The following is a 57,671-nucleotide window of genomic DNA, read 5'->3' on the forward strand; positions in this document are numbered from 1 at the left end:
TATCAAAATTCCCTCATTATGTTCTTTTGTATATTAAATGTTCAACACAACCTACACCAAATTTGATAAGTCTAAGCTCAGCAATCGATCAATCGCTTCGCTGCTTTGTGCGATATCTGCAACCAATGCCATGCGCACATGGTTTTTGCCAGCGTTACCGCTGTTGTTTTGGTATGGGGGCGTATCGCGAGATAGGTAACGCCCTGCGAGCGCATGGATATTTAGCTGTTCATAAATCACTTTGACAAACTGCTCATCATCTTGCACCGGTAACCAAAAATAAAAACCGGCATCAGGACGGCGTAGCGGCAATTTGTCTGACAGCTTGTCCAGCCACAAATCAAACTTTTGGCGATATAGTTTGCGGTTTTCTTCCACATGGGCTTCATCTTGCCACGCGGTAATCGAAGCCAGCTGATGATGAATCGGCATCGCACAGCCTTGATAAGTGCGGTACTGGGCATACGGCGCTAGTAGCTTGGCATCACCTGCCACAAATCCTGAGCGCATGCCAGGTAGATTGGAGCGTTTTGACAGCGAATGAAACACCACGCAATTGGTAAAATCTTCGCGTCCGAGTTTGGCGCAGACTTCAAGTAGTCCAATTGGCGGCACCTCAAAATACAGCTCACTGTAGCACTCGTCACTGGCTAGGATAAAGCCGTATTTATCCGATAGCTCAACCAGACGTTGCCACTGCGCCATATCCATCACTGAGCCAGTTGGGTTGTTTGGACTACACACAAAGACCAGTTGGGTCTTCTCCCAAATCTCGCTTGGCACGCTGTCATAGTCACCGACAAAGTTATTGTCGGCGGTACAATTGACAAAATACGGCTGTCCACCAGCGAGCAGCGTCGCACCTTCATAAATCTGATAAAACGGATTGGGCATCACCACGTAAGGTCGTTTGCTATCTTCACGGTTAAATGCCGCTTGTACAAAACTAAATAGCGCCTCACGCGTACCCATCACCGGTAACACTTGGGTGTCGGCATTGACGGCGTTGACATGAAAACGGCGCTGTACCCAATCAACAATCGCTTGGCGCAGCTCGGGCAAACCGTTGGTGGTGGGGTAATTTTGGATTTTAGCCAGATTGTCTTTGATGACGTCTAACACAAACTGTGGCGGCGTGTGCTGCGGCTCACCGATGCCCAGTTTAATCGGGGCATAGTCTGGGTTTGGGGTGATGCCTTGTAGCAAGGTTGCCATCTTGGCAAACGGATAAGGGTGCAAAAGCTGTAATTGCGGATTCATAAGGGGTTGGCTGTCCATATATGCGAGAGAACTAATTTTAAAATACTGTGATTTTAAAAGTACTGTGATTTTAAAAACACTCTGATTTTAAAAATATTGGGGTGTTAAAAATACTGAGAAAAATGAGGTTACTTTACCCCGAATCGCTGAGTTTGCCAAGATTGAACCAAAAGTTTGCTAAAAGTTGATAGCCGATTAACGTTTTGACCCATGAGCTTGGGCAATATTTCGCTCAAAGTTTCGCTCAAAAAAATGGGTAAAGGTGAGTATCAAGGTAAAAAGGGTCGGGAAAAAGCAGGTGTTTACTATATCATGCACACTGCCTTGCCAGTACCAGTGCTTGTCAATTATAAGCTGGTCATGTCTGTCTAGCACTTCACCCATGCTGGCAGCAGCAATCACCGCAAATAAGGCGATAAGCCAACGATAGCGATGATTTTTAAAAAGTAGACTTGTGATAAGAAATACCCCAATACCGACATAAATATGCAGGGCATCTCTCTCTAAGCCTGTGAAGCTAACGATATGGGTTTTGATGTCTTGGAATACGGAGTCGTACATAGAAAGTTTGATTTTGATTGAAAAGTAGGCAGAGCATAGCGATTTTCTGCCAATGGTTAAATGCGGTTTTTGTGTTGATTTATCACCGGATTATTATGAAATGAAAAATTAATCTAGCTGATAAATCTAAGAATTTTATAGTTTTTGCTATTAATGGTTTAAATATATATCATCTTAATTTTTTAGAATATTGGCAATATATAGATCATCATCTATTTTTAATAGTGTTAATATCAAAATTCGTAGGAAAATAAAGTAATAATGCTCATGTTCTCCATTATCGTTTGGATTTCCTTGCGTGCCATGAAGATATCTATTTCTTAGGTCTAATCCATTGTTGAATTCACTCTTGTTAAGATAATAATTAAAATAGGATTGTTCCATCTTAGAAAATAGAGTGCTTTCGAAGTAAATAAGTCCTTCTTGTTCCATTTGAAGAGCTTCTCTTTTTAAAGCATCATCATAGTAATGAAATGAAGCAAATCCATTTTGATATAAATCTTGTAATATATATACTCTTTCAATATTGTTAATACAAACGATATCATTTTCATCAAGCTTAATTAAACCCATGTCAATTAAATCATTGATATGCGGTTTTTGGTAATCATAGAAATCCTCAAATTTAACTTTTTCATTCGCTATCAATTGCAAAAAATTAGAATATTTGTTTTTATTCGCATTCTCAACACTGGCAAGCCAAGATTGGTCTGAACAAATTAGACCTGAATAATGAATTGCATTTTGATTTAAAGTGTTCAAATATAGATACTTTTTAGAATTTAGACTTGGAATATCTCTAATAGAAGTAGGCAAAGAACTAATTTGAATGAGCTCAAAGTCTATAGAACCATCCTCTACAAACAATTTGAATTGTTTTAAAATAGATTCAAACTCAGGAGCAAGTAACCTTATTTTTTCAAAATATGAATAAGTTGTAGAAATATTTAACAAACGAGCATTATTTGCAAAACCATAATTCGAGTGAAAAAAATCAGTAAAAATATAATGTAAAATTTCTTCTATTGAAGTGTCTAATTTCCTTAAAATTCTCTCATAACCATTTATTTGGGCGATAGAAGCCATATCCTTAAGATTAAAACTTACATTATTTCTATAATCATTTTTAGAGTGAACACCTGATATTCTTTCGAAAACCCCCATATCTTTTTCTTGGCTAAGTAAAGTTATACGCCCCTGTTTATCTAAAAACTCAAAAAGATGAATAAAGTTTAAGAATAATAAGTATGGTTGTGAATTGCTTTTAATGAATTCAAAATTATAGTAGAAATGTGCGATATGGTCATCATCAATGTATGCCTGCTTATTATCCTGCATTACTTCTTTAAAGGAAATTTCAACACCATAACGTAAACTAGAGTTTTCAGAAAAAATTTTCTTTGTGAATGTTTCGCATAATTTCTGAGCCTTTAATCGTGTTTTATCTGAAATTTTGAATTTATCCTTATTTTTTGCCCTTACAATTAGTTGGACGAAATTAGGATGAGCATCATCAGCATTAAGGTAGTTTAAAATAGTTGATTCAATATCTTCAGAAGTTAAACTTTTTGGTAAATAACGCTGTGGCTGTGGAGTGTCATGTTTAACTTCATAAATAGAAAGAATATTTTCAGTAAGAATAACGGGATGATTTAACAGAAAATTCTTGATGTCAGAATCGTAATATTCAACTATACCTCGTTGAGTCAAAATATACTCAATGCAATAGGGTTCGGCTTGGAGTATCTGCGAAAAACCATCGAACCCTAAACGTTTAAAAGCGTTAAAATTATTTATTAATTCAAAAAAACTAGCTTTATATTGATACCAATCAATTTGGGTATAAAGTGTATTTAAATTACTATCGTTGATATTAGCTATAAATTTAGGTATTTCTTTTTCGTAATTTTTTACAGTTAAGATAAATTCATTAATTTCATTTACAGACCAACTAGGATGATATAATTCTTCATCAAAAAACTTTTTAATATGAAATATCTCCAAAATATCGTTGATATTAGAAGAGTCTATTTGTTTTTGTTGTTTAAGAATTTTTTCTGCATTTGATAAATTATGACTACTGGATAAATCGTTTACAGAAAAAAAGGTCACTCTATCAATATACTCATTAGTCATGACTACTAACCTATAAATAAATTTAGGAAATTAAACTTTCTCCACACCACTCACTTTTTGAAACCCTTTTGGCAAGAGTGCACCGCGTCGACCGCGTGTACCCATAAAATTGGCAATATCCATCGGTTTGAGCGTCAAGGTGCGTTTACCACTGTCCAATGACAAACTATCCCCTTCGGCAAAGGTGGTGATGGCGACCACACTGTCACCGTCTTTTAAATCAATCAGCTTATTGCCTTTGCCTTTTTTCATCATCGGTAACTCAGTCAATGGGTATACCAGCAAATGCCCTGCCGAACTGACCGCGCCAACTAGCGTATCTTGCTCACCAATTTGGTGGGTTATTAAACTAAAGGCGTCATCAAAATTAATCACATTTTTGCCCGCTTTTTGGTTGGTATCAAGATCAGCAAAGGTGTTAATAAAGCCATAGCCTTGTGAGCTTGCCATGATGAGCTTACTGTCATCTTGTCCCATCAGCACATTGACAAAACTTGCCCCACCCGTGGGTTTTAGCAGGCTAGTAAGCGGCTCGCCTTGCCCCCGCGCAGAGGGTAAGGTATGGGCATCGAGGCGATAGCTGCGACCGGTGTTATCCATGAGATAGACTTTTTCATTGGATTTGCCTTGCGCATGGGCAAGGTAGGCATCGCCCGAACGGTAATTCATATTGGCGGCATCGACATCGTGACCTTTGGCGGAGCGAATCCAGCCTGATTTTGACACGATGACCGTCACAGGCTCGCTTGGGGCTAGGTCAGTTTCTTTAAGCGCGGTGGCTTCCGTGCGTTCTACAATCGGCGATTGGCGTTTGTCGCCATGCTCTTTCATATCGGCAGTGAGCTCTTCAATCATTAAGCCAGTCAATTTGTCTGGGTTGTTCAAGTATGCTTCGATTTGGGCTTTTTCTGCTTCTAGGTCACTTTGTTCACGTTTGAGCTCAATTTCTTCAAGGCGTGCCAATTGACGCAGACGAATATCCAAAATCGCGTTGGCTTGGCTTTCAGTCAAATCATAGCGCGTCATCAATTCTGCTTTTGGGTCGTCTTCCTCACGGATGATACGGATGACCTCATCAATATGAAGATAGGCAATCAGCAAGCCTGCCAAGATATGCAGGCGCTGTTTGATTTTATCCAAGCGGTATTGCAAACGGCGCGTGACGGTATCTCGGCGCACAGAGAGCCATTCGGTGAGAATGGTAAGCAGTGATTTGACTTGGGGTTTGCCATTGGTGCCAATCATGTTGAGATTAACGCGGTAATTACTCTCAAGGTCGGTACTGGCAAACAAATGGCTCATCATCGGCTCGATATCAACACGGCTTGAGCGCAGCTCAAGTACGATACGGCAAGCGTTTTGGTGGTCGGATTCGTCATGGATGTCAGTTACCCAAGGCAGTTTTTTGGCATTAATTAAATTGGCAATTTGCTCAATGATTTTATTGCCGGATATTTGATAGGGTAATGCATCAATGATGACTAAGTTTTTTTCTTTGTCATCGACATGATAAGTAGCACGCATTTTGTAGCTACCACGACCCGTTTTATATAGCTGTAGCAAATCCTCAGACGAGGTGATGATTTCAGCTTTGGTCGGCAAATCGGGGGCAGGGATGTACTTTGCCAGCTCTTTTTCCGTCATCGTGGGTTTTTTAAGCAGCGCGATGCAGCCTTTGACCACTTCAGACAAGTTATGTGGCGGAATATCGGTTGCCATACCGACCGCAATGCCGGTTGTGCCGTTGAGCAAGATATTCGGTAGGCGGGCAGGTAAGGTGACGGGTTCTTGCAAGGTGCCGTCAAAGTTGTCTTGCCAATCGACAGTGCCTTGACCAAGCTCGTTTAGCAAGGTATTGGCATAAGCCGATAGCTTGGCTTCGGTGTAGCGCATCGCAGCGAAGGATTTTGGGTCGTCGGGCGAGCCGAAATTGCCTTGACCGCTAATGAGTGGATAACGGTAGCTAAACGGCTGACTCATCAGTACCATGGCTTCATAACAGGCTGAGTCGCCATGCGGATGGTATTTACCAATGACGTCACCGATAGTGCGCGCTGATTTTTTGGGTTTGGCGGTATTTTTGAGCCCAAGCTCGCTCATCGCATACACGATACGGCGCTGCACAGGTTTTAACCCGTCGGCAACGTGTGGCAATGCCCGGTCCATGATGACGTACATCGCGTAGTTGAGATACGCGTTTTCGGTAAATTCAGCGACTGAGCGAGTGGGGTTGTTCAAATCGTTTGGCTTGGTAATTTTTGCTACAAGGGTATCAGACATAATAGTTACTTAATCAATGACAAAAAATAAAAGAAAGTGCAAAAGAAAGAAAGTTCAAAACAGAGATAAGAAGTATGAGGAAATATCATAAAGCTTGAGAGTAGAAAAACAAGTGTTAATCCATGACATGGCAAATTTGCCCAGTTATACACGTCAAACTGTGTCGCAAAAACGCCTTTTAAAGATAATTGGATACTGTAGCCGCTTTAACAGTCAAATAATGGATAACTATTTCGACGCGAAATCATTTTTATCATCCCATAAGTACAGAGAATAGGCTTGAGAATTGAGTAAATATTTAGTATGTTAATAGTACATTTGGCCGCGATTTTTAATATAATTTTTAGCAGTGGGATTGACCTTTTTATAAAAATTCTTTTAATTATCAATATGCTATTCGCTGATAGACCGCATACCTAAGGAAAACATTTCTCATGAATGAATCAACCACCTCAGCTCAAACCCCTGACAACAATGCCCAAGACACTGCGCCCATCAATACTCCCGTCGATACTATGGAAGCGCAGCCACATGCGCCAAAACTTACCGATCATCATGAGAAACCTTGGTTAAAGACTTACGAGCATTACGGCATGAACTATAACATGCAAATGCCCGGTGACGAAGTCAACCTAATGAATGTTTTTGAAAAGAATTTCGAACAATTCAATGGTAGTGATGCCTTTGTGTGCATGGGTAGTAGCATGACCTATCGTCAGCTAGACACTTATAGCCGCCAAATCGCGGCGTATTTGCAGGGATTGGGTCTGCAAAAAGGCGATACCGTTGCGGTCATGATGCCAAATATCTTGCAATACCCAGTGTGTATGATTGGTATCATCCGCGCAGGTTTTATCTTGGTCAATGTCAATCCACTATACACCGCCCATGAATTAGCACATCAGTTAGAAGACTCGCAAGCCAAAGCGTTATTTATCGTTGAAAACTTTGCCAAAACCTATCAAGATATCGGCAAAAAAATGGTTGATCATGTCATTGTCTGTTCAATCGGTGATTTGATGGGTACGTTCAAAGGTATGCTCATCAATACCGTGGTCAAGTATGTCAAAAAAGCCATTCCAGCTTGGCAAATTGACGGGCATGTGACGTTTAAGAGTGTGATCAAGCAAGCTTCTGCCAGTCGCTATCAGCGCCCAGAAGGTATCAAAGGCAGTGATATTGCGGTACTACAGTACACTGGCGGCACCACAGGGGTTGCCAAAGGTGCGATGCTTACCCACAGCAACTTGGTATCCAATATGCTACAGTGCCAAGAGTTCGCCAGACAAGTGTTCCCCAATCAAATGGTGGGTGAGTACGTCGTCATTGCCTTACCGCTCTATCATATTTTCTCATTTACCGCCTGTGCGCTACTAGGTATGAACATGGGCTTTACGGGTGTATTGATTCCAAATCCCCGTGACCTGGACAGCTTTGTCAAAGAATTAGCAAAATATAAGCCAGTCTTCTTCCCAGCGGTGAACACATTATTTAATGGCTTGGCGCACCACACCGGTTTTCGCGCATTAGACCACAGCAAATTGCGTTTGTCGCTAGGCGGTGGTATGTCGGTATTGCCTTCAACCGCTGAAGAGTGGAAACGTATTACAGGTACCAATATTTTAGAAGGCTACGGCTTGTCCGAAACCTCACCCGTTGCCACCCTAAACCCCTTGGCACAAGAGCAATTTAGCGCCAAAATCGGTATCCCGATGCCCAGCACCGATATCAAACTGCTCGATGACAATGGCAACGAAGTCGCAGCAGGTGAGCGTGGTGAGATTGCAGTTAAAGGTCCACAAGTGATGAAAGGCTACTGGCAGCGTCCTGAAGCCACTACAGAAGTAATGACAGCAGACGGTTATTTCAAAACCGGTGACATCGCTGTCATTGATGAGCAAGGCTATTTCAAAATCGTTGACCGTAAAAAAGACATGATTTTGGTATCAGGATTTAATGTCTATCCAAACGAAGTTGAAGAAGTGCTAGCGGCGCATCCAAAAGTGTTGGAAGTCGGGGTGATTGGGGTGCCGAGCGAAAAAAGCGGTGAAGTACCAAAAGCGTTTGTGGTACGTAAAGACCCAAGCCTCACTGAGCAAGAGTTGCTGCAATATGCACGAAGCGAGTTAACCGGTTACAAACGTCCGCGTAAAGTTGAATTTGTGGATGAATTGCCAAAATCAAACGTTGGCAAAATCCTGCGTAAAGAACTGCGTAAACTTGAAGAAAAAAAGTAAGCTAACGTTTGTTACTAAAACCCAGCTTTTCTATATCAGATTAGTTGGGTTTTTTATTGCATCGCGCCCAACTAACCTTATAAAATTGGGAATACCAATAGGCTGTTATGAGCAATACTGAGTTTATGGATGACGCTATTTTACCAATCAATGAGCGCCCGATGCATGAGATGTATGAATGGGAAGAAAATCAGCAACCGTGGCTGATTAGCTACGAGCGCTATAACATTTGTAGTACCATCGATATGCCAGATGAACAAACGTCGCTGATTGACATCTTAGAAGCGGGGTTTGCCAAGCATGCGCGGCAAGTGGCGTATTATTGCGATGATCAGCAGATTACTTACGAGCAGCTAGATAAACTGAGTCTAAAAGTTGCCATTTATTTACAGCAGTTAGGGCTCAAGGTCGGCGATGCTATTGGCGTGATGTTGCCCAATATTTTGCAATATCCTGTGATTACCCTTGGCGTCATCCGTGCTGGCATGGTACTGGTGAGTATGAACCCATCTTACACCAGCCGCGAGCTTGAGCATCAAATGGATGATGCCGATATCAAGGCGTTGTTTATACTAGATAAATTTATTTATACCTACAAAGACATTGCCGATAATCTTAACCGCGATTTACATCATTTAATCATCTGTCGTTTGGGCGATTTGAAAAGTAAGCTCAAAGGCGCGTTAATCAATTTGGTCTCAGCGACCACCGATTTGCCGCCAAAAGGTAATTGGATTTATTTTAGTCATTTATTAACGGGCGCTAGCAAGGCTTATGAGCGCCCAACTCTCACGTTATCGAATATCGTATTAATTCAATATACCGGTGGTACCACAGGGACGGCAAAAGGCGCGATGCTCAGTCATGGCAATGTGATTGCCAATTTGCTGCAAATCGATGCGTTGATTCGCAGCGCGTATGATGAAGAAGGGCAGGAAGATATTATTTTGGCATCGTTGCCACTGTATCATGTATTTTCATTCACCATTTGCTGTGTTTTTATTTTATACCGTGGGTTTGCATCAAGGCTCGTGCCCAATCCACGTGATATCAATGAACTGGTTAATACGCTAAGGCGTACACCGCCGCATTTTATTTTGGGGGTCAATACGCTATTTAGCGCCTTGATACAGCATCCTGAATTTCGAAGGCTCGATTTTTCCCAACTCAAAGCCACCATCGGCGGCGGCATGGCAATCCTACCCAGCGTTGCCAAAAAATGGCACACCATCACAGGGTTACCGATTATCGAAGGGTATGGACTTTCAGAAACCGCGCCTGTGATTACCTTTAATCCATTAACTATCGCAGAATTTACCAATAAAGTCGGGCTACCAACCCCTGCCACTGACATCATCTTATTGGACAACAACGACCAACCTGTGCGCATTGGCGAACGCGGCGAAATTGCCGTCAAAGGCCCGCAAGTGATGGTGGGGTATCGCAATCTACCTGTCGAGACTGCTAATGCGTTTACCGCAACAGGCTATTTGCGCACGGGCGATATTGGCATTATTGATGAGCGCGGTTTTATCAAAATCGTTGACCGTAAAAAAGACATGATTGTGGTGTCAGGGTTTAATGTTTACCCAAATGAGATTGAGTCGGTGATGCTCGAGCATGCAGATGTACTCGAGTGCGTGGCAATTGGCGTACCAAGCGCGACGCGCGGTGAAGAGCCCAAAATATTTGTGGTCAGAAAACACAACCGCGTCACTGCTGAGCAGCTACTGGCGTTTGGTAAACAGCACTTAAGTGGCTATAAACGCCCACGCTATGTCGAATTTGTCGATAGTCTACCCAAGTCCAATGTTGGTAAAATTTTACGTAAAGAGCTACGTAAACGCGAAGGGCTTGAATAGCAACCTGCCATGTTGCCGACGGAATTGTCTTGCTAAAACCGGGTTGGCAAGGTAGCATAAAACCACTGTAATTTTTGCCCATTGCTTAAAAACTATCTACCAAACCGTCAAGGCGGTCTTTTAGGGAATCTTATGCGTATCGATAATCGTGAAAACAACCAACTTCGCCCAATTAGTTTTGTGCGTAACTTTACCAAACATGCCGAAGGCGCCGTGCTGGTCAGCTATGGTGATACCAAAGTGCTATGTACCGCCAGTATCGAAACCCAAGTGCCGCGCTGGCTCAAAGGCACAGGTAAAGGCTGGATTACCGCTGAATACGGTATGTTGCCACGCGCGACCCACGAGCGTACCCAACGCGAAGCCGCCAAAGGTAAACAATCAGGTCGTACCCAAGAGATTCAGCGGTTGATTGGTCGTAGCTTACGGGCGATGGTAGATCTTGAAAAGCTTGGGGAAAATACCATCCATATCGACTGTGACGTGCTGCAAGCCGATGGCGGCACCCGTACTGCCAGTATCACAGGTGCGGCTGTGGCATTGGTCGATGCGTTAGAAAAATTGCAAGCCGCCAAAAAACTTAAAGCCGATCCTTTGGTTGGCTTGGTAGCAGCCGTCTCTGTGGGTATCAAAAACGGTGAAGTGCTGTTGGATTTGAACTATAGCGAAGACTCAAGTTGTGACACAGATCTTAACGTCGTGATGACGCAAAAAGGCGAGTTTATCGAGATTCAAGGCACTGCCGAAGAAAAACCGTTTACCCGTGCGCAAGTGGATGAAATGCTAGCAATTGCCGAAGAAGGTATCAAACAGCTGATTGCCGAACAACAAGCGGTATTAGGTTGGTAAAATAGCCTAACAAAACAGGCTAGGCTAGTAAGGGCGTAGCACATACGCCCTTGAAATCGTTATAGAGATGATTATGTTAAAAGTCACCGAAACAGGCGTTACCATTGGTTTGCAAAGTCAAGCGGTGAAACCCACCATATTGACCCAAATACTTTGGGTGGGTATCGCCATTGCAGTGTTAGGCATATTGATGGCATTTAAAATGCTCTCAGTTGCCATCGGCTCGCTGATGATTTTACTAGCCATCATCGCAAGTGTTGTGTGGCAGTCATTCAACCGAAAAAAAGAGGTAGCTACTTTAGCAGGGGGTGAACTGCGACTGACGCAACAAGGTTTTAGCCATCACCAAGGTGCTAACGTCACAAGCTATCAATTATTGCCTAACGATAGCATTGAGCCGACCACCGATGGCATGACTATCTACAATGCTGACGGTCTAACCTTGTATCACATCACAGGTTTTCATGACCCTAAACATATCAAAATCGCCCAAGCCGTCCTGCAAGGCAAGCCAATCAAAACCCAAGGTAAAGCAATCAAACTACAAAGCACTTAATCAAAAAACCACACCCTATCTCACACAGTGGTTAGGCACAGTGGTTAGGCTTAGTTACCAAATCATAATAATTTTTTTGCCAATACTTGTTAAAATCCTTAGAGATGATTAATCCACACTCTGATAATAACATTAATTATTTAATTCATATAAACCAAAAACACGGAAGGAAAGGACGATGTCGACTGCATTAAAATTTGCCACCCCATTAATGGTTGCGATGGCGCTGGTAGGCTGTAATAAAAAAACAGAAACCACAACCACCACTACTGCTTCAGCGCCTGCTACCACAGTTACCGCTAGCGCCAATGGTGCGACGGCAACCGCTACGGTAAGTACCACGACAACGTCGACCACGGCAGTTGACCCTAACATGACGCCAGAAGACCACAAAAAAGCGCGTGAAAGAATCATGAAAGATTGGAAAAAAACCAACCAAACCATTGGTGCCATGGTCAAAGATCCAAGCAAATTTGATGCCGTGCAAGTCAAAGCCGCCGCCGAGAAACTTAACCAAAATCCTTGGGTGCATTATCCAGAGACTGCCAAAGGCGGTGAGGCAAAAGATGAAATTTGGCGCGATGCTGCAGGGTTCCAGCAACAAATTGATAAATTTAAAACCGCTGCCAGTGCCCTTAATGCCGCCGCTGCGACTGCAACCAGTGTCGATGGCATCAAAACCCAATTTGGCGATTTGGGCGCTAGCTGTAAATCCTGTCATGACAAATATAAACAAGATTAATTTGTTATCCACAATAGTTTTTATGCGCAATAAAGAAAGGCAGTGTTCAATGACTGCCTTTTTTATTGACTTAATTCACTTTGATAAAATTATGAAAGATATCAAACGCGGTCAATGGTAGCGGGCGCAGTTTGGTTAACTGGCTTAGCAACACTTTGGCATCGGTTGACAGTTTTTGCCCCGTTTGCCAGAACCTCACCGCTTGGGCTTGGACATCGGCTTCAAAAGTGCTTTGACTGGTATCAAAATCAGCAAACAAATTATCTTTAGACACGCTAAAGGGTTTGTTGCAAGCCAGCGTCAATAAACATTCAATCGCTTGCGGCAGGATTTCTACTTGTTCGAACTGTTGCTGCTGCTGCTCATTACGTCCATCGGGCGCATACCAGTAGCCAAAGTCATTGAGCAATCGGCGTTTTTGGCCTGCCATACACCAATGGCTAATTTCATGCAAGGCACTGGCAAAAAATCCATGCGCAAACACAATTTTGGCAGGCTCGGTATCGGTCGCGGCAAAATATTCAGGCTCATGCTCGCCTTTGACCAAAATCGTATCACGATGGCAAAACCACCGTTTGAACCAACCTATCAGCCATTGCACTTGTAATGCTTCTACCGATGCCCATTGATAGTCAGTCAAAGGGCGATTTTTTGTCTTTGATATACTGGCGAGTGCGGGCATAAAATTAACCTTTAATGCTAAATGCGCCCTTTTTTGGTCAATCACAGTGGTGTCCATATCACTGGCTAACACAGGCACCACCGCGAATTGGCTGACAAAAGGCAACGTCATAAAGGGAAAAATAGCAAGGGTTGGTGGTGATATTTGTGCAGATAGTGGCGATAGGTGTGTGGACATAGCAAAAGTCGGGTTGATAAAAATTGCTATTATACAATTTAACAGCCCGCATCGACTAGGAAATTACGCCTACAACATGCTACCATGCAATGGATGTCAGTATGCTTTATACTACAACGTAAAATAACTAACAGGAGCGGTGAAATGACGCTACATTCTTCATCAAACTCTTCATCAAACGTGCCATCACAATCATCGCAAGATGTACCAACAACTGCCCCATCCAAAACCGCCAATAATACCACCAGTGAGATTGGCTCTAGTGCCAGCTTGGTCAAGTTTATTGACTTGGCACGTTGGGAGCATAACAATGATAACCATTATCCCTGGGAAGGCAAAGTGAGTCTCAAGGATTTGCCACGTATCTATGCCTTGGGTGATGAACATCACGACAACGATCAGCCACTGGATGTGATACTAGATATTCAGAAGAAAGGGGACGTGGTATTTTGGCAACTACACACCACGGGCGTGCTTTGGCAAACCTGCCAGCGTTGCCTAGACCCCGTCGCAGTAAGTCTGGATGTCGATAGTGAGCTTGCACTGCTTGAAGATGAAAATCACGTCGCATTGCTTGATGAAGGCACAGAAATCATCCTGATTGATGAGCTAACGGATGACAATAAACTGTGGCTATTACCAATGATTGAAGATGAGTTATTGGTGGATTTGCCATTAGCGCCCAAGCATGATAACTGCGAAATGGCAGTGACTGAGGTGGGCGAGTTGCCAGAGGCAGTGGCGGAAAAAGAAAATCCGTTTGCGGTACTGGCTAGCCTAAAAAGTTAATAACAACCCCGCCATTAGATACGCCGTCATACACGTAGTAACAAAAACTTGCCACTAAATGTCGGTTAAGGCTTTGCTAAATGGGTTTTTTTACGTATAATATGGCGTTTATAAATTTATCTGATTGTCTGTTCCAATAGTTTGCCTTATATCCATGCCAAATATCGATATCAAGTTGTTTGCATGATGATGTAATGAGGTTAAGGGAACGATGTTTTAATAGCGAGAAGCACAGGAGCTAACCTCATGGCTGTTCAACAAAACCGTAAAAGCCGTTCACGCCGTGATATGCGTCGTTCACACGACCGCATCACAATCAATGCTGTTGCTGTAGATGCAACCACTGGTGAAAAACACATCCGTCACCATGCGACCAAAGACGGTTTTTACCGTGGTCGTCAATTATTTAAAGTAGCAGCCGTTGCTGAATAATTAGCGCAAAATGCAGTGCTTTGACATGGCTTAGTATGCATTAGCAAAGCACCAAAAAGGCTGATGAATTATCATCAGCCTTTTTTTATTTGTTTTTTATGTAAAAATAGCTGGAAGAAAATACTAGAATTTTTTTCTCAATATGCCATAATAATCAGAGTACAATTGTACACATAAATTTGCTGGCTTACTTTTGCCTGCTTGCTGGATAGTAAGTTATATGATTGCCAGTTAAGTTTGATAAGCCTATAACGTCAATCTAAGCTACTGACGCCATTTTGATTTTGCTGATAACTTTTGGTAAAGTAATCGACCAAAAAATCGCCTAAGCAAATTTTTTTGACCATGTTTTTTAGCGCTCTAGTAGGCGCAATACAACATAAGCAGTACAAATAAAGCAGTACAATATAATAAATTAGGACATTATGGATAACCCAATGCAAAGCCAAGCCAGCGCAAATCAACCCGCTACTTCATCACAACACGATGTAGCCTCTATGAAATATGCGGTGATTTTTCCAGGACAAGGCTCGCAGAGTGTGGGCATGCTAAACGATTGGGCAGCCCAGTATCCTACGGTCAAAGCAACGTTTGATGAAGCCTCAACAGCCCTTGGGTTTGACTTGTGGGCGATATGCCAAGGGGCGTCAGGTGCCGCGTCTTTGGATGATACCGCTTATACCCAACCTGCGTTATTGACCGCCAGTATGGCGATTTGGCGAGTGCTGCGCGATGAGCTTGATTTACAGCCGGCATATGTTGCAGGGCATTCACTGGGTGAATATAGTGCGCTGTGTGCCGCTGGGGTATTGAGTTTGGCAGATGCTGTAAAGCTGGTGCATCAACGCGGTCAGTATATGAGCGCAGCCATGCAATCACAAACAGGTAAAATGGCAGCGATTTTAGGTCTGCCCGATGAAGATGTGCAACAAATATGTGATGCTGTGGTAGCGGATCATACGCAGGCAGTGGTCAGTCCAGCCAATTTTAACGCGCCAGGGCAAGTGGTGATTGCAGGCAATGTCGCAGGCGTGGATTTAGCATCAGAGAAAATCGTTACGCTCGGTAAAAAAAGCATGCCGCTTAAAGTCAGTGTACCGTCACATTGCCAGCTGATGACACCTGCCACCGATAAGCTTGCCGCAGAATTAGAAAACGTGACATTTAACCCACCCAGCATTCCTGTGATACAAAATCGCCATGCGCGGGTAGAAAACGATGTCACCGCAATCAAACAAGCCTTGATTGAGCAGCTTAATATGCCTGTGTTATGGTCGACTATTGAGAATAAGTTAGCAGATGCGCAAGTCACCTTACAAATCGAATGTGGTAGTGGTAGCGTGCTGACAGGACTAGCCAAACGCCAAGCGCAGAAAATTAACACACTAGCGACCGATACAGTTACCAAACTAGACAATATAAAACAACAACTATCAGCCCAATAAAAAAACCAAGGAAGTATATGACTCAACGTATTGCATTAGTGACAGGGGCTAGCCGTGGGATTGGTCAAGCAATCGCCAAACGGCTGGCAAATGAAGGCTATCTTGTCATCGGCACTGCTACCAGTGAAAAAGGCGCAGCGGCAGTCAATGATTACCTACAGGAATTGGGTGGTGCAGGTCGCGTGCTCAATGTGCAAGATGCCGAGCAAATCAACCAGTTATTTGATAGCATTGAAAAAGAATTTGGCAATGTACAGGTACTAGTCAACAATGCCGGCATTACCCAAGATGGTCTGCTCATGCGGATGGATGACAATGCCTGGGAGCGCGTGCTCGACGTGAATTTGACCTCGGTGTTTCGTACCAGTAAACGCGCCATAAAAGGCATGATGAAAGCGCGGCAAGGTCGTATCATTAATATCACCTCAGTAGTCGCTGCGATGGGCAATGCCGGCCAAACCAACTATACGGCAAGTAAAGCAGGCATTGAAGGCTTTACCCGTTCACTGGCTCGGGAGATTGGGTCACGCCAAATCACCGTCAATTGCGTGGCACCGGGCTTTATAGACACCGACATGACTAGCGAGCTTGATGAAGCATTGATTCAATCCATGCTTAATGCCGTTCCGCTAGCCAGACTGGGCAAACCTGAAGACATTGCCGCTGCGGTAAATTTTTTGGCAAGTGAAGAAGCAGGTTATATTACCGGCACCGTGCTTGACGTCAATGGCGGCATGTACATGTAAATGGTTTAGCCTGCCAAACACCAACCTAACGGGCCTTAAAATGCAGTTTTTGAACTTAAAATACAGTTTTTGAAATAGTAACAGGTTGCATTATTTTATTTTGAAATAGGCAATGAGCATGATAATATGCTCTAATAGGTAGTTTACTCGATATATCATATACCCCAATGCAAGGAGAGAAGCATGAGTAACGAAATCGAACAAAAAGTAAAAGCCGCAGTAGCTGAGCAATTAGGCGTGAATGCAGAAGACATCAAAAATGAATCTTCATTTATGGATGACCTCGGTGCCGATTCACTTGACCTTGTTGAATTGGTGATGTCTTTTGAAAACGAATTTGGTATTACCATTCCTGACGAAGACAGCGCACAATTGACCACGGTGCAAAGTGCTATCAGCTATGTACAATCAAAATTGGCTAACTAGTTGCTAGTTACTTAATTTAGCCGCTTACTTGTTATTTGGTTTAGCGGCATTTTACCCCAGTTTTAGCGATAAAATTGGGGTTTTTATTTGTTTAAAATCAGCTCCAACACAAACTTCGTACCGATAAACGCCAAGCCAAGTAAAATCACACCGTATAGCGTCATATTAGCCGCGCGTTGACCTCGCCAGCCAAAGCGCCAATGCCCAACCAATAACGCCCCAAATACCAACCAAGACAACAGACTAAACACAGTCTTGTGTACCAAATGCTGCGCCAGTAAATTGGTGGTATCGATAAAGCCTAACAGCAGCGAAATCGACAATAGGCCAAAACCCACAGTAATCATATCAAACAGCAAGGCTTCCATGCTTTGGAGTGAAGGTAGTTTATCGACCCAGACACGGTGGAAGGTTTGACGCTTGAGTTCGCTGATTTGCAGCCGTAGCATAATCGCGGCAATCGCTGCCATAAATAGTACCGAATAGGCAGCCAAAGACATGATGATATGGGCTTGTAAGATAGGACTGATGGTTGATAACGGGTGATACGGTGCATCGCCAAAAAAACCAATCATCATGCCCAAAAATGCTAACGGCGTTGCCAAAATCCCAAGCGGCAAAATTTGGCGATAAAGACAAAATCCCCAATAAAATAACAGCATAAACAATGTCGTCAACGATACGACATTAAAAATATTAAAGTTTAGACCGCCTTGGGTAATGATATCAGGATATAACACCACCGCATGACCCAACAACCCAATTAGCAATTGCCCAAGCACCATGCCTTTAAGGATGGGCTTTTGTTGCGTAACTGCCCACATCAAATAGATGGTAGTTAAGCCATAACAGACTAACGCAAGTACAAAGATTACAAACACCCTAGCCTCATTAAAAATCATTAAATACGTGCAAAATGCGATGGTTATACTAGCATGAGCCATGTAATAAATCGCGATTTTATCGGTATTATATTAGCAGTTTTAGCTAATTTAGCATAAAATAGTAAGATTATAAAATTGATAGCAATAGATTAGAGAAATTATATGTTTGAAACCTTAACCGAACGCCTGTCGACGAGTTTACGTAGTATCTCTGGTACAGGGCAGCTAACTGAAGACAATATCAAAGACACCTTGCGTGAAGTGCGTATGGCACTACTAGAAGCTGATGTCGCCTTGCCAGTGACGCGCGATTTTGTGTCACGGGTAAAAGACAAAGCCCTAGGTCAAGAAGTCCTTAAAGAACTCGCCCCAGGTCAAGCCTTTGTCAAAATCGTCTATGATGAACTGACCGAGATGATGGGCAGTGCTAACCAATCACTTGAAATGACAGGCAAACCACCTGTTGTCTATCTACTAGCGGGTTTGCAAGGGGCGGGCAAAACCACCACAGCCGGTAAACTTGCCAAATATCTGCAAGAGCGCCATAAGAAAAAAGTCATGCTAGTCTCTGCGGACGTCTATCGCCCTGCGGCAATTAAGCAGCTTGAGCAAGTCGCTGAGCAAGTTAAAGCCAATTTTGTGCCATCGAGCGCTGACCAAAACCCCATTGATATCGCCAAACGCGCCATCGAACAAGCCAAAGTACAGTTTCAAGATATTTTGATTATCGATACCGCAGGTCGTCTACACATCGACGAAGCCATGATGGATGAAATCAAAGCCTTAACCGCAGCGGTCACTCCGTCAGAAACCTTATTTGTCGTTGACTCAATGACCGGTCAAGATGCGGCAAATACTGCAAAAGCCTTTAATGATGCGCTACCTTTGACTGGCGTGATTTTGACCAAGACTGACGGTGATGCGCGCGGTGGTGCGGCGTTGTCGGTACGTGCCATCACTGGCAAACCGATCAAATTCTTGGGTCGTGGTGAAAAACTTGATGCGCTTGAGCCCTTCCATCCTGAGCGTGTCGCACAGCGTATCTTGGGCATGGGTGACGTGTTGTCACTGGTCGAAGAAGTCGAGCAAAAAATTGACCGCGAAAAAGCGGAAAAAATGGCGAAAAAAATCCAAAAAGGTGGTGAGTTTGACCTTGAGGATTTGCTAACCCAATTCCAGCAAATGAAGAATTTGGGCGGCATGGCGGGCTTCTTGGATAAGATGCCAGGCATGAGCGGTGCGGATGTCCAAAAAGCGGTATCAGATGCCAAACCAGAAGAAAAGGTCAAAGAAATGGAAGCACTCATTCATTCCATGACCCCATTTGAACGTAAAAACCCCGATAAAATCAACCCAAGCCGTAAACGCCGTATCGCGGCAGGCGCGGGTAAAGACGTACAGCACGTCAATCAGCTGTTAAAGCAGCACAAGCAAATGGCAAAAATGATGAAGATGCTATCTGACCCATCGGGCATCAGCAAAATGATGAAAGCGGTGCAAGGGTTGACCAAAGGCATGGGCGGTGGCGGTGGTCCATTATTTGGACAAAACAACCAAGCAGGCGCAAATACCACGACAGTTAACGGTCAAGCCAATCCAGTTGCGCCAAAATTCAAAACCCGTTTTTAAAATTTTAATGGCAGAATTGTACTTTCAAAGCCCGTATGCATTACGGGCTTTTTTATTCAACTAAGGAATAATGAAAGTATTAAATATTCCAAGACAGTATAATTAAAAATCCTTACTATATTTTCAATCATTAAGCCATTGGATGTTTAGCTTGGCACTTTGAAAACTTATGAGGAAAACATGACAAACGCGACCCAAAACCACCCATTCATTACCCATACTTACTCTAAAGGTAAAATCTTTGCATTAGCCGGTATTTCAGTGATGGCAGTGGCAAGCTTAACTGCCTGCCAAAAAGCCCCGCCCAAAAACGAGAGTGCAGCCAGCGCTTCAGCCGCTAACGGCAATGGTGTATCTTTGCTAAACGTATCTTACGATGTGTCCCGCGAGTTGTATAAAGAATACAACCCGATTTTTACGGGGCAGCAAAAACAGGCCGTCACTATCCAGCAGTCGCATGGCGGCTCAAGTAAACAAGCCTTGAGCGTGGCCAATGGGCTTAAAGCGGATGTGGTGACCATGAACCAAACCTCAGATGTAGAACTGTTGGTGAAAAAAGGCTTGGTGGATAAAAACTGGCAACAAGCGTTTCCCAATAACGCGGTACCTTATACCAGCACCATGGTACTACTAGTTCGCAACAACAACCCCAAGCAAATCAAAGACTGGGATGACTTGGCAAAACCCGGTGTCAGTATCGTGATTGCCAATCCAAAAACCAGTGGTACAGCGCGATATGGTTTCTTGGGTGCGTATGGATATGGCTTGCACCACTTCAATAATGACGAAGCCAAAACCAAAGCGCTGGTGAAGCAAATTTTGAGCAATGTGGCGGTGTATGACAGTGGCGCAAGGGCAGCGACAACAAGCTTTTTACAACGAGAAATTGGCGATGTGCTGATTACCACAGAGAATGAAGCACAAATTACCAAAAAAGAATTTGCCGATAAAAACTTACAGATTATTTATCCCAGTTATTCGGTCAAGATTAGTAACCCTGTCGCTGTGGTGAATGCCGTTACTGAGCAAAAAGGTACTACTGAATTGGCAAAAGCCTATTTAAAAGGTTTGTGGGATACGCCTGCCCAAGAGATTATGGCTAAGAACTATTTGCGCCCTGTGGATGCGGCGACTTTGGCAAAATACCAAAGCCAATTTCCTGCAATTACCACGTTTGAGCCAAATGAAGTTTTTGGTAGCTGGGATGAAATTATGAGCAAGTTTTTTAAAGATGGGGCAATTTTTGACCAATTGGCGGTAAAAAAATAGCCGTGGCACTAGCGATTGGCTAGGGTGGTTAAGTCATACTTTAAGGCATCAAAACACACATCGGCAGCAAAGCCCCGATATTGCAAAAATCGCAGTTGACGGGCTTTTTCTTTAGGCTCTGTCGGGATAGCATCACCGTATTTTCGTACCCGTGCTGCCACCGCTTGGGCAAGCCAATCCACTTCATAGGCCTCAGCGAGGTCAGTGTCGGATTCGATATCATTGAGTAGTAAATCCTCAAAAAAATCATTGTGCATCTCAATCCATGCATTAATCGCACTGACCGAACGGACGGTGGTTAACCCATGTTTTTTTAACGTTTGAAAAATCCGCTGGGTACCATGCTGCTTGCCGATACCTTCTTTGATTAATGCAGATGTCATACGCTCATCGCTTTGATAACCTTCTGCTTCAAATTCTGTTAAAAGCGCTTCGATAGCCGCCGCATCACATCCTTTAGCCAGTAGTTTGTCCCGCAGCTCTTTTTTAGATTGCTCACGCCGCCCAAGATAATAAAACGCCAGCCAACGCATGTAGCTCTCGGATTTAAGCTTGTCATGGTAAGCTTGGCGTTGTTCATCAGTCATTAACTGATTTTCGATAGTTTCTAACAAGGATTTAGGATCTGGCATAGCGGTTTTAACCGGGACTAAAAAAAGCTAACAGGTGGGGAGCAAGTTGAACGGTATAAAAACAAAAACCCCAGTAAAAACTAGGGTTTTGGTTAGCTAGGCAATTATTGCATACCTTCGACAAACTCAGGGGGTTCAACGTCATGCGCTTCTTCTGGCATAGGTTCGACATTACCAAGCTTAGCAGCGCGCACTTTGGCTTCAATCTCTTGGGCGATTTGTGGGTTTTCTTCCAAGAATCTAATGGCGTTGGCTTTACCTTGACCAATTTTACTGTCATTGTAACTGTACCAAGCGCCCGATTTTTTGACCGCATCAATATCGACACCCAAGTCAACCACTTCACCTAAATGATTGGTACCTGTCCCATACATGATGTCAAATTCCGCTTGGCGGAACGGCGGCGCCAGTTTATTTTTGATGACCTTAACGCGGGTCTCAGAACCGACGATGTTTTCACCGTCTTTAACCGCACCAATACGACGAATATCCAAGCGCACCGACGCATAGAATTTAAGGGCGTTACCACCCGTCGTGGTTTCTGGCGAACCAAACATGACACCGATTTTCATACGAATTTGGTTAATGAATACCACCATACAGTTAGAGCGTTTGGCGTTACCGGTGATTTTACGTAGCGCTTGGCTCATCAGACGCGCTTGCAGACCCATGTGGCTGTCGCCCATCTCGCCTTCAATCTCCGCGCGTGGGGTAAGGGCGGCGACCGAGTCAACAACAATCATATCCACCGCACCTGAGCGCACTAGCATATCGGTGATTTCAAGCGCTTGTTCACCGTTGTCAGGCTGCGTGACAAGTAAAGCATCGACATCAACGCCCAATTTTTTGGCATAAATAGGGTCTAGCGCATGCTCAGCATCGATAAAAGCACAGGTACCGCCCTGCTTTTGACATTGGGCGATTGCTTGCAAGGTTAAAGTAGTTTTACCCGAACTTTCAGGACCATAAATTTCGACAATACGACCCTTTGGCAAACCGCCAATGCCCAGTGCAATATCCAAACCCAATGAGCCTGTGGAGACTACATCCACGTTGATTTTTGCTGACTCATCACCCAAGCGCATGATGGTATTTTTACCAAATTGTTTTTCAATTTGTGATAAAGCGGCAGTTAAAGCTTTGGCTTTATTGTCGTCCATAAGGACTCCTTGTTATAAAATAGGTTGATAAAAAAGGGAACAATTTAAAAGTAGTGATAAGTTAAAAAAGAAGTGAATTGATAAGGCTATAATAACAAAATATACGGAAAATTATAGGGCTAAATCACTGATATACGACATATATTGTCGCTTATGATTGTTAATAATTAATTAAAAATAACATGAGAAAATCTCTAAATAAATGGGTGTTTTTTGGGTGTTTTCAAGCTATATGTTGCAAAAAAATCCCCACTAACAAAGTGAGGATATGCAATGCGAGTCGCCAATATTGAGCCTTAGTGTGCCTCATCTTCTGGTGAATCATTGGATGGGGTTTGGGTGTTGCTATCTATGGCAGAGCTAGGTATGGCAGAGCTAGGCATGGCAGTGCTCGGATTGGAGTCGGCTGTCGCTGCCAAATAGCTTTGCGGATGGTGGTGAGTGATTTTTGCTTCTTCATGCGCCAGTGAGCGCGCCGCTTGACGTAGCTCAAATTTTTGCACTTTACCTGTCGAAGTTTTTGGAATTTGCGCAAAAATAATATGTTTAGGCACTTGGAAACCTGCCAAATATTTACGGCAATGGGCAATAATATCTTCCCGATCTAGCCTTGAGCCTTCGCGGATTTCAATAAAGGCTACCGGTACTTCACCCCATTTGTCATGGGGAGCAGCAACCACCCCACAGCTTTCCACTTCTGGCATACGATACAGCACGTTTTCTACTTCGATACTTGAGATATTCTCACCGCCCGAGATGATGATGTCTTTGAGCCGATCCATAATTTTGATGTACCCATCTGGGTATTTGACGCCCAAGTCACCGGTCTTAAACCAGCCACCGTTAAAGGCTTCTGCGGTGGCTTTGCGGTTTTTTAGATAGCCTTTCATCACCATATTGCCGCGGATAGCAAGCTCACCAATTTCACTACCATCGGCTGCAACTGGGGTAGTGGTGCCTTGTTTGAATACATCAAATCCCGCTAGCAGATGTGAGTTCATGCCTTGGCGGGATTTTTTTTGCGCGCGTTCACTGACAGTCAAATCATCCCATTCTGGGCGCTCAACACACAGGGTGACGGGACCATATACTTCTGTCAAACCGTATACATGCGTGATTTTAAAGCCCATTTCTTCCATTTTGGCGAGCAAAGACTCAGGCGGTGGTGCGCCTGCGACATTACAACGTACTTCATGTTTGATGGCTTTTTTGAGCGCTTCATTGCCATTGGCAATCATGTTGTGCACGATAGGCGCTGCGCTATAATGGGTGACTTTTTCATCGGCAATCAACCGTAAAATCAAATCAGCATCAATTTTGCGTAAGCACACATTGGTACCCGCACGCTCGCCAATGCTCCAAGGAAAGCTCCAGCCATTACAATGAAACAAGGGGAGCGTCCATAAATACACGGGGTGCTTTGGCATATCCCAATCTAAAATATTAGAGACGGCATTTAAGGTGGCACCGCGATGGTGATACACCACGCCTTTTGGGATACCTGTGGTACCTGATGTGTAGTTGAGCGCGATGGCGTCCCATTCATCAGTGGGTTTTTCCCAGTTGTCTAAATCGGTTCCTGAGGCGATCAATTCTTCATAGGTCATGTTGCCAAATTGTTCAGTGGGCGTGACCGCAGGGTCGGTGGCATGAATGATAATTAAGTTAGGAAATGACTCTTGAACCAGCGCAATATGCTGTTCAAACTCAGTATCGACAATCAATACTTTAGCTTCACTGTGCTGTAGGCAAAAGACCAAGGCATTGATGTCCAAACGGGTATTTAAGGTACATAGCACACCACCAGACATCGGTACGCCAAACGCGACCTCAACCATGGCTGGGGTATTGGGCAGTAGCACTGCAACAGTATCGTCTTTATCGATGCCCAGTTTTTTTAGGGCATCTGACATTTTGCGGCAGCGATTATAGGTTTCGCCCCAACTTTGACGCAGGTTATTGTGCTCATAATCTTTATAGACAATCGCCGTTTGATCGGGATAGATGCTAGCAGTACGCTCAATAAAATCAATGGGAGTAAGCGGGGTATAGTTGGCAGGATTCTTTTCCAGCCCAGTATGGAAGTTTGGCATAACGACATCCCTGTAGTTAATAAATAAACGCCTTTATCATAACAAGGATTTTGACGAAATCCTATATATCAATCTGCTTTTTCACAAATATAAAAAATGACAAAAACAGACAGCCCTGCCTGTTATTTTATAAGCTAGCAAAACTCCGTCAGGGTTTAGTCTTCGACAAATACGCAGCCAAGGGTGAACACCCCGATATTTGCTATAGAGACACTGGCGGCAGGAAGAACTTCGGGTTTAGCATAACCGCGTGACGATAAATAGTTAAGTAGTGCCTTGGTATGAGGGTTTAAATTACCGCTAAGCACATACATTGTACCTTTTTTACCATTGGCGGCGGTGATGGCAGCATCAGCGAGTCGCTCAATACATTTTTCAAAACTACGCACCTTTTCAAAGGCGACCATTTCCCCTGAGTCTTCCATTTTTACAATCGGTTTAATACCGAATAAATTGGCAAAAAAGCCGACTGGGGCTGAAATACGTTTGGTGCGAATCATGCCTTTAAGGTTATCAACTGCCAAATAGATATGGATTTTATCGCGCAGGCGGTTGATTTCGGTGATGATTTGAGGGATTTCCATACCTTGTTTGAGTAAGCGTGAGGCTTCTTGTACAAGAACCGCTTCGCCATGTGAAATCGTGCGTGAATCATAAATATAAATTTTCATGCGATGACTAAACATCGAGCTGATATTGAGCAAGTTGTTGTAGGTTTGGCTTAAAGAAGAGGATAAACAGATGATTAAAACTTCTTGCACGTCTTCTTTGATGAGTTGATAAAAGAATTCAATGAGCTGATTTTCAGTGGGGGCTGAGGTACTGATGTCGATATTGGGGTTATCGAGTAGAACACGCGACAGCCTGTCTAGGCTTAGGTCTTGTCCATCTAGATAATTGGCACCGCCCATATGGATATTCATTGGCAACATTTTGACATTTTCTGGAATGCCAAGGTCGTCTAGACATGACGTGGACGTGCTAACAATCATTTTTTTCACAGTAATTTCCCTCCTGTTGTACTTTTATCCTAGCTTGATATTAACATTGTCGCAAAAATAAGCATGATTTTTTTGTAGACTCATCGGGACAAAATTTGCCTTATGCTTTCAAAGATGACTATTTATAATAGGTTGACCTATTTTTGGTTTGATGTATGCTTAAGGTATGTTGATACAGCTACATTGCGTGACCACATTGACGAATTCCCACATTGACGAATTGATTATGATAACGAACTCATTGATAAAATGACAAGATTAGTTCCTTAATGTGACTAAATAGTGAAAGGAAATTACTGCCAAGGATTATTTATGTCAAATAACAGCCAGATATCTACTCATAACACCCATTATCCGCATATTTTTGAACCCCTGGATTTAGGATTTACCACGTTAAAAAATCGTATTGTGATGGGCTCGATGCACACAGGGCTTGAAGATCGGTTTTTTAACTATCCAAAGCTAGCCGCTTATTTTGCCGAGCGCGCCAAAGGGGGAGTTGCCATGATGATCACGGGCGGTATCTCGCCCAATCATGAAGGTTGGTTAGTGCCGGCAGGCGGGACGCTCAATCACAAAGGCGATGTAGTCAATCATCGTAAAGTCACCAAAGCTGTACACCAATATGACTGCAAAATCATCCTGCAAATTTTGCACAGCGGTCGCTATGGTTATCATCCATTGGCGGTATCAGCCAGTGCCATCAAATCGCCTATTTCACCTTTCAAACCCCGTCAAATGAGTGAAAAAAATATTTTGGCGACCATCAAAGACTATGCCAAAACTGCCAAACTTGCACAAATGGCGGGCTATGATGGTGTCGAAATCATGGGTTCAGAAGGCTATTTGCTCAATCAGTTCTTAAGCAATCACGTCAATCAGCGCACCGACCAATGGGGTGGCAGTCTAGAAAACCGTATGCGTTTTGCCCTTGAAGTCATCAAAGCGGTACGCGAGGCGGTGGGAAAAGCGTTTATTATCACCTTCCGTTTGTCGATGATTGACTTGGTGCCCGATGGCAACACCATGGATGAAGTCATTACTATCGCCAAAGCCATCGAAAAAGCTGGCGTGACCATAATAAATACGGGGATTGGCTGGCATGAAGCGCGTATCCCGACCATCGTCACGTCGGTACCACGCGCAGCGTTTGCCGATGTGATTGCTGAAGTCAAACGTCACGTGAGTATTCCTGTGATTGCTGCCAACCGTGTCAATATGCCAGAGACCGCCGAGCAGCTGCTAGCAGAGAACCAAGCTGACTTAGTACAAATGGCGCGTCCGTTCTTGGCAGACCCAGATTGGGTAGCAAAAGCCAGTTTAGGACAAACTGACTTAATTAATACCTGTATCGGCTGTAACCAAGCGTGTCTAGATCATACATTTGAAAATAAACGCTCAACCTGTCTAGTAAACCCCCAAGCCTGTTATGAAACTGAACTGGTCTATAAACCTGCCAAAAAAGCCAAAAAAATTGCCGTAGTAGGCGCAGGCATGGCAGGCTTATCAGCGGCGACGGTCGCCGCCAAACGCGGTCATCAGGTCACCTTGTTTGAAGCACAGGATAAAATCGGCGGACAGTTTAACTATGCCAAAGTGATTCCAGGTAAAGAAGAGTTCTTTGAAACCATCCGCTATTTTACCAATTTGGTGGACAGTTTAGGCATTGAACTCAAACTGAATCATAAAGTGAGCAAAGAGGAACTAGAGTCAGGTCAGTTTGATGATGTGATTATTGCCACAGGCGTTGTGCCACGGGCGCTAGACTTTGAAGGGGTAGAGTTACCGCAAGTGATGAGCTATGCCGAGTTGCTATCGGGTCAAAAAGTTGCAGGTAAAAAAGTCGCGGTGATCGGTGCAGGCGGAATTGGCTTCGATGTCAGCGAATATTTGACCTCGACCCATGTGAAACCGTTTGAAAAAGATGCGCAAGGCAAGGTGATTTATCAACCCCATCCGCAAAGCGTAGCCTCATGGAAACGTGAGTGGGGCGTGGACACCAACCCACACTATGAGACTGAAGGTGGACTGGTAAAACCAGAGCCCATTACCCCGACCCGTGAAGTGTATTTGATGCAGCGTAAAAAAGGTCGCTTGGGGGCAGGTCTCAATAAAACCTCAGGCTGGGTGCACCGTGCTCATATCAATAAGCATGGCGTCAAACAGGTGAGCGGCATTGGCTATGAGAAAATTACCAATGAAGGCATTTGGATTACTAACCCAGACGGTCATAGCCAATTATTGCGTGTTGATAGTATCGTTATCTGCGCGGGGCAAGAATCGGTCAATCACCTAATGCCTGCCGTGGGTGATGACTTGACAGCGCAATATCACTTGATTGGTGGGGCAAAATTGGCAGGCGAATTGGATGCCAAACGTGCCATTCGCGAAGGCGCGGAAGTTGCTGCCATGTTGTAGCAGCTTTTACTATGCCATAAAAAAGGCGATGAATGAATGTCACCGCCTTTTTTTATATCGAACGCGTATTATTGAATGGCATCAGAGGCTAAGAAAAAATTGCGCGACTGCTGAGAGTCAATCAGCTTGTCTACCGCACCTTGCAAATCATGCGTAGTGTGCGGCTGCTCAATCATCTCGCTAATGGTGTCATACAGCCGTGAAAACAACGAGAAATTACTCTGTAGCAAATAACTCATAATTAGCTCGCTCACCCCCGTCACCTCCAAATCAAGCGACGTCTTAAAGCGCAGCTCGCCGTCCATCACATCCATTTCCAAATTGCCAATCATCAAATCATAATTCAGATAAGCGAGCATGGCGAGCATCTCTGGGCGATTGGCTTCAGCAATCGCAGTAGGATAAACACTGTACACCGCAATCAATTGCTGCTCACTAAAAAAACGAATCATACAACCCCAATGCCGCTCTTTATCCGACACTTGCATCGTATAATGATGAATGCTCTGCTCATCTTGCTCGCTGGCAGGGTGATACATAAATTGATAACCCATACTGGCTAAGATATGCTCTATGTCATCGGGAGTAATCGGTTGTAGCTCGAATTCGCCATCTGACTCGGGCGACTCACTGGCTAAAAGCGGTTCATCTTGTGAATGATTATGTTCATCAAACGCCGCATTGACCGGGTGTTCGGCAAAAGGCTGATAGCGAGTAGCATCGCTATGCTCGTTTGTCTCAGCACACTGACTAGAGTCAGTTGTTTTATCGGCTACAGGGAGCGGCGCTGATTTTTCAGCAGTAAACAACAGTTTTAGGCGTTGCCATAAACGCTTCGGATTTTTGGACATTGATTTCACTTACCCAAGAAAAAATAGCTAAAAATAGAAAGAAAAACGAAAAGCAGAACAGTTAAAAAACAAAAAAGTTAACAAACAGGTTAGCAAAACTTTGACGCTACTACCAAGCTTTATATGGATAATAGCAAAGACCTGTCGCAAGTTAGTATATAATAAGCTTTCTACACAACTTTAGCCAATTATCTATACAATGGGTATAAGGCCGTGATTTATCAATTTAATCTGTTATCTATTTAATGACTTGCAAATTTTAATCAATGCTATGCCAAATCCAACACCCACTGCTATGCCTATCTCGGCGACCAGTTCGCTGCTAAACTGTCAAAATGTCACCATACAACGTGGCGAATTTCCGCTGTGTGAAGCGGTGAATTTGGTGCTAAACCGTGGCGATATTTGTCATTTGGTGGGTGAAAATGGCACTGGCAAAACCACATTTTTGATGCAGCTTGCAGGGTTGATTCCTGTGTTGACCGGTGATATCAGCTGGCAGGGCAAGGCAGGACTACCTGTGCAGCCATTTTATGTGGCGCACCAATTGGGTATTCATTTGCAACTCACCGTTGAGCAAAATTTGCGATTTTTGTTAGCCTTGTATGGCATCAAACCAAGCGCAGACGCCCTTGAGCAAGCACTCGATTGGGTTGGGTTAGCAGGTTATGAGAAAATCAACTGCTATCAACTCTCGGCAGGGCAGACGCGCCGCGTGGGTCTGGCACGTTTGCTGTTTGCGCTGGAGTATGTAGCGCAATTTCCTTGCTGGCTACTTGATGAGCCGCTGACCGCGCTTGATGTGAATATGATTGCCAAAATTGAACACGTGATGCAGACATTCGTTCAGCGCGGCGGGGCAGTGCTCATGACCAGTCACCAAACTGTCGCCGTCGCCAACAAGCAATTAGATTTAACCTTGTATATGGTTTAGGGGCAACTGCAATGATTGATTTTTCTGCCCTGTGGCAACGCGAATGGCAAATCAAGCAGCAAAACAAAGTGCAGTGGTTATATCCACTGGTGTTGTTTTTGATTATTATCACCTTATTTCCATTGGCGATGGGGACGGAGCCAAAATTATTGCAGCAACTTGGCGTGCCTGCGGTATGGATTGCAGCGTTATTGTCACTGATTATGGGTATGGAAAACCTATTTCGCCCAGCCCTCGATAACGGTACACTGGCGCAATTGGTTGTCGCTCGTGCCTCGATTCCCACTTGGGTGCTAGTACGGCTCATCGTGCATTGGCTGACCAGTGCAGGGATGGTGTGTCTGCTCGCATTTTTGGCGATGCCGCTTTTTGGTCTGTCGAGCCAAACAGCCATTGCCCTGAGTGCGTCGATTTTGGTGGGCAGTCCGATTTTGCTATGCTTATCAGCGATTGCCAGTAGCTTGACATTATCGCTAAAAAACGGCGCGGTGTTAGTGCCATTGATTTCGTTACCGATGCAGCTCCCTGTGCTGATTTTTGCCACAGGAGCAGTGGGGCAATTTGCCATGGGGCTTAACGGTTATCCGATTTTAGCCCTATTACTGGCGGGCAGTATTTTGGCAGTCATCGTGACGCCTTTTGTGATTGCATTTTCATTAAGACTGGCTTGGTTAAGCTGATGATTTTTAGATGAAAAAATCCCCAAATACCAGTAAAATAAGCGAACAAATATCTTATTGTTGATGGCTTACATTCATTTTAGAAAAGAAAGCAAGGCGCATTCCATGGCAGAAATTACCCCAAACGTTGGCAAAACTGGCTTTTTTTCTCGCCTTTGGCAAGGATTTCTTAAAACTGTTGGCACCAAAGAGTTTTATCGTATTTTTGCCCCTTGGGTGAAATATTTAGCTGTCATTGCTGAGCTGCTATTAGCGGTGGGTGCCGTTTGGGGATTAGCGTTTGCGCCACCCGATTATTTGCAAGGCAATAGCTATCGCATTATCTTTATCCATGTCCCCACTGCCAGTCTAGCCATGTCAATTTATTTGGGTATGGCAATTTTGGGGGTGATTTTTTTGGTGTGGAAAATTAAAACCGCAAATTTGGTTGCCCAAGCGATTGCGCCCATTGGCTTTATTCTTTGTGTGTTAAGTTTACTCACAGGCTCGATTTGGGCAAAACCTACCTGGGGCACATACTGGGTATGGGATGCGCGTCTCACTTCTATGCTGATTTTGGCGTTTTTGTACGCAGGCGTAATGGCGCTGTTTACTGCATTTGAGCATACTGCCAGTCGTGGTAAAGCGGCGGCGATTTTATCGATTGTCGGTGCGGTTAATTTGCCGATTATCAAATATTCTGTCAACTGGTGGAACACCCTACACCAAGGCTCGACATTTACCGTAACTGAGCGTCCAAAAATGCCGCCTGATATGTATATGCCGTTGTTGCTGATGATGTTAGGTAGTTATTTTTTGGTGGCTGCACTGACAATCTATCGTACCAATACCTTGATTTTACAACGTGAAAGTAGCAAACAGTGGGTGATTGATGAATGCAAACGGCTATATCGCTAAAGTGTTATTGTTAAAGCCTGCTTATTGACGTAAAGTATCGCCATTTAACTAGCGATAGCTTCAATCCTATGGCACCAATCCACTATTTAAACCTAAATCCAAACCTGAGGTGACCAATGAGCCCGTATTTTCATAATTTTGCCGAGTTTATCGCCATGGGTGGGCATGGTAGTTATGTATGGTCAACTTGGCTACTGACTTTACTAGGCATTGTCGCGCTCATCTTTTTTAGTCGTAATCAGCGTAAAGCGACCTACCGAGATATTACTACCCAGCAGGCGCGCCAACAACAGCGTCATCAGCGTATGGCTAAGGGCAGCTGATAATAGTATCTATCGCCCTAATCGGTGTTATAATAGACAAGTAGCCCCATAGGGTGTGGTTCATCAAAAGTGAGATGAAAAAAAGCGATGAATAAAGTACGACAAAAAAAATTAATGTGGGTGATGGCAACCTTATTTGGCGCAATCATTGCCGTCGTTCTTGTAATTTATGCGGTAGGACAACAAACTGACTATTATTTTGACCCCACAGCCATTAGTCAAGGCAAAGCACCTGAAGATACTCGTATCCGAGCAGGGGGCATGGTCGTGCGCGGTAGTGTTGAGCGAGATAGCACGGACCCACTCAATGTCAAATTTAAAATCACCGATTTTAAATCCACCGTACCGGTATCCTATAAAGGCATTTTGCCAGATTTATTCGCCGAAGGTTCGGGCGTGGTAGCCACAGGTTCGCTTGAAGGCAATACCTTTGTAGCAAGCGAAGTATTAGCAAAGCATGATGAGAATTATATGCCGCCTGAAGTGGCAAAATCACTAAAAACGCAGCATCAAGCCAACGGCACTGACGTCAACCAAGCACAGTTTATGCCAGCTACACCTGTTAAACAATAAAGCCACTTAGCTAAAAAGTCACTTAGCTAAAAAATCAGCTGGCTAAAAAAGTGGGCAATTGACCCACTTTTTTAGTGTCTAAATTTTTTAATATCTAAATAATGTTAAAAATTTTATGCCATACAAAATCTTTAACCATAAAATCTTTAAATATAAAAAAAGGAAACCGCTTGGGTTTCCTTTTTGTTCAGTTTAAAAAACTGATTATTTTGCAGCAGATGCAGAAGCGTCAGCAACAGTTGCAGCAGCAGAAGCGGCAGCATCAGCAACTTTGTTAGCAGCGTCAGCAGCAGCTGAAGCTGGTGCAGCAGCAGATGCAGTTTCTACTACAACAGTAGAAGCGTTAACAGTTGCAGCAGATGCAGTTACTGCTGGTGCAGAAGCTTCAACAGTGGTAGTAGTTGATGAAGCAACCGTAGTTGAAGCAGTGGTAGAGGCGGCAGCTGGTGCAGCTTCTTCTTTTTTGCTACATGCAGTCATAGCTAAAGATGCAGCAACTAAACTTGATACAGCGATTAATTTAACGTTCATTACGTGTTCTCCTAAAGAAAATAACCCCGTATTCACTCGACGATACTCTAAATAAAGCGTTTATTTAGAATTAAAGACACACGGGACATGAAACTGGCAATATTGTAGCTGAAACTTAGTCAAGATAGAATAACTTTCGCATAAAAAAATATAATAAATCTGATAAAAGGTTGTAACAAAATAACACCGTAAACACAAATACAACTTTTTAGACTCATAAATATCGTACGAAAAAGATATCTTTTTTAGCTTTTCGCAGAAAATGACGTATTATACGCATAAAAATAGGGCAAGGATATCTTTATTTTTGTAAATTTACAAAATTTTTTCTATTTCCAGTACTGAATTAAAGAATACCTAAAAAATAATTTTTTATGGCAATAAATGGTTAATTTTAATCAGGTTTGGCAGATTTTAGATAGGTAATAATAAGTTACATTAGTTGCATATTGTTAGGGTTTATTGTCAAAAATCTGTATAAAACTACGATTTCACACAGTAATTTTTAGGCAAAATGCTACAATGCCAAAATAAGCAAACTATATGAGCATATTATAAAAGCAAGACAGTATTTAAGGAGGTGTTGGTATGAAGTGGGAAGATCGTGACGGTAGTTCGAATGTATTGGTCAGCGGCGGTAAAGCTGTTGGTGGCGGTATCGGTAGTATTATCATCGGCTTGATTTTGTGGCTGGTGTTTGGTATGAATCCCATGACTGCCATGCAAACAGGTTCTGCAATTACCGGTGGAAATAGTAGTGGGCAACAAACCCTTGACCAGCAAACGGCTGATCGCGACCAAAAATTCGTCTCAGTGGTGTTAAAAGACACAGAAGAAGTTTGGGGTCAAATTTTTAGTGAAAACAATATGCAATACCAACAGCCTAAATTAGTATTATTTAATGGTATGGTACGTTCGGGTTGTGGTAATGCGTCTTCAGCCACAGGTCCTTTCTATTGTCCTGCTGACCAACGCGTCTATCTTGATACCAGTTTTTTCCAAGAAATGCGCCAAAAATTGGGTATCACGGGTGACCAAAATGGCTCAGGTGATGCACAAAACCAAGGTAAAGCAGGTGACTTTGCACAGGCTTATGTGATTGCTCACGAGGTGGGTCACCATGTACAAAATCAGTTAGGTATTAGCCAAAAAGTGGACGAAGCCAGTCGCCGTGCCACTGAAGCACAAGCCAACAATTTATCAGTGCGTCAAGAACTACAAGCGGACTGTTTTGCCGGTGTTTGGGCAAACCGTAACCAACAACGTGTTCAATTCTTAGAGCAAGGCGATATTGAAGAAGCGATTAATGCGGCGGAGCAAATCGGTGATGACCGTTTGGCCCAAGCCAGTGGTCGTGCCGCTGTCCCTGATAGCTTTACCCATGGTACCAGTCAACAACGTATGACGTGGTTTTCACGCGGTCTAAAATCGGGTGATATCAACCAATGCGATACTTTTAGTGGTGCAATTTAAGTAGCGGTGCGATTTAAGCCCAAAGCACGCCACTAAAAAAGATGCCAACAAAAAGCTCAACCTTATGTTGAGCTTTTTTATTTTTATAAGTCAGCTAATTAACAGGATTAAGCGGCAACATGATTAAGATTTATCTTTACGCGTCATTTGCTCAAAGAATTCATCATTGGTTTTTGAGTCTTTAAGTTTTTCTAGCAAAAACTCAGTGGCTTGTAGTTCATCCATGGGGTGTAGCAGTTTGCGCAGAATCCATACCTTGCGTAGCATCGCTTCATCCATCAACCGTTCTTCGCGGCGAGTACCCGATTTTTTGATATTGATGGCAGGGAATACCCGTTTTTCGGCAATGTCTCGCTCAAGGGTAATTTCTTGGTTACCTGTCCCCTTAAACTCCTCATAAATCACCTTATCCATGGTACTGCCTGTGTCGATAAGCGCAGTAGAAATAATGGTCAAGCTACCGCCTTCTTCGACATTACGCGCGGCACCAAAAAAGCGTTTTGGGCGTTCTAGCGCATTGGCATCCACCCCACCCGTCAGTACCTTACCCGATGAAGGCAAAACCGTATTATAGGCGCGGGCTAAACGCGTAATGGAGTCAAGTAAAATCACCACGTCTTGTTTGTGCTCAACCAAGCGTTTGGCTTTTTCAATCACCATTTCGGCGACTTGTACGTGACGGGCTGGCGGCTCATCAAAGGTCGATGCGACCACTTCCCCACGTACCGTGCGCTGCATCTCGGTCACTTCTTCAGGACGCTCGTCAATGAGCAGCACGATGAGATAACATTCTGGGTTGTTTTTGGTGATGGATTGCGCGATAGATTGTAGCAGTACAGTTTTACCCGCTTTTGGTGGGGCGACAATAATTGAGCGTTGACCTTTACCAATCGGGGCAATCAAGTCAATGATACGGCCCGTTAAGTCTTCTGTGGTACCATTACCAAGTTCTAAGCGAAGCTGCTGGGTGGGGAAAAGTGGGGTTAAATTTTCAAAAATCAGTTTGTGGCGAGAGCGGTCTGGGGTGTCGAAGTTGATTTCGTTGACTTTTAATAGGGCAAAATATCGCTCAGAATCCTTGGGTGGGCGAATCGTACCAGCGATGGAGTCACCCGTCTTGAGATTGAAACGGCGAATTTGGCTCGGACTCACATAGATATCATCGGGACCTGCTAGATAAGAGCCTTCCGACGATCGTAAAAAACCAAAGCCATCGGGCAAAATCTCAAGCACGCCATCCCCATAGATAGCTTCACCGTTTCGGGCATGGGTTTTTAAAATAGCAAAAATGATATCTTGTTTGCGACTACGGGCCATGTTTTCTAGACCCATTTGCTCGCTAATCAACAACAATTCAGCAATCGATTTTTTTTTGAGTTCAGTCAAATTCATAGGTAAATCATCAATAACTAATTTTGAACCACCTCAAAACGTGAGTCGAGTAAAGGCGCTGCATCGTTTTAAGACAGTAGGGGTGAAGAGAATATAAAGAGAAAAAACTAGAAACGTTTGAAATGATTAACTAAGCGTTGCACACAGACAATACCAAGTACTAGAACAAATAATAGTAGATGCCTGCTAACGTGACGTTAAGCATATCGATAAGATAGTTATTTTGTGAAACACACTATACGACTTGACATATTCATTTGTCAATGTATCGACATAAAAAACCGCGATTTTTTTACTCACAAGTATCAAAATCGCGGCGAATCTCATTGGTAACTATCAAAAAAGACACCGTTACCAATGTAACAATTCAATTTAACCTATGCTAGTGATTCTTCCCCTAGCGATTATAAGTGTTTGTTGATAAGGGCAGTCAATTGGGCTTTTGGTTGCATACCCATAGTGGCATCCACTTTTTCACCGTTTTTAAACATAAATAAGGTAGGGATACTACGGATACCATATTGTGCGGCTAGGTTTGGATTTTGGTCAACGTCGATTTTAACGATTCGCGCTTTACCCTCATATTCTGAAGAAAGCTCATCTAATACAGGGGCGATGGCTTTACATGGACCACACCAAGTTGCCCAAAAATCGACCAATACTGGGGTATCTGATTGTAGTACTGCTTTTTCAAAAGTACCTTCATCGGCATGAATAACTGAAGACATAGTAACTCCTACGTGTTGATGTTGTTAACTGTTAAGTTTTGGATTACGGCTAAGTAATGACCCAAACGCTTGTTTTTGCCCAGTGCTTGTTTTTGCCTAATAAAAAAATCTTAATATTGGATACAATCAAACAGTGATAGAAACAATGATAGGATAGTGAAATCTATTAAAATCTATTAAACAGACACCCAACGGCAAATTACTTTATTGTAATTATCATGATAGGGTCATCTTAGCATAACACAACCCCAAAACAGGGTATGGCTATGGTTAATTGTTTTGATAGTTATGATAAGAAACATTAATGATATCTAATTAATTGTATCTAAACAATTGTAATGATAAAAGTTTTTAGAAAATATTACAGTCAATTTTTTTCAACGATAGACAGGCATGGCAGGATGCAAAAGTTGCAGTTGCAATAAAATGGCTTTTACTCAAGGGTGAAAATGCGTAAAATGGTCTCTAATCGAATCATTGACTTTAACCGACACTAAGTGAAATATGCCTGACTTACTTGCTAACAATGAACTTATGGCCGCCATTGATATTGGCTCAAATAGCTTTCATCTAGCCATCGCGCGGTTGGACCATGGGGAAGTACGCAAATTAGCATCAATGTCAGAAAAAGTGCAGCTTGCCGCTGGACTTGATGAAAACAACTATTTGTCGCTTGAGGCACAAAAACGCGGGCTGGATTGTTTGACTCGTTTTGTTGGACGACTAGACGCTGTCTCACCACAGCGGTTACGGATTGTGGCTACCAATGCCCTGCGCCAAGCCAAAAATGCGGATGAATTTATTCGACAAGCCAATTTAATTTTACCCAAACCCTTAGAAGTCATTGCGGGGCGAGAAGAAGCCCGTCTAATTTATTTGGGAGTTTCTCATACCAATGCCAGTACCGATAAACGCTTGGTGATTGATATTGGCGGTGGTTCGACGGAGTTTATTATTGGCAAAGGCTTTGATCCGATTTTGACCGAAAGCCTACAGATGGGCTGTGTTGCCTTTACCAAATCCTATTTTACTGACGGCGCTATCACCGAAAAAGCGTTTGAAAAAGCGATTGCTGCGGCGAGAAAAGAAGTGCTTGGTATTAGTCGTTTATATCAAAAAACGGGTTGGGACAGTGTCACGGGCTCAAGTGGTACGATTAAAGCGGTCAATCAAATTTTGCTGCAACTTGGACTTGCCGATGAAAATGCTCGGGTGACCTACAGCGGTGTCAAAGAAATCCAAAAATTACTGATTAAAGCAAAACATATCGACAATATTGATTTTGCCGACATTAAAGACACCCGTAAAGCAGTGTTGCCGGCTGGTGTCGCGGTGCTGCTCGCAGCGATGAATGTTTTGGGCATTGATACCATCTCTTATTCAGATGGTGCGCTGCGTGAAGGTGTCATGTACGATATGCTTGGGCGTTTTGCCAGTGAAGATGTGCGCGATCGCAGTGTACAAGCCTTGATGACGCGTTATTCGGTCGATAGAAAACAAGCAAAACGTGTGGTACGTACCGCGCAGCAGCTGTTTGACCAAGTGAGAAATCGCTTGGGGCTTGATGAAGAAGACGCGGATTTACTTCGCCGTGGTGCCTATTTATATGAAATTGGTCTTGCCATCAGCCATAGTAGCTATCACAGGCACAGTGCCTATTTGCTAGAAAATTCTGATATTGACGGGTTTTCACAAGTCGATAAAACACGCTTGTCGCAGCTCGTGATGCACCATCGCCGTAAATTAAAACCTGATAGTTTGGATGAAGTCAAAATGGTGGGCGGTGACAATCTGGTGTATTTAACTTTGATTTTACGCCTAGCGGTACTGGTGCATCGTAGCCGTAGCAAACATGATACGCTACCGATTCAGCTAGCGGCTAAAGATAACCATACTTGGGAAGTTTCGGTAAATTTAGCGGATGATAACGCAAGTCTTGTGCTGTCAGATTTGCAAGATGAAATTGATATTTGGCAAAAGTGGGGCATGAGCTTATCCATTACCACTTATGAGCCAACTATTGGCTAAGCAAATTTTTAAATAAAGTTAAGCGTTTAGGTCTGTCATACGATATTAAGATGACAACAGTTGTAATAAAACAAGGGAATAACGACAATGAGTGTTTGGGAAAAAGTACAGCTTGCACGTCATGCAAAACGACCATTATTTTTGGATTATGCCAACCAGCTGTTTACGGAATTTGATGTGCTGCAAGGGGATCGCGCGTATGCCGATGACAAAGCGATTTTGGGCGGGATGGCGATGTTTAACGACCAGCCTGTCATGCTGATTGGTCAGCATCGCGGTCGCAGTACCCGTGAGCGTATTGAGTACAATTTTGGTATGGCAAACCCAGAAGGCTACCGCAAAGTGGTTAGACTGGTGCAAATGGCAGAACGGTTTAAATTGCCGGTGCTGACCTTTATTGATACCCAAGGCGCATATCCTGGCGTGGGTGCAGAAGAGCGTGGTCAAGCCCAAGCGATTGCCCAAAGTATTGCGGTATTTTCATCATTAAATGTGCCTGTGATTGCCACGGTAATCGGTGAAGGGGGGTCAGGCGGTGCATTGGCGATTGGCGTCGCTGACCGTATTAATATGCTAGAAAACAGCATTTATTCCGTGATTTCGCCTGAAGGTTGTGCATCGATTTTGTGGAAAACGGCTGAAAAAGCGCCACAAGCCAGTGAGGCGTTGAAACTCAGTGCGGCAAATTTAAAATCCCTTGGCTTGATTGATGAAGTCATCGGGGAAGGCGAGGGCGCACATATCAACAGCGATGTGGCTATGACCAACCTTAAAGCCACGCTGGAGCAACAGTTAGCGTTGCTTATAAAGCTGGATGAGCAAACGCGGCTGCAACAACGCTATGAAAAATTGATGAGCTTTAATTCTACAGTGTCCTTACCAAAAGCCTCTGCTTAATTGTCAGTGATTTAACCTATTTTAATTTTTAATGATTCATGGGCGTTTATTGAGGCGCCCATTATTTTATCCAATTTGTTTTATCCCACTGTTTTTCTCTCGCCCCATGAGCTTGAGCACTATGTCGTCTATTCCTACGTCGTCTATCCCTATGTCATCTGTCCCTATGTCACCTGTCATTGAAGCGATTAAACAAAGTTATCAAACCCATATCAACCCGCACCCCAAGGCAGCTACTAAAATTTATATTGCGTGCAGTGGCGGGCGAGACTCGATGGCATTACTGTTCGCCTGTCAGCAGCTACAACTACCAATTCATGTCATTCATATCAATCATAAATTACAAAAAGTCAGTGATGGCTGGCAACAACTGGTAGAAGGCTATTGCCACAAGCACCACATCGACTATGACAGCGTTTGTATCGATTGGCAATCGCAGCAAGTTTATGCCGCTAATAGTACAAGCAGCCAAGAACAACAAGTCGGCACACAACAAGTCAACGGACAACAAGTTAGCAAGCAGCAAGTCAATGAACAGCAAGCCAGAACTGCTCGCTATCGTGCCATCATACAGATTGCAGGCGAAAATGCCATTGTTGCCTTGGCGCATCACGCCAACGATCAGGTGGAAACCTTGTTGATGAACCTATGCCAAGGCACAGGGTTGGCAGGGCTTACAGGTATGACGGCATTTGGGGTGCAACACGAATTTGGCACACCTATTTGGTTATGGCGTCCGTTGCTTGGAGTAACGCGTGATGAGATTAGCGACTTTGTAGTGGCGCAACATATCCCTCATGTCGATGATCCTACCAATTTTGGCGTAGCTAATCAGCGCGCTTTTTTACGTAATCAGATTTTGCCGCTCCTTGATGAGCGCTTTCATAAAGTAGTGCAAAATATCACCCGCACCCAGCAAAACCTGACTGAAGCGCAGCGCATAGTCGATGACCAATATCAACAAGATTTGGCGCTATGTCAGTGGTCAAATGGCTGGACAAGTCATCAGCAATGTTTGCATATCCCCAATCTAAAATCATTGAGCCAAGCCAGACGCTTTAACCTATTGCATCATTGGGTCAAAGGCTCACAAAAATTTGCCCCCACTCGGCAATTGATTGCACAAATTGAGCAGTTATTACAATCAGCGCAGACAGACCAGCAAGCGATTTTGCAGTGGCAGGGGATTGAAATTAGAAAATACCGCGATACGTTATATCGCCTTGATGCCGATTATGTAAAGGCGATTCATGGCAAGTCAGATAACAAGGTATTAGCCAATTTGGCTGCCGATGTGGGGTTACCTGAGGAATTATCTGTGGGGCTATCTCTAGAATTGGCGCTTGCTAGCAGAGCCGTATTGCCCAATGAATGTTTTCAATTATTGACACAATCGTTTCACCAATCGTTTAAAAAACTGTGCCAACGATTTGATATTCCTAGCTGGGAGCGACAATTTGCCAAAGTGGTCATCCTGGATGACAACAAAGAAAAAGCGCTTACGGCATCTCAAACACCAAAACGGTTTGCTTTATTATTGCCGAATACCAGTGTTTGGCTGGCAGATGCCGGTGAGCTGAATTTGGCTACCCAAGCGCCTTGTCCGTGGCACTTGGCTTGGGTAGACAGTCTTGAGAGTAAATCTCATTGATTTAAGACTGTCATGGATTGAGATTGTCATAAACTGAGACTATCAAACCGCTATGAATCTCTTGAATTTGCGCCATGTACACCAATTTACGCTGTAAATTTGTCATCAAAATTTGCAGTAGGTATGGTAGACTTATTTGCGAATAATAGCGAGGGCGAACCCCTTAACTACTTTCTTCTAACTGCTTTCGTCACCCTACAAAAAATGACTACAAAGGACATCTATGGCAACCACAACTTCTCTTAACATCGCTTTTATTGGTGGCGGTAATATGGCATCGGCGCTCATCGCAGGGCTATTAGCAAAAGGTCAACCAACTAGCCTGCTGCATGTGGTAGAAACCGATGCCGAGAAGTTAGCGGATTTTCAAGCCCAAGGGTTAAATACTTATAATGCGAGCAATGTCGACGATACCAAGCACGCCATCGAAAAAGCTGATGTGGTCGTGCTAGCCGTCAAACCGCAGGTCATTAAAGATGTGCTACTACCAGTCAAAGACAGCTGGGGCGAGCAAGTGGTTATTTCAATTGCCGCAGGGATTGGTACTGATAGCTTAGCCGAGTGGTTGGGACCGCAAGTCAAACTAGTGCGAGCGATGCCAAATACCCCTGCGATGATTCAAATGGGTGCCACAGGCTTGTATGCGACAGCAGCGGTTAGCGAGGCGGAGCAGCAACTTGCGCAGCAAGTAATGTCTGCGGCAGGACTGGTGTTATGGGTAGATGACGAAGAGCTACTGCACGCCGTGACCGCTATCTCAGGGTCAGCGCCTGCGTATTTCTTTTATATGTTAGAAAACATGATTGCCACGGGTGAAAAATTGGGTCTGACCCAAACCCAAGCAACGGCTTTAGCCATGCAAACGGCACTGGGCTCAGCGCAAATGGCATTGACCAGTCATGATACGCCAGCTGAGCTGCGTCGTAAAGTGACCTCGCCCAATGGTACTACCCAAGCGGCGATTGAAGTGATGGATGCTAAACAAATGCATCAAATTATTGCCGATGCCATGCTAGCATGTGAGCAGCGCTCGCGTGAGCTAAGCCAAGCGTTTGGCAAATAACTCAACTTGGCTACAACAGCAAATTTTAATTGACTATCTTAACGGCTTATCGTTAACAAGTGTGTAAGCAGCAAATAAGGATAAAAACAGGGCATGACTAATCTTTTGGCAGGGTTGTTTGATATCGTCGTCGCAGCGGCGATGATACTGGTTTTCTTTCGATTTATGCTGCAGTTTGCTGGCATTACTGCAAAGGATGCGTTTGCCAAACCCATTTATCGTATGACACGCATTGTCGATGTGTTTGGACGTATTTTCCCAACCCTTGGCGATGGCAGAATCAATACCGCAAGTTTGGTGTTGCTGTTTTTGCTGCGGATGATTTTTATTTGGGGCGTGCTTGGCATGATGCGTATTGATAGTCAAAATATTGGCCTGTTCTATATGCCAGAGGTGAACTTAGCCATGGTTGATTATCTATCGCGGCATTTTTCACCTGTCATGATGTTTTTTGTGGCGGCCGTGACCTTGCTGATTGATTTTTTAAGAATGTGCCAGTACATCATCATTGGCTCGTTTATCGGGGGTTGGGTGATGCTTTTTACCCAAAAAATGCCAGCGATTTTTGGCCTGCTCACCTTGCTTAGTGAGCCAATTATTCAGCCATTTCGCAAAGTATTACCTGCCACCGGCATGCTTGATTTGGCACCTATGCTGGGTTTTTTCTTGATTATTTTGCTAGAAACCTTGGTGCAAACCGTAGGCGTTTATCTATTAACCCTATAGTCTTTCCCAAACGACGATTAAATGATTAAGCTTTAAAGCAGTGGGCTAAACAGGCGAATAGCGTTGTCCAAGAATTTTGCCCCAAAGCTACGCTGCTGCCATCCATAGCGCTGTAATGGCTCACTTTGTTGCAGATATTCATGCTGGCAAGTGAGCATTTGCTGGGTCATGGTACGATTATAAATCGCCATACTTACCTCCATATTCAGATAAAAACTGCGCATATCCATATTGACGGTACCAAATAAGCAATAATCATCATCCACGCACAAAATCTTGGCATGTAGCAAGCCTGCATTGAACAAATAAATCTGCACCCCTGCTGATAACAGCGGCTCAAAATAAGCCTGTGAAGCAAACCGCACCAACAGCGAATCTACTTTTTTGGGTACATTTAAAATCACCTTGACCCCACGCTTGGCAGCGGTAGTGATGGCAAGCAGCAGTGCATCATCTGGCACAAAATAAGGCGTGGTAATAACCACTTGTTTTTTGGCGGCAAAAATCGCACACACCAAGGTTTCGTAGATGACATGCCCGGTTAATTCTGGCGCCGATGGAATCAGCTGCAAACTGACTTGACTCACCGATGGGTAGGCTTGTAGGTTGCTTTGCAGCGGCAAAATATTCAGCAGGGGCGGCTTAGGGACACCAGTGTTAGCGTTTTGACCTACCCCGCGAGCGTTGGTCCCGTGTTGTAATTTGTGATGATGCAGCTTTGAGGTGCCAATATACAGCGACTTGGTATAGAACGACTTGGTAAAGCGATTAACGATTTTTTCAAGACTCGAAAAATTGGCGTTGGTTTCTGCGCTGATATCCGTGGTCGTGACAAGTGCCATGGCTTTCACCGAATTGACGGTATCATGACTTTCCACCCGTATCATAACATCAATCCATTTGCCCACATGCTCGTTTTGTTTGAAAAAATCGGGGTCGATTAAATTAAAACTTCCCGTATAGCCATAGCAATTGTCAAAAATAGCCAGCTTACGATGGTTGCGGATATCAATACGTTTGACAATAGTTTTGAACAAGCCTACAGGCAGCGACTCATGCACAAAGACATCCGCATCTTTGAGTTTTTTCACCCACGAACTGCGAAAAAACGCATGACTGCCAACGCTATCAGCGAGCAAATGCACGGATACGCCGCGCTGGGTAGCTTCCATCAAAGCTTCTAATAACTCAATCACCCGGCCTTGTGGCGACACAATATAAAATTCCAGCAAAATCATCGTGTTTGCCGCACGGATATCGGCTAATAAACTGGCAAAAATATGGTCAGCGTCTGTCATCAGCGTCAGCGTATGATGGTCGTACACGCCAAGCCCAGTTTTTAGTAGGGCGATATTGCTCAGTTGCCGTGCTTCGGTGTCTAAATTTTTGGAAATTTCATTAAAATCAATATGCTGAGCGTTGGCAAAGTCACGCAGTAATTTTTGCGCCATCAAACTGCGCTTACGATACTGGTGTCCAATATTGATTTCACCAAATAACATATAACCGATGATGCCAACAACAGGCAGGGCAAATAACACCGCAATCCAAGCAATGGCTACGCTTTGGTGGCGCTGCTGTTGAATAACCCGCACAACTAGCCAAAGCGTGATGAGAAAATGGGCGATCACACCTAGCTGCAATAGCAACGTCTTGACAATCGACCACTCCAATAATAACCCCATAGTAGCTTGCCTAACCTAGCATTGAGCTATAATGAAAGCGCTTGGGAACTCTTTGACCATGAGGGTGGACAATATCAGCGACTTTGAGCACGTGTTGTGTCCAAATATCTGCGCATTGTACCGATGTCACAAGCTCATCACCCAGTGCCAAGCGACCTGCGATATAACTTGCTAGACTACAGCCTGAGCCATGATATTCACCCGCCAGTCTTGGCAAAATCGCTTGGTATGCCAGTCGGCAGGTTTGGTTGTCATTAACGTATAAATACTGCTCGATACCAGAGGCTTGGTTATCGTGAGACGTCTTGACTAGCACTGCTTTGGCACCTTGTTGACACAAATCTTTGGCGGCGGCGTGGAGATTGTCGATGCCTGTCAAATTACGCAGTTCAATGCTGTTGGGGGTCATTAGGGTCGCAAAAGGGGTTAGCTGGGCAAAGGCAGTCACCAAGGTGTCTTTGTCGCCTAACGCACCGCCACTGTTGGCCACCAGTACCGGGTCAAGCACATACGGCGTACCTGTTGCAATACTGCCATCGGTGAAAAGCTGCGCAAGCATTGCAATATTGTCAGTGGTGCCAAGCATCCCTGACTTGATAGCTTTGACAGGCAAATCATTGAGCACCGCCAGTGCTTGCGCCCTTACCAGCTCACTTGCGCATGCCTCAAACCCAAAAACTTGCTGTGAACTTTGAACGGTCACTGCGGTACACGCAATCGCTGCATGACTCCCTGCTTGCCCAATCGACTCAATATCCGCTTGCAAGCCTGCGCCGCCTGATGGATCCAACCCCGAAAAACACAATACCGTGGGGCGCAGTGTCATGCTGGGTACTAAAATAGGGGCAAGAGTAGCAGGGGTTGACATAAGATTCTCACAGGCTGGTTATCAATCCTCATAAAGGATTGGTTAAATGGTTTATTAGTTTCAAACAGATTATCCCATAACGACTGGGTTATAGGTAGGCGTTATAGGTAGGCACAGTGCCACTGCCAAGGTGCTGCAATTATTCTCACATAATTTTTTTAAAAAGTCTTGCAAATTTGGATTGGTTTGTTATAATGCCCACCCACAATACTTGAGGTTAATGGCGACATTGACTAAAATTATTGTACGGTGTTATAGATAAGTAAGACCAATTCGGTGACGTGGGTGAGTGGCTGAAACCACAGCCCTGCTAAGGCTGCATACGGGAAACTGTATCGAGGGTTCGAATCCCTCCGTCACCGCCATTTATTAAAGCAAAATTAGTTTTAAAATTATTTAAAATAAAGTTTGACAAAATAAATAATCTAACTTATAATAGCGCCCACTTCAAACGAAGACATTAGTTAAGCGCTTGTAGCTCAGTTGGATAGAGCATCAGGCTACGAACTTGAGGGTCGGGGGTTCGACTCCCTCCAAGCGCACCACTAATTACTTTGTTAAAATTAATCGCCACTCTTTGAGTTCAGGCGATTTTTTTTATGCTTTATTTTTTTATACCTCATATTACTCGGCGGGTTACTTCGCCGTTAGTCCTCCCTTGTTTGCCAAAGTTGCCTAAAGCATTTTCATCCCATTTATGTTGATCTGAGTTATGTTTATCCCAGTTATGTTTATCAGAGTCACGCGCTGATGGGTCTGTACTGGGCGTTTGAGTCATGGCGTTTTGGTTGTATTTAGGCTACAATTTCGCTTAATTACTACTATCATTCTTCCGTCATACCTATGCCTAAGACCAAGACCCCAATGTTAAAAGCATCTGAGACCAATAACCAGCCGCAATCCATGCAATCAGCGCCATCGCCAGAACAACAACCGGTGATGGCAAAAGCGGCTACTCGGCTGATTGCTATGCTGTATGATGGTATGTTGATTTTGGCGATGCTATTTTTTGTGCAGATGCTGCTTATTGTATTGGGGACTAAAATGCTAGGTTTGGCAGGGACGGATATGAAGCAAGCGGCGACATTACCGCTATGGTATCGTAACGTTGTGCAAATCCCCGCCTTTGTGATTATCTTGGTCGGGTTTTATGGGGTATTTTGGCGTAAGGCAGGGCAGACGCTTGGCATGCAGACTTGGCGGCTTAAAACCATGAACCGTGATGGCTCATTGCTAAGTTGGCGGCAATCGATGATGCGGATATTAGCCGCGTGTTTATTGCCGGTGGTCTGCGGGATGATAGGCTATCTTATCCACCAGTCGGTGGGTGCGCTGTATTTTAGTATGTTTATCGGGCTATTGTTTAATTATTGGTTTGCATGGGTCAATAAGCAAGGACTGGCGCTACATGATTTGCTATCAAACACCGTGACTATGAAAATGCCAAAAATTAACCACGAAGGCTTGTTTGCTGGGTTTAGAAAGAAATAATTACTTGTCTCTCGCCCACAACCAGTCTGCCAAATCGACCAAATAGTTATCATCGCCAAATTCAGCAATCACCGCATTTTTAGCGGCATCAAATAAGCTTTGCGCGTAGGTTTTGGCAGCTTCCACGCCCAGTAGTTTGACGTAAGTGGATTTATCCAATTTTTCATCACTTCCTGCAGGTTTGCCAAGCTGCTCGGTATCGGCAGTCACATCCAAAATATCATCTTGTACTTGGAAAGCCAAACCAATCTGCTCTGCAAAGCTATTGAGTGCTTGGCGCTCGCTGTCAGTTGCGTTGGCACAGATGGCACCCATCAAGACTGACGCTCCAATGAGCGCGCCTGTTTTGTCACGGTGGATGGCTTCAAGCTCAGTTTGGCTAAGCTGTTGGTGTTCGCCATTTAAATCTAGCATTTGCCCCATGACCATCCGCCGTGCTCGTGGCGCAAACGTGGCAGAAAGCGGCGTAGCAAACTCACTGTTTTCACCAAAATATGTATGGGTCAGGGCTTCAAATGCCAAGGTCTGTAGCACGTCACCGGCAAGCATGGCAGCGGCTTCACCATAGGCGATATGGGTGGTAGGGCGACCTCGGCGCAGCGCATCATCATCCATACAAGGCAAGTCATCATGCACCAGCGAATAGCCGTGTAGACACTCCACCGCCATCATGGCACGGCGCACGTCATTAGATAATTGATAGGATGGGTTGGCAAGACTGTTGTTGGTTTTTATCGTGGCAAAAGTTGCTGCAATCAGTAAAGGGCGTACCCGTTTGCCGCCATTGGTCATCGCGTATAGGCTTGCTTCATGCAGCGGTGAGGGTAACTTGCAGGCTTGGAGGTAGGCTGTGATATCCGATTCTAGTTGGTCAATGACTTGGCGCGAAAAAGCAGTAAATTCCATAATCAATTCTTTTGTATGTGTTAAAATTTTGAGCAATAAAAAAGCTGCCCCCATTAAGGTTGAGCAGCCTTTTTGCAAAATGGCGCAACAAGTTTAACCCATTAGTCTAGGAAATTAAAGCTATCTAAATCCATCGCCATTAACTCGCTTGGTGCCAACATACTCTCTGAGTGACCTGAGGCGCGTGGCAATAGTTTTTCAAAATAGAACTCAGCGGTTTTGATTTTGGCTTCATAGAATTCTTTGGTTTCACTGCCGCCATTTTTGAGTTTGTCATACGCTACCGCTGCCATGCGCGCCCAGTGATAGCCCATGATGACATAGCCTGAGTACATTAAGTAATCATCAGATGCCGCTGAGACGATTTCACGGTCTTTACGCGCTGTGAGCATAATACGTGTGGTAAGGGTATTCCACTCCGCACAATATTTGGTCAATTCCCAAACAAATTTACGCATGCCTTTGTCTAGTGCATATTCACTACACCATTTCATGATATTGGCGGTGTAATCAAGCAGCACTTTGCCTTTTGATTGGATTAACACTTTACGACCTAGGAGGTCAAGCGCTTGTACGCCTGTGGTGCCCTCATATAAGGTTGAGATACGTGCGTCACGAGCGATTTGTTCCATGCCCCATTCTTTGATGTAGCCATGACCGCCATAGATTTGCATACCATGTTTGGCACATTCAATGCTTAGTTCAGTTAAGAAACCTTTGAGTATTGGGGTATAAAAGCCCAATTTATCATCCCATTTGTGGAACGCAGCATCGTCACCGAGCATCGCTCCTTCAAACATTTTATCAGCATAGCGTGATGCGTGATAAATCATTGAGCGCGCCCCTTCTGAGAAGGCTTTTTGGGTGAGTAGCATGCGCGCAACATCGGCATGATGGATAATCGCATCAGCCACTTGATTTGGCTCTTTGGTACCTGATAGGGTACGCATTGAGCGGCGTTCTTTGGCGTAGGGCAATGAGTTTTGGAAAGCCAATTCCATGTGCGCTAGGCCTTCCATACCTGTACCTAAGCGGGCAGTGTTCATAAAGGTAAACATGGCTTTTAAGCCTTTATTCGGCTCACCGATTAAATAGCCTGTGGCATTATCAAAGTTGAGTACCGCCGTTGCTGATGCTTTGATACCCATTTTGTGCTCAATTGAGCCACAGTTAACGGGATTACGCTCACCAATGTCGCCGTTTTCTGTAACCAAGAATTTTGGCACGATAAATAACGAAATACCCTTGGTACCTTCAGGCGCATCGGGTAGGCGTGCTAATACGATATGCACGATATTTTCCGTTAGGTCATGTTCACCGGCTGAAATAAAGATTTTGGTACCACTAATCTTATAAGTACCATCTTCTTGTGGGATGGCTTTGGTTTTAACTTGACCCAAGTCGGTACCACATTGTGGCTCAGTCAAACACATGGTGCCCGACCAACGACCTTCTACCAAGCCTGGCATATAAGTGGCTTTTTGCTCAGGGGTGCCGTATTGCATGATGGTATTCATACAGCCCACCGACAGCCCTGGATACATGGCAAATGCCCAGTTTGCCGTGCCCATCATTTCACTTTTGATGAGGTTGACAGACATTGGCATATTCAAGCCACCAAATTCTTCAGGAAACGGTATGGCTTGATACCCAGCTTCAACGAACATATCATAAGCTTCTTTAAAGCCTTTTGGCGTGGTGACAACACCCTTGTCAAAATGGCAGCCTTCAGCATCGCCCGATTGGTACAGAGGCATCAACACATTGCTACAATAATCCGCAAAGCTCTCAAGCATCATATCCACGGTTTCAGGATCGGCATTTTCACCAGATTTTAAGGTTTTATAGTGTTCGGGGTAATTAAATACTTCATTGGTTAAAAAGCGAATATCACGCAGGGGGGCTTTATATGATAATGGCATACGCTGAAATCCTTTTAATAGGCTATTAACTAAGATAGAAAATGAAAGGTAAAAATAAGTCTGCTCAGTATAAAGGTATTTGCCACTAAAAGCTTCAAATCATAATAAATATTCATAAATAATACTAATTATCATAAAATTATTTTATGATTTGTGGGGCAAAGCTTTGCATGGACAAGAATGCAACAATTACCAACTACCTTAAACGCACTCATTTTATTTAAACTTTGCCAAAAATATTAAATAACCAAACGTATTGAAAAATCATTTGTGAGCCACTCTTGCCAAATATTCCCAACCCATCTCCCAACCAATCTCCTAGTCCATCGCTAGCTAATAAGTCGACACTGCTAGCCAAGCAACCTGCACCGACATCACTCAACAAACGCGAGCGCAGCGCCGTGCTGTGGTCAATTATCAAAAAATTATCCGTTTTTGCAAAACCTTATCATTCATTAATCATGGCGACGTTGCTGCTTACGGTGATTGGTTCATTTGCCGCACAGGTCAATGCTTTTGTACTGCGTTATACCGTCGATCATTTGACCGAGATTCTCAAGCTCAGCGAGCCGTGGCAGGAAGGTGCAAAACTGCTCATGACTATCAGCATCGTGCTACTGCTCAAAGAACTGTTGTATGCGGCAATCAGCTTTGGACAGCGCTATTTTGGTGAGAAAATCCGTATTAATTTGTCCCGGGATTTATCGCAAAAAGTCGTGGCGCGTATTTTAAGTTACCGCATGGGGTTTTATACCCATCCTAATAACGACAGTGGTAAGCTGCAGACGCGCATTGATTTGGGTGTCAGTAGTCTGACGCGTTTGGTGCAAAACTTTTTTATTGATATGTTGCCGTTATTTGCCAATGCGATGGTAGCGCTGGTAGTGATGTTTAGCGCCAATGTGTGGGTGGGGATGGTAGGGCTGGTGATTGTGCCGATTTATTTTTATATCAGTCAAAAACAAGCTACGCGCTTGCAAGGCTTTCGTCGGCAGATGCGCCACTACCGGGAGAGCAAAAGCGAGCAAATCATTTCGCTGATTAACGCTATCACAGTAATCAAATCCTTTGTCCGCGAACCGATTGAAGCGCAAAAACATTTTGCCATTCAAAAAGAGATGACCGATAACCAACTCAAAACGCGCGGTATTGGCTTTGGCTATGATGCACTCAAAAGTTTTATCGAGCAGATTGGTGTTGTGGCGATTATTATTTTAACGGCGTATTTTGTGCTTGATGGGCAGATGACCATTGGCATGATTATGTTTCATGTGTTGTTGTTTCAAAACGTGGCATCCCCGATTCGCCAGTTGCATCGTATCTATGATGAGGTGAATGATGCGCTGACTTATGCCGAAGGGTTTTTTGATATCTTAGAAGATGATAGCCAAATCGAAGTGGTAGGCGGTGTCAATCCTGCGACGGTGCAGGGTGATATCGAACTTCAGCACGTGGATTTTGTTTATCCCAACGGCAACCAAGCCTTGCAAGATGTCAGCTTTCGCATTCGGCGCAACCGAATTACCGCGTTGGTCGGGCTTAGTGGCGCAGGTAAAAGTACCATTATCAATCTGTTGGTAAAATTTTATCAGCCCACGCAGGGGCGAATTTTGCTCGATGGCAAGGATTTGCAAGATTATGATACCCATGAGCTACGCCAACAAATTGGTTTGGTATTGCAAAAAAACCATATTTTTGGTGGTACCATTGAAGAAAATATTCGTTATGGCGATTTAACGGCCAGTCAAGCTCAGATTGAGCAGGCAGCAATACAAGCCTCTATTCATGAACAAATCACCCAGCTGCCCAAAGGCTATCAAAGCGAAGCCAAATCCTTGTCAGGTGGACAGCAGCAGCGTATTGCACTGGCACGTATGTTTCTCAAAAATCCGCCGATTGTCTTTTTGGACGAGCCGACTGCAAGTCTAGATGCCATTGCCAGCCAGCAAATCAAGCGCAGTTTGGATTTAATCAAACAAAACCGCACGGTGATTATCGTGTCGCACAATATCGCGCAGATTATTGACGCTGATGATTTGGTGGTCATCGAGCAAGGGCGCGTGGTGGAGACAGGCACGCATGATGAACTATACCGCAAGCAAGGCAAATATTATGAGATTTTTAATGCCATGTCCGATAGTTTAAATCTTGATAAAATCACCCAAACGTTAGAGAGCCATTAATTCAGCGTTCATCATGCAGGCTTAGCCTGCGTACAGTAGCGCTAAGCGAATTAACGCCGTAACCTTGCTTACTTAAATTTATGCTACCATAACTATTTTCTCCTATTCACCCAACAAGTTAGTCAATACTCATGGAATCTCAAGTCTTAAAAATATTTTTGGCACTGGTGGTACTGGTCAATCCATTTGCCGCGTTATCGTTATTTATTGATATCACTAAAGACGCCAATCGACAACAAACTCGCAAAGTTGCACTGATTTCAGCCATTACTGTGTTTGTGACCATCGCAATATTTTCGTTGGCAGGCGAGCCTATTTTAAAGGTGTTGGGGATTTCGCTTGGGTCATTTCGTATCGCAGGCGGTATCTTGGTATTGATTATTGCTATTGGCATGATGAATGGCGCTGGTAATGTTGCCAAACCGCATGTCGGCAAATCAGGAGATTTAAATGGCGTGGCGTTTCAAGGGGCGGCATCTGCCGTGGTGCCATTGACGATTCCGATGGTGATTGGTCCAGGTGGGATTTCTACCGTGATTATTTATGCTGCAAGCGGGCATAGTTATTTTAATATGCTAGCGATTATCACCGCAGGTTTGATTATCAGTATTATTACTTATCTAAGCTTTATGGCAGCGGGGCAGGTGAGTCGTTTTTTAGGTGATACCGGGCTTAACGTGCTTAATCGTATCATGGGGATGCTACTTGCAGCCGTTGCGGTAGAGATTTTTGTTGGCGGCTTAAAAAGTGTATTTCCGCAGTTGTTGTAAGTTCAATGGTTCGATCAATAATTTATCACAGCAACCCTTAAGCATTATGCATTGTAGTGGCTGTGTTAATATCACAAATTATGCTTGATTTTTACCGTTAAAGCCGCCATTTTAATCATCATGCAATATGCCAAACCCTGTTAATAAGCTGTCAACAAGCTTTTAAAAAGTTGCAAGCGTTAAACTATGCTTACGTTGATGAAAGCGATATAACAGGGTGACTAACGGGTTTGCTTAGCCTAGTTCATAAGATATTTACTAAGATAGTTACTAAGGTAGTAACCGAAGTAGTCACTGGGGCGGATAAAAGATTGAGGAGCGACGATGCAAAAAGATACAAAATCAGATTACCAAAGCCTACTGCAAGCGGCAAAGGATGCCAAAGCAGAAGCGATGATGCTGGAGTTTGTCGAGCAAGATGATGGCAAGATGGTACTACGTACCTCGAATGACGAGTCAGAAGACTTGGTAAGCATTGAATTTTCTGACAAAGTGAAAGAACTGTTGGGGGATGATACCCAGTTGATTGGTCAAAGCATGATTCATGCTGCCATTCAAACCTTAATGCAAAAGCAGCTTTCACAGTGGCATGCCAATGTGTATGACGAAGAACCCGTGCATTACAGTTAATGCGTAACGCCTATTCATTGGTTTTTTGAACCCGTAAGACTAAAGACTTATGGGTTTTTTTGTGCTTGGATTTTTTATTTGTGGGCAAATCCTTTATAATTAGCCATAATTTTTCTTCTATGTTTCACTTATCAAAAAGAGCCGCCACCATGCCTATCCAAACTGCCAATTTTTATACCATCAATCATTCCAATTATCCTGTCAAAACCATTGGGATTTTAGGTGGCGGACAATTGGGTATGATGTTGGCGCAAGCGGCGTTGCCACTCGGTATCCGCTGCGTGTTTTTGGAGGATAGTGCCAATTGCCCCGCACGCTTACTAGGCAAAGTGTTTAGTAGCGAGCAATTTGAAGATTTTGCCCAAAGCTGTGATATTTTTACCTTGGAGTTTGAAAACACCCCGCTCAAACCTGCCCAGTTTTTGGAATCGACCAAAACCTTGTACCCATCGTCATTTGCGCTATCAGTGGCACAAGATCGGTTAAATGAAAAAAACTTATTTAACCAATTAGATATCGCCACCGTGCCTTTTATGGCAGTGCATAGCAAAGCCGATATCCAAGCCGCCGCCGACAAATTGGGGCTACCTTTGGTACTCAAAACCACACGCGGGGGCTATGATGGCAAAGGACAGTTTGTGGTCAAATCCGCTGACCAAATCGACAACGCGTGGGCAGAACTTGGCGACGCAACCAAAACAGCACCGCTCATTGCCGAAAGCTTTATTCACTTTGAGCGCGAAGTATCTATTATTGCAGTGCGCGCCCAAAACGGTGAAATTCGCTATTATCCGCTCGTGCAAAATGAACATAGCAATGGTATCTTGGCAAAATCAACCTCACCGGCACCGAACGTCGAGCAATTGACCGAACAAGCCCAAAGTAATATCAAAAAATTGCTTGAACATTTAAACTATGTGGGCGTGCTGACGTTAGAATTATTTGTGACATCTGAAGGCGGCGCTGAAAAATTGCTTGCCAATGAAATCGCACCCCGCGTGCACAACTCAGGGCACTGGAGTATTGAAGGGGCGGTAACCAGTCAATTTGAAAATCACATGCGCGCGGTGGCAGGACTGCCATTGGGAGACACAGCCATCATCAAACCCTCTGTCATGCTGAACGTCATCGGAGAGTACCCAAAACTGGAGGAAGTCCTAGCCATCGCTGGCGTGCACGTGCATAATTATGATAAAGAAGAACGCGAAGGTCGAAAAATCGCTCATATCACTGTCATGCCGAGCGATAGCAGTCAGCTGGATAACACGGTCGCGCAAGTGGTTGCAAAATTACCCAATAAATTGTCTGGCTAAAGCCATGTGACAGCAAAAACACCACAATCATCCGTGAGGTTGCGCATAGTCAAATCAAACGAGGATTAAAGTTTGACATTACCCAGTTTCTCCTCATCAATTTGCAGCTCGTTGGCAACCTCACTTACCGTTTGGCGATTGGTGCGGTCAAGGTAGGTTTGTGCGCGGTCAACTTCTTGGGTCAGTACATGGAGCGTTTGCTGCATATTGCCCAGTGCTTTGACCTTAAAGACATCAATCGCCTGCATGGTTTCATAGATATGGTTAAAGGATTTTTGCAGTTTTTCCAAGTCCACTGAGCTGCCACTGGCTTGCTCATGCACTTGCGCGGTTTGGCGTTTGAGCATAACTGACGTTGATTCAATCAAGCTACTGGTCGTTGAATTAAGCGCATTGATTTGGTCGAGTACCAGTTTTTGACTGCTCAGCGCTTGTGACACCATCACCGCAGTACGTAGCGCAGCAATCGTTGTCGTCGTGGCACGGTTAACGCCTTTGATAAGCTCTAAGTTATTTTTGCGAATCATATCAAGTGCCAAATACCCTTGGATGTTCACCGCCAGTTGGGTCAAAAAATCCATGTTTTTTTGGCGCACATAAAACAGCAATTCTTCTTTGACCACGCGTGCTTTTTCAGGGTCAGTAGCTTCAAGCTCACCGATTTTTTGCTCTAGACGTTCATCAATTTTTTTACCGACGTAGATATATTGACGTAACGATTGCATGAGTGCCCACATATTGACCTTTTCTTGCTCAATACTGGCATTGTCTTTTATCAGCTCATCTTTACCGTGATACAAGCTTTCGATGATGGCATTGATATGGGTTTGCGAAGATTGGTATTTGCGAAAATAATCTTGTACGGATTTGCCCATGGGGATGATGCCCAAAAATTTGCGTGGAGTTGACAGTCCACCTTGGCGGGTTGGATCTAGGTCTTCAACCACGCTACGTAGCTCAGTCAAGGATTTGGCAATCGGGGAGTTGTCAGATAAGGCTTTATCCATGCTTTTGGCAGGACGATCAAGCATGCGATTTGCAATCTGCGCGGAAGCGCGAATTTCGGCACTACCCAGCTGATGAATGGCGTTAACTTTCTCATCGAATACAGACGTGTTGACAGGGGTTTGTAATACATGCATCACAAAATCGTTCACTTTGGCATCAAGCTCAGGCACTTTGGTTAGGTCAAGTTTGACCAGTTGGTCGGCTTCGTCTTGTGGCACAACGGCAACGGGTTGCGGCGCTTCAAGGGTAATGACAGGGCTGGTTTCTGGTGGGGTGAGTTCTGGCATGATATATCCTTGAGTTGTCTATATTGGTATTTATATGTTAACTTGCCTTTTAATTTGTCTTTGTATTTTAGCGGTTTGAGCTAACGCTAGTTTGATTATCTTGGTGAATTATTTCATTTGTTGTTCTATTTGGGTAATCATTTTTTCCATGCGTGTTTGACGAATGATTTTTATGATTTATCGCATGATGCGACGTCAGTGTGACAGCGTGACAAAAACTTTTTCAGTCACATGTTAAAAAAAATAAAAGCCCAACAGTTAGTTGGGCTTTTATTTTTTCAAAATTCTTGGTAATAAAATATATTATTGTACCCGTGATAGGTATTCACCCGTGCGGGTATCAACTTTGATTTTTTCGCCTTGTTGGACAAATAATGGCACACGTACGACTGCGCCTGTTTCAAGGGTTGCAGGTTTGCCGCCGCCACCTGAGGTATCGCCTTTTAGACCTGGGTCGGTTTCGGTAATCACTAACTCAACAAAGTTTGGCGCGGCAACGCTTAAAGGTACGCCATTGAATAGGGTAATGGTACATTCTTCATTGCTATTTTCTTTTAACCATTTTGCCGCATCGCCCATCGCGTTTTTGTCGGCTTGTAGCTGCTCAAAGCTTTCTGGGTGCATAAAGTGCCAGAATTCGCCATCGTTGTATAGGTAGTTCATTTCAGTATCAACAACGTCAGCGCCTTCAAGACTATCGCCAGATTTAAAGGTGTTTTCTAATACTTTACCCGTTTTTAGGTTGCGCATTTTGACGCGGTTGAATGCTTGACCTTTACCTGGTTTAACGTATTCATTTTCTAAAATTGCAAATGGATTGCCTTCGTGCATGACTTTTAAGCCAGCTTTAAATTCATTGGTTGAGTAATTTGCCATAAAATTTCCTAATAAGGTGTTGCGACTAAAAAATAACCGAGGTAAATCAAATCTTTGTATAATAGCCAATTTGCTAAAAACGCGCTGCCTACGCTGTAACCCTATCAGCGACAAGCATTATCAGCAAACGGCATTGACAATTGGATAAACACTATATGATAAACTATTTGGCGACACAAAAAAACTGGCAAAATGCGTTTTCTGACACCATCACGAGCTTTGCTGAATTGGCGCAAGCGTTGGCTTTGCCGATAGATAGTTTTGATAGTCAGGTCGGTCAATTTCCCCTAAAAGTGCCACGTCGCTTTGTGCAAAAAATGCGGAAAGGCGATATCCACGATCCGCTACTTAAGCAAGTGTTGCCGACGTTTCAAGAAACGGTACAAGTCACCGGCTTTGTCACCGACCCACTCGACGAACAACACGCCAATCCCGTCAAAGGCATCATCCACAAATATGCATCACGGGTGCTGATTCCTGTCACCGGGGCTTGCGTGGTCAATTGCCGTTATTGTTTTCGCCAGCACTTTGACTACCAAGAAAATCTACCAACCCACAATGATTGGCAAGCCATCAGTGCCTACATCACAGCGCACCCCGCAGTCAATGAAGTGATTTTAAGCGGCGGCGACCCATTATCGCTGAGCAATCGTCGTTTATTGGAGATTTTCACCACCCTTGAAGCACTACCGCAAGTGCAGACCATTCGTATCCATACC

The 57,671-nt window shown here is 43.9% G+C and carries 49 protein-coding genes, 2 tRNA genes and 1 pseudogene (1 of these 52 running past the window's edge); 32 read left to right on the forward strand and 20 right to left on the reverse strand.

The window, feature by feature from the left end:
- Window positions 1-51: 51 nt before the first annotated feature.
- The 4 genes from dapC to parC form a co-directional block, all read right to left on the reverse strand.
- Window positions 52-1,260 (reverse strand): succinyldiaminopimelate transaminase, encoded by a 1,209-nt coding sequence (gene dapC / locus RT064_RS07665; RefSeq protein WP_313062704.1) that lies wholly within the window; start codon window positions 1,258-1,260, stop codon window positions 52-54.
- A 195-nt stretch (window positions 1,261-1,455) separates the two neighbouring features.
- Window positions 1,456-1,821, reverse strand: coding sequence for a hypothetical protein (locus RT064_RS07670; RefSeq protein ID WP_313062705.1), 366 nt, complete (start codon window positions 1,819-1,821; stop codon window positions 1,456-1,458).
- Window positions 1,822-1,995: 174 nt separating this feature from the next.
- Entirely contained in the window at window positions 1,996-3,957 is a 1,962-nt protein-coding gene (locus RT064_RS07675) for a hypothetical protein (RefSeq protein ID WP_313062706.1), read from the reverse strand.
- A 30-nt stretch (window positions 3,958-3,987) separates the two neighbouring features.
- Complete coding sequence (gene parC / locus RT064_RS07680; RefSeq protein WP_313062707.1) at window positions 3,988-6,237, reverse strand: DNA topoisomerase IV subunit A; 2,250 nt, start codon at window positions 6,235-6,237, stop codon at window positions 3,988-3,990.
- A 515-nt stretch (window positions 6,238-6,752) separates the two neighbouring features.
- Here parC and RT064_RS07685 point away from each other — a divergent pair.
- From RT064_RS07685 to RT064_RS07705, 5 genes are all read left to right on the forward strand, one after another.
- Complete coding sequence (locus RT064_RS07685) at window positions 6,753-8,474, forward strand: AMP-binding protein (RefSeq protein WP_313062741.1); 1,722 nt, start codon at window positions 6,753-6,755, stop codon at window positions 8,472-8,474.
- A 107-nt stretch (window positions 8,475-8,581) separates the two neighbouring features.
- Window positions 8,582-10,336, forward strand: coding sequence for an AMP-binding protein (locus tag RT064_RS07690; protein ID WP_313062708.1), 1,755 nt, complete (start codon window positions 8,582-8,584; stop codon window positions 10,334-10,336).
- A 132-nt stretch (window positions 10,337-10,468) separates the two neighbouring features.
- Window positions 10,469-11,185: a ribonuclease PH gene (gene rph, locus RT064_RS07695; protein ID WP_060994509.1), complete on the forward strand. Its 717-nt coding sequence runs from the start codon at window positions 10,469-10,471 to the stop codon at window positions 11,183-11,185.
- A gap of 73 nt (window positions 11,186-11,258) precedes the next feature.
- On the forward strand, window positions 11,259-11,741 hold the full coding sequence (locus RT064_RS07700; protein WP_313062709.1) for a hypothetical protein: 483 nt from the start codon (window positions 11,259-11,261) through the stop codon (window positions 11,739-11,741).
- A gap of 178 nt (window positions 11,742-11,919) precedes the next feature.
- Window positions 11,920-12,483, forward strand: a complete 564-nt coding sequence (locus tag RT064_RS07705; RefSeq protein WP_313062710.1) for a c-type cytochrome — start codon at window positions 11,920-11,922, stop codon at window positions 12,481-12,483.
- Window positions 12,484-12,553: 70 nt separating this feature from the next.
- Here RT064_RS07705 and RT064_RS07710 read toward each other — a convergent pair whose 3' ends face one another.
- Window positions 12,554-13,342 (reverse strand): elongation factor P hydroxylase, encoded by a 789-nt coding sequence (locus tag RT064_RS07710; RefSeq protein ID WP_313062711.1) that lies wholly within the window; start codon window positions 13,340-13,342, stop codon window positions 12,554-12,556.
- A 144-nt stretch (window positions 13,343-13,486) separates the two neighbouring features.
- Between RT064_RS07710 and RT064_RS07715 the strand changes: the two genes are divergently transcribed.
- From RT064_RS07715 to acpP, 5 genes are all read left to right on the forward strand, one after another.
- Entirely contained in the window at window positions 13,487-14,131 is a 645-nt protein-coding gene (locus RT064_RS07715) for a YceD family protein (protein ID WP_313062712.1), read from the forward strand.
- Between the two features lie 246 nt (window positions 14,132-14,377).
- On the forward strand, window positions 14,378-14,563 hold the full coding sequence (rpmF, locus tag RT064_RS07720) for a 50S ribosomal protein L32 (protein WP_007115626.1): 186 nt from the start codon (window positions 14,378-14,380) through the stop codon (window positions 14,561-14,563).
- Between the two features lie 497 nt (window positions 14,564-15,060).
- Complete coding sequence (fabD, locus tag RT064_RS07725; protein ID WP_409519545.1) at window positions 15,061-16,008, forward strand: ACP S-malonyltransferase; 948 nt, start codon at window positions 15,061-15,063, stop codon at window positions 16,006-16,008.
- A 17-nt stretch (window positions 16,009-16,025) separates the two neighbouring features.
- Window positions 16,026-16,754 carry a 3-oxoacyl-ACP reductase FabG gene (gene fabG, locus RT064_RS07730; RefSeq protein WP_007115623.1) on the forward strand — a complete coding sequence of 243 codons (729 nt, stop codon included), beginning with the start codon at window positions 16,026-16,028 and terminating at the stop codon, window positions 16,752-16,754.
- A 183-nt stretch (window positions 16,755-16,937) separates the two neighbouring features.
- Window positions 16,938-17,180: an acyl carrier protein gene (gene acpP / locus RT064_RS07735; RefSeq protein WP_007115622.1), complete on the forward strand. Its 243-nt coding sequence runs from the start codon at window positions 16,938-16,940 to the stop codon at window positions 17,178-17,180.
- A gap of 83 nt (window positions 17,181-17,263) precedes the next feature.
- On the opposite strand, the gene RT064_RS07740 is transcribed toward acpP, so the two are convergent.
- Window positions 17,264-18,061, reverse strand: a complete 798-nt coding sequence (locus tag RT064_RS07740) for a cytochrome C assembly family protein (protein ID WP_313062714.1) — start codon at window positions 18,059-18,061, stop codon at window positions 17,264-17,266.
- A gap of 165 nt (window positions 18,062-18,226) precedes the next feature.
- Between RT064_RS07740 and ffh the strand changes: the two genes are divergently transcribed.
- A complete protein-coding gene (ffh, locus tag RT064_RS07745) occupies window positions 18,227-19,693 on the forward strand; it encodes a signal recognition particle protein (RefSeq protein ID WP_065253465.1) in 1,467 nt (488 codons plus the stop codon).
- A 180-nt stretch (window positions 19,694-19,873) separates the two neighbouring features.
- Complete coding sequence (locus tag RT064_RS07750; protein WP_313062715.1) at window positions 19,874-20,962, forward strand: sulfate ABC transporter substrate-binding protein; 1,089 nt, start codon at window positions 19,874-19,876, stop codon at window positions 20,960-20,962.
- 8 nt (window positions 20,963-20,970) lie between these two features.
- On the opposite strand, the gene RT064_RS07755 is transcribed toward RT064_RS07750, so the two are convergent.
- From RT064_RS07755 to RT064_RS07770, 4 genes and pseudogenes are all read right to left on the reverse strand, one after another.
- On the reverse strand, window positions 20,971-21,594 hold the full coding sequence (locus RT064_RS07755; protein ID WP_313062716.1) for a regulatory protein RecX: 624 nt from the start codon (window positions 21,592-21,594) through the stop codon (window positions 20,971-20,973).
- Between the two features lie 104 nt (window positions 21,595-21,698).
- On the reverse strand, window positions 21,699-22,754 hold the full coding sequence (gene recA / locus RT064_RS07760) for a recombinase RecA (RefSeq protein ID WP_313062717.1): 1,056 nt from the start codon (window positions 22,752-22,754) through the stop codon (window positions 21,699-21,701).
- Between the two features lie 452 nt (window positions 22,755-23,206).
- A pseudogene (locus tag RT064_RS07765) lies at window positions 23,207-24,847 on the reverse strand (AMP-binding protein); the annotation flags it as partial.
- A 155-nt stretch (window positions 24,848-25,002) separates the two neighbouring features.
- Complete coding sequence (locus RT064_RS07770) at window positions 25,003-25,839, reverse strand: DegV family protein (RefSeq protein ID WP_313062742.1); 837 nt, start codon at window positions 25,837-25,839, stop codon at window positions 25,003-25,005.
- 321 nt (window positions 25,840-26,160) lie between these two features.
- On the opposite strand from RT064_RS07770, the gene RT064_RS07775 reads away from it, so the two are divergent.
- On the forward strand, window positions 26,161-28,266 hold the full coding sequence (locus RT064_RS07775; protein ID WP_313062718.1) for a 2,4-dienoyl-CoA reductase FMN-binding domain-containing protein: 2,106 nt from the start codon (window positions 26,161-26,163) through the stop codon (window positions 28,264-28,266).
- A 68-nt stretch (window positions 28,267-28,334) separates the two neighbouring features.
- Here the strand turns inward: RT064_RS07775 and RT064_RS07780 are convergent, their stop codons facing one another.
- Window positions 28,335-29,117 carry a YbjN domain-containing protein gene (locus RT064_RS07780; protein WP_313062719.1) on the reverse strand — a complete coding sequence of 261 codons (783 nt, stop codon included), beginning with the start codon at window positions 29,115-29,117 and terminating at the stop codon, window positions 28,335-28,337.
- Between the two features lie 271 nt (window positions 29,118-29,388).
- Between RT064_RS07780 and ccmA the strand changes: the two genes are divergently transcribed.
- From ccmA to ccmE, 5 genes are all read left to right on the forward strand, one after another.
- Window positions 29,389-30,051 carry a heme ABC exporter ATP-binding protein CcmA gene (gene ccmA / locus RT064_RS07785; protein WP_313062720.1) on the forward strand — a complete coding sequence of 221 codons (663 nt, stop codon included), beginning with the start codon at window positions 29,389-29,391 and terminating at the stop codon, window positions 30,049-30,051.
- An 11-nt stretch (window positions 30,052-30,062) separates the two neighbouring features.
- Window positions 30,063-30,731, forward strand: a complete 669-nt coding sequence (locus tag RT064_RS07790) for a heme exporter protein CcmB (protein ID WP_313062721.1) — start codon at window positions 30,063-30,065, stop codon at window positions 30,729-30,731.
- A gap of 105 nt (window positions 30,732-30,836) precedes the next feature.
- On the forward strand, window positions 30,837-31,628 hold the full coding sequence (gene ccmC, locus RT064_RS07795; RefSeq protein ID WP_313062722.1) for a heme ABC transporter permease CcmC: 792 nt from the start codon (window positions 30,837-30,839) through the stop codon (window positions 31,626-31,628).
- Window positions 31,629-31,744: 116 nt separating this feature from the next.
- Complete coding sequence (ccmD, locus tag RT064_RS07800) at window positions 31,745-31,951, forward strand: heme exporter protein CcmD (protein WP_313062723.1); 207 nt, start codon at window positions 31,745-31,747, stop codon at window positions 31,949-31,951.
- A gap of 87 nt (window positions 31,952-32,038) precedes the next feature.
- Window positions 32,039-32,524 carry a cytochrome c maturation protein CcmE gene (ccmE, locus tag RT064_RS07805; protein WP_040404183.1) on the forward strand — a complete coding sequence of 162 codons (486 nt, stop codon included), beginning with the start codon at window positions 32,039-32,041 and terminating at the stop codon, window positions 32,522-32,524.
- A 204-nt stretch (window positions 32,525-32,728) separates the two neighbouring features.
- On the opposite strand, the gene RT064_RS07810 is transcribed toward ccmE, so the two are convergent.
- Window positions 32,729-33,055 carry a hypothetical protein gene (locus RT064_RS07810; RefSeq protein ID WP_224054513.1) on the reverse strand — a complete coding sequence of 109 codons (327 nt, stop codon included), beginning with the start codon at window positions 33,053-33,055 and terminating at the stop codon, window positions 32,729-32,731.
- A gap of 588 nt (window positions 33,056-33,643) precedes the next feature.
- Between RT064_RS07810 and ypfJ the strand changes: the two genes are divergently transcribed.
- Entirely contained in the window at window positions 33,644-34,528 is an 885-nt protein-coding gene (ypfJ, locus tag RT064_RS07815) for a KPN_02809 family neutral zinc metallopeptidase (RefSeq protein ID WP_313062724.1), read from the forward strand.
- A 123-nt stretch (window positions 34,529-34,651) separates the two neighbouring features.
- Here the strand turns inward: ypfJ and rho are convergent, their stop codons facing one another.
- Together rho and trxA are read right to left on the reverse strand one after the other, a co-directional pair.
- Window positions 34,652-35,920 carry a transcription termination factor Rho gene (gene rho, locus RT064_RS07820; RefSeq protein WP_007117155.1) on the reverse strand — a complete coding sequence of 423 codons (1,269 nt, stop codon included), beginning with the start codon at window positions 35,918-35,920 and terminating at the stop codon, window positions 34,652-34,654.
- A 404-nt stretch (window positions 35,921-36,324) separates the two neighbouring features.
- The gene (gene trxA, locus RT064_RS07825; RefSeq protein ID WP_036589854.1) at window positions 36,325-36,648 is read right to left on the reverse strand and encodes a thioredoxin; all 324 of its coding nucleotides are present in this window, start codon (window positions 36,646-36,648) and stop codon (window positions 36,325-36,327) included.
- A 504-nt stretch (window positions 36,649-37,152) separates the two neighbouring features.
- On the opposite strand from trxA, the gene RT064_RS07830 reads away from it, so the two are divergent.
- From RT064_RS07830 to RT064_RS07850, 5 genes are all read left to right on the forward strand, one after another.
- Window positions 37,153-38,676, forward strand: coding sequence for a Ppx/GppA phosphatase family protein (locus tag RT064_RS07830; RefSeq protein ID WP_313062725.1), 1,524 nt, complete (start codon window positions 37,153-37,155; stop codon window positions 38,674-38,676).
- An 87-nt stretch (window positions 38,677-38,763) separates the two neighbouring features.
- Complete coding sequence (locus RT064_RS07835; protein WP_204155474.1) at window positions 38,764-39,573, forward strand: acetyl-CoA carboxylase carboxyltransferase subunit alpha; 810 nt, start codon at window positions 38,764-38,766, stop codon at window positions 39,571-39,573.
- A gap of 121 nt (window positions 39,574-39,694) precedes the next feature.
- The gene (gene tilS, locus RT064_RS07840) at window positions 39,695-41,224 is read left to right on the forward strand and encodes a tRNA lysidine(34) synthetase TilS (protein ID WP_313062726.1); all 1,530 of its coding nucleotides are present in this window, start codon (window positions 39,695-39,697) and stop codon (window positions 41,222-41,224) included.
- A 223-nt stretch (window positions 41,225-41,447) separates the two neighbouring features.
- Window positions 41,448-42,287: a pyrroline-5-carboxylate reductase gene (proC, locus tag RT064_RS07845; RefSeq protein WP_313062727.1), complete on the forward strand. Its 840-nt coding sequence runs from the start codon at window positions 41,448-41,450 to the stop codon at window positions 42,285-42,287.
- Between the two features lie 93 nt (window positions 42,288-42,380).
- Window positions 42,381-43,013 carry a YggT family protein gene (locus RT064_RS07850; RefSeq protein ID WP_050324582.1) on the forward strand — a complete coding sequence of 211 codons (633 nt, stop codon included), beginning with the start codon at window positions 42,381-42,383 and terminating at the stop codon, window positions 43,011-43,013.
- A 32-nt stretch (window positions 43,014-43,045) separates the two neighbouring features.
- Here the strand turns inward: RT064_RS07850 and RT064_RS07855 are convergent, their stop codons facing one another.
- On the reverse strand, window positions 43,046-44,698 hold the full coding sequence (locus tag RT064_RS07855; RefSeq protein WP_313062728.1) for a phospholipase D-like domain-containing protein: 1,653 nt from the start codon (window positions 44,696-44,698) through the stop codon (window positions 43,046-43,048).
- A 10-nt stretch (window positions 44,699-44,708) separates the two neighbouring features.
- Window positions 44,709-45,518: a hydroxymethylpyrimidine/phosphomethylpyrimidine kinase gene (locus RT064_RS07860; protein WP_313062743.1), complete on the reverse strand. Its 810-nt coding sequence runs from the start codon at window positions 45,516-45,518 to the stop codon at window positions 44,709-44,711.
- Window positions 45,519-45,841: 323 nt separating this feature from the next.
- Between RT064_RS07860 and RT064_RS07865 the strand changes: the two genes are divergently transcribed.
- The 3 genes from RT064_RS07865 (at window position 45,842) to RT064_RS07875 (ending at window position 47,057) form a co-directional block, all read left to right on the forward strand.
- Window positions 45,842-45,931: transfer RNA gene (locus RT064_RS07865), tRNA-Ser, on the forward strand.
- 103 nt (window positions 45,932-46,034) lie between these two features.
- A tRNA-Arg gene (locus RT064_RS07870) sits at window positions 46,035-46,111 on the forward strand.
- A gap of 319 nt (window positions 46,112-46,430) precedes the next feature.
- Window positions 46,431-47,057, forward strand: coding sequence for an RDD family protein (locus RT064_RS07875; protein ID WP_313062729.1), 627 nt, complete (start codon window positions 46,431-46,433; stop codon window positions 47,055-47,057).
- Here RT064_RS07875 and RT064_RS07880 read toward each other — a convergent pair whose 3' ends face one another.
- Together RT064_RS07880 and RT064_RS07885 are read right to left on the reverse strand one after the other, a co-directional pair.
- Window positions 47,058-47,963, reverse strand: coding sequence for a polyprenyl synthetase family protein (locus RT064_RS07880; protein WP_313062730.1), 906 nt, complete (start codon window positions 47,961-47,963; stop codon window positions 47,058-47,060).
- 101 nt (window positions 47,964-48,064) lie between these two features.
- Complete coding sequence (locus RT064_RS07885) at window positions 48,065-49,885, reverse strand: acyl-CoA dehydrogenase C-terminal domain-containing protein (RefSeq protein WP_313062731.1); 1,821 nt, start codon at window positions 49,883-49,885, stop codon at window positions 48,065-48,067.
- 401 nt (window positions 49,886-50,286) lie between these two features.
- Between RT064_RS07885 and RT064_RS07890 the strand changes: the two genes are divergently transcribed.
- The 4 genes from RT064_RS07890 (at window position 50,287) to RT064_RS07905 (ending at window position 54,781) form a co-directional block, all read left to right on the forward strand.
- On the forward strand, window positions 50,287-52,068 hold the full coding sequence (locus RT064_RS07890; RefSeq protein ID WP_313062744.1) for an ABC transporter ATP-binding protein: 1,782 nt from the start codon (window positions 50,287-50,289) through the stop codon (window positions 52,066-52,068).
- A 131-nt stretch (window positions 52,069-52,199) separates the two neighbouring features.
- The gene (locus tag RT064_RS07895) at window positions 52,200-52,838 is read left to right on the forward strand and encodes a MarC family protein (RefSeq protein WP_007117140.1); all 639 of its coding nucleotides are present in this window, start codon (window positions 52,200-52,202) and stop codon (window positions 52,836-52,838) included.
- A 324-nt stretch (window positions 52,839-53,162) separates the two neighbouring features.
- Window positions 53,163-53,468, forward strand: a complete 306-nt coding sequence (locus tag RT064_RS07900; protein WP_083102070.1) for a hypothetical protein — start codon at window positions 53,163-53,165, stop codon at window positions 53,466-53,468.
- 149 nt (window positions 53,469-53,617) lie between these two features.
- Window positions 53,618-54,781 carry a 5-(carboxyamino)imidazole ribonucleotide synthase gene (locus tag RT064_RS07905; protein WP_313062732.1) on the forward strand — a complete coding sequence of 388 codons (1,164 nt, stop codon included), beginning with the start codon at window positions 53,618-53,620 and terminating at the stop codon, window positions 54,779-54,781.
- A 65-nt stretch (window positions 54,782-54,846) separates the two neighbouring features.
- On the opposite strand, the gene RT064_RS07910 is transcribed toward RT064_RS07905, so the two are convergent.
- Both RT064_RS07910 and efp read right to left on the reverse strand, forming a co-directional pair.
- Entirely contained in the window at window positions 54,847-56,076 is a 1,230-nt protein-coding gene (locus RT064_RS07910) for a toxic anion resistance protein (RefSeq protein ID WP_313062733.1), read from the reverse strand.
- A gap of 303 nt (window positions 56,077-56,379) precedes the next feature.
- The gene (efp, locus tag RT064_RS07915; RefSeq protein WP_204155483.1) at window positions 56,380-56,952 is read right to left on the reverse strand and encodes an elongation factor P; all 573 of its coding nucleotides are present in this window, start codon (window positions 56,950-56,952) and stop codon (window positions 56,380-56,382) included.
- Between the two features lie 155 nt (window positions 56,953-57,107).
- Here efp and epmB point away from each other — a divergent pair, with 155 nt between their 5' ends.
- A protein-coding gene (gene epmB, locus RT064_RS07920) for an EF-P beta-lysylation protein EpmB (RefSeq protein ID WP_313062734.1) crosses the window boundary here: on the forward strand, window positions 57,108-57,671 show its 5' portion. The gene runs 438 nt beyond the window's last position; 564 of the gene's 1,002 nt are visible here — the first part of the coding sequence; the start codon lies at window positions 57,108-57,110; its stop codon lies beyond the right edge, outside the window.

Origin of the sequence: Moraxella sp. CTOTU49097, assembly GCF_032064105.1 — a bacterium.
Classification (GTDB): domain Bacteria; phylum Pseudomonadota; class Gammaproteobacteria; order Pseudomonadales; family Moraxellaceae; genus Faucicola; species Faucicola osloensis_B.

Excerpts from the sequence above, each read along its gene's own strand:
- dapC (WP_313062704.1), bottom strand. The coding sequence starts at position 1,260 with ATGAATCCGCAATTACAGCTTTTGCACCCTTATCCGTTTGCCAAGATG.
- RT064_RS07670 (WP_313062705.1), bottom strand. The coding sequence starts at position 1,821 with ATGTACGACTCCGTATTCCAAGACATCAAAACCCATATCGTTAGCTTC.
- RT064_RS07675 (WP_313062706.1), bottom strand. The coding sequence starts at position 3,957 with ATGACTAATGAGTATATTGATAGAGTGACCTTTTTTTCTGTAAACGAT.
- parC (WP_313062707.1), bottom strand. The coding sequence starts at position 6,237 with ATGTCTGATACCCTTGTAGCAAAAATTACCAAGCCAAACGATTTGAAC.
- RT064_RS07685 (WP_313062741.1), top strand. The coding sequence starts at position 6,753 with ATGGAAGCGCAGCCACATGCGCCAAAACTTACCGATCATCATGAGAAA.
- RT064_RS07690 (WP_313062708.1), top strand. The coding sequence starts at position 8,582 with ATGAGCAATACTGAGTTTATGGATGACGCTATTTTACCAATCAATGAG.
- rph (WP_060994509.1), top strand. The coding sequence starts at position 10,469 with ATGCGTATCGATAATCGTGAAAACAACCAACTTCGCCCAATTAGTTTT.
- RT064_RS07700 (WP_313062709.1), top strand. The coding sequence starts at position 11,259 with ATGTTAAAAGTCACCGAAACAGGCGTTACCATTGGTTTGCAAAGTCAA.
- RT064_RS07705 (WP_313062710.1), top strand. The coding sequence starts at position 11,920 with ATGTCGACTGCATTAAAATTTGCCACCCCATTAATGGTTGCGATGGCG.
- RT064_RS07710 (WP_313062711.1), bottom strand. The coding sequence starts at position 13,342 with ATGTCCACACACCTATCGCCACTATCTGCACAAATATCACCACCAACC.
- RT064_RS07715 (WP_313062712.1), top strand. The coding sequence starts at position 13,487 with ATGACGCTACATTCTTCATCAAACTCTTCATCAAACGTGCCATCACAA.
- rpmF (WP_007115626.1), top strand. The coding sequence starts at position 14,378 with ATGGCTGTTCAACAAAACCGTAAAAGCCGTTCACGCCGTGATATGCGT.
- fabD (WP_409519545.1), top strand. The coding sequence starts at position 15,061 with ATGAAATATGCGGTGATTTTTCCAGGACAAGGCTCGCAGAGTGTGGGC.
- fabG (WP_007115623.1), top strand. The coding sequence starts at position 16,026 with ATGACTCAACGTATTGCATTAGTGACAGGGGCTAGCCGTGGGATTGGT.
- acpP (WP_007115622.1), top strand. The coding sequence starts at position 16,938 with ATGAGTAACGAAATCGAACAAAAAGTAAAAGCCGCAGTAGCTGAGCAA.
- ffh (WP_065253465.1), top strand. The coding sequence starts at position 18,227 with ATGTTTGAAACCTTAACCGAACGCCTGTCGACGAGTTTACGTAGTATC.
- RT064_RS07750 (WP_313062715.1), top strand. The coding sequence starts at position 19,874 with ATGACAAACGCGACCCAAAACCACCCATTCATTACCCATACTTACTCT.
- RT064_RS07755 (WP_313062716.1), bottom strand. The coding sequence starts at position 21,594 with ATGCCAGATCCTAAATCCTTGTTAGAAACTATCGAAAATCAGTTAATG.
- recA (WP_313062717.1), bottom strand. The coding sequence starts at position 22,754 with ATGGACGACAATAAAGCCAAAGCTTTAACTGCCGCTTTATCACAAATT.
- RT064_RS07770 (WP_313062742.1), bottom strand. The coding sequence starts at position 25,839 with ATGATTGTTAGCACGTCCACGTCATGTCTAGACGACCTTGGCATTCCA.
- RT064_RS07775 (WP_313062718.1), top strand. The coding sequence starts at position 26,161 with ATGTCAAATAACAGCCAGATATCTACTCATAACACCCATTATCCGCAT.
- RT064_RS07780 (WP_313062719.1), bottom strand. The coding sequence starts at position 29,117 with ATGTCCAAAAATCCGAAGCGTTTATGGCAACGCCTAAAACTGTTGTTT.
- ccmA (WP_313062720.1), top strand. The coding sequence starts at position 29,389 with ATGCCAAATCCAACACCCACTGCTATGCCTATCTCGGCGACCAGTTCG.
- RT064_RS07790 (WP_313062721.1), top strand. The coding sequence starts at position 30,063 with ATGATTGATTTTTCTGCCCTGTGGCAACGCGAATGGCAAATCAAGCAG.
- ccmC (WP_313062722.1), top strand. The coding sequence starts at position 30,837 with ATGGCAGAAATTACCCCAAACGTTGGCAAAACTGGCTTTTTTTCTCGC.
- ccmD (WP_313062723.1), top strand. The coding sequence starts at position 31,745 with ATGAGCCCGTATTTTCATAATTTTGCCGAGTTTATCGCCATGGGTGGG.
- ccmE (WP_040404183.1), top strand. The coding sequence starts at position 32,039 with ATGAATAAAGTACGACAAAAAAAATTAATGTGGGTGATGGCAACCTTA.
- RT064_RS07810 (WP_224054513.1), bottom strand. The coding sequence starts at position 33,055 with ATGAACGTTAAATTAATCGCTGTATCAAGTTTAGTTGCTGCATCTTTA.
- ypfJ (WP_313062724.1), top strand. The coding sequence starts at position 33,644 with ATGAAGTGGGAAGATCGTGACGGTAGTTCGAATGTATTGGTCAGCGGC.
- rho (WP_007117155.1), bottom strand. The coding sequence starts at position 35,920 with ATGAATTTGACTGAACTCAAAAAAAAATCGATTGCTGAATTGTTGTTG.
- trxA (WP_036589854.1), bottom strand. The coding sequence starts at position 36,648 with ATGTCTTCAGTTATTCATGCCGATGAAGGTACTTTTGAAAAAGCAGTA.
- RT064_RS07830 (WP_313062725.1), top strand. The coding sequence starts at position 37,153 with ATGCCTGACTTACTTGCTAACAATGAACTTATGGCCGCCATTGATATT.
- RT064_RS07835 (WP_204155474.1), top strand. The coding sequence starts at position 38,764 with ATGAGTGTTTGGGAAAAAGTACAGCTTGCACGTCATGCAAAACGACCA.
- tilS (WP_313062726.1), top strand. The coding sequence starts at position 39,695 with ATGTCGTCTATTCCTACGTCGTCTATCCCTATGTCATCTGTCCCTATG.
- proC (WP_313062727.1), top strand. The coding sequence starts at position 41,448 with ATGGCAACCACAACTTCTCTTAACATCGCTTTTATTGGTGGCGGTAAT.
- RT064_RS07850 (WP_050324582.1), top strand. The coding sequence starts at position 42,381 with ATGACTAATCTTTTGGCAGGGTTGTTTGATATCGTCGTCGCAGCGGCG.
- RT064_RS07855 (WP_313062728.1), bottom strand. The coding sequence starts at position 44,698 with ATGGGGTTATTATTGGAGTGGTCGATTGTCAAGACGTTGCTATTGCAG.
- RT064_RS07875 (WP_313062729.1), top strand. The coding sequence starts at position 46,431 with ATGTTAAAAGCATCTGAGACCAATAACCAGCCGCAATCCATGCAATCA.
- RT064_RS07880 (WP_313062730.1), bottom strand. The coding sequence starts at position 47,963 with ATGGAATTTACTGCTTTTTCGCGCCAAGTCATTGACCAACTAGAATCG.
- RT064_RS07885 (WP_313062731.1), bottom strand. The coding sequence starts at position 49,885 with ATGCCATTATCATATAAAGCCCCCCTGCGTGATATTCGCTTTTTAACC.
- RT064_RS07895 (WP_007117140.1), top strand. The coding sequence starts at position 52,200 with ATGGAATCTCAAGTCTTAAAAATATTTTTGGCACTGGTGGTACTGGTC.
- RT064_RS07900 (WP_083102070.1), top strand. The coding sequence starts at position 53,163 with ATGCAAAAAGATACAAAATCAGATTACCAAAGCCTACTGCAAGCGGCA.
- RT064_RS07905 (WP_313062732.1), top strand. The coding sequence starts at position 53,618 with ATGCCTATCCAAACTGCCAATTTTTATACCATCAATCATTCCAATTAT.
- RT064_RS07910 (WP_313062733.1), bottom strand. The coding sequence starts at position 56,076 with ATGCCAGAACTCACCCCACCAGAAACCAGCCCTGTCATTACCCTTGAA.
- efp (WP_204155483.1), bottom strand. The coding sequence starts at position 56,952 with ATGGCAAATTACTCAACCAATGAATTTAAAGCTGGCTTAAAAGTCATG.